52 protein-coding genes and 1 riboswitch (1 of these 53 cut by a window edge) are annotated in these 54,884 nt (G+C 42.5%); of the genes, 5 read left to right on the top strand and 47 right to left on the bottom strand.

Translation table 11 applies throughout. The features are described 5' to 3' along the window. Positions 1 to 245: 245 nt before the first annotated feature. The 12 genes from lysS to pth form a co-directional block, all read right to left on the bottom strand. Positions 246 to 1,742: a lysine--tRNA ligase gene (gene lysS, locus JZO70_RS01835; protein WP_207671826.1), complete on the bottom strand. Its 1,497-nt coding sequence runs from the start codon at positions 1,740 to 1,742 to the stop codon at positions 246 to 248. A gap of 90 nt (positions 1,743 to 1,832) precedes the next feature. Next, a complete protein-coding gene (dusB, locus tag JZO70_RS01830) occupies positions 1,833 to 2,831 on the bottom strand; it encodes a tRNA dihydrouridine synthase DusB (RefSeq protein WP_207671834.1) in 999 nt (332 codons plus the stop codon). Between the two features lie 10 nt (positions 2,832 to 2,841). Further along, positions 2,842 to 3,729, bottom strand: coding sequence for an Hsp33 family molecular chaperone HslO (gene hslO / locus JZO70_RS01825; RefSeq protein ID WP_207671825.1), 888 nt, complete (start codon positions 3,727 to 3,729; stop codon positions 2,842 to 2,844). Positions 3,730 to 3,877: 148 nt separating this feature from the next. Continuing rightward, positions 3,878 to 5,953: an ATP-dependent zinc metalloprotease FtsH gene (ftsH, locus tag JZO70_RS01820; protein ID WP_207671824.1), complete on the bottom strand. Its 2,076-nt coding sequence runs from the start codon at positions 5,951 to 5,953 to the stop codon at positions 3,878 to 3,880. An 86-nt stretch (positions 5,954 to 6,039) separates the two neighbouring features. Further along, on the bottom strand, positions 6,040 to 6,585 hold the full coding sequence (gene hpt, locus JZO70_RS01815) for a hypoxanthine phosphoribosyltransferase (protein WP_207671823.1): 546 nt from the start codon (positions 6,583 to 6,585) through the stop codon (positions 6,040 to 6,042). Between the two features lie 12 nt (positions 6,586 to 6,597). After that, complete coding sequence (tilS, locus tag JZO70_RS01810) at positions 6,598 to 7,938, bottom strand: tRNA lysidine(34) synthetase TilS (protein ID WP_207671822.1); 1,341 nt, start codon at positions 7,936 to 7,938, stop codon at positions 6,598 to 6,600. A 59-nt stretch (positions 7,939 to 7,997) separates the two neighbouring features. Further along, entirely contained in the window at positions 7,998 to 8,441 is a 444-nt protein-coding gene (locus JZO70_RS01805) for a S1 domain-containing RNA-binding protein (protein WP_207671821.1), read from the bottom strand. Positions 8,442 to 8,486: 45 nt separating this feature from the next. Beyond that, the gene (locus JZO70_RS01800) at positions 8,487 to 8,912 is read right to left on the bottom strand and encodes an FtsB family cell division protein (RefSeq protein ID WP_207671820.1); all 426 of its coding nucleotides are present in this window, start codon (positions 8,910 to 8,912) and stop codon (positions 8,487 to 8,489) included. 76 nt (positions 8,913 to 8,988) lie between these two features. Beyond that, entirely contained in the window at positions 8,989 to 9,258 is a 270-nt protein-coding gene (locus tag JZO70_RS01795) for an RNA-binding S4 domain-containing protein (RefSeq protein ID WP_207671819.1), read from the bottom strand. 4 nt (positions 9,259 to 9,262) lie between these two features. Continuing rightward, positions 9,263 to 10,825, bottom strand: coding sequence for a putative polysaccharide biosynthesis protein (locus JZO70_RS01790; RefSeq protein ID WP_430748879.1), 1,563 nt, complete (start codon positions 10,823 to 10,825; stop codon positions 9,263 to 9,265). Between the two features lie 39 nt (positions 10,826 to 10,864). Next, a complete protein-coding gene (gene mfd / locus JZO70_RS01785; protein ID WP_207671818.1) occupies positions 10,865 to 14,377 on the bottom strand; it encodes a transcription-repair coupling factor in 3,513 nt (1,170 codons plus the stop codon). 15 nt (positions 14,378 to 14,392) lie between these two features. Continuing rightward, entirely contained in the window at positions 14,393 to 14,950 is a 558-nt protein-coding gene (gene pth, locus JZO70_RS01780) for an aminoacyl-tRNA hydrolase (RefSeq protein ID WP_207671817.1), read from the bottom strand. Between the two features lie 304 nt (positions 14,951 to 15,254). Between pth and JZO70_RS01775 the strand changes: the two genes are divergently transcribed. Continuing rightward, a complete protein-coding gene (locus JZO70_RS01775; protein WP_207671816.1) occupies positions 15,255 to 16,238 on the top strand; it encodes an L-lactate dehydrogenase in 984 nt (327 codons plus the stop codon). A gap of 145 nt (positions 16,239 to 16,383) precedes the next feature. Then, on the top strand, positions 16,384 to 17,787 hold the full coding sequence (locus JZO70_RS01770; RefSeq protein ID WP_207671815.1) for a L,D-transpeptidase family protein: 1,404 nt from the start codon (positions 16,384 to 16,386) through the stop codon (positions 17,785 to 17,787). Positions 17,788 to 17,870: 83 nt separating this feature from the next. Here JZO70_RS01770 and JZO70_RS01765 read toward each other — a convergent pair whose 3' ends face one another. The 21 genes from JZO70_RS01765 to JZO70_RS01665 form a co-directional block, all read right to left on the bottom strand. Next, positions 17,871 to 18,593: a YebC/PmpR family DNA-binding transcriptional regulator gene (locus tag JZO70_RS01765; RefSeq protein ID WP_207671814.1), complete on the bottom strand. Its 723-nt coding sequence runs from the start codon at positions 18,591 to 18,593 to the stop codon at positions 17,871 to 17,873. An 83-nt stretch (positions 18,594 to 18,676) separates the two neighbouring features. Further along, positions 18,677 to 19,180, bottom strand: coding sequence for a VanZ family protein (locus tag JZO70_RS01760; protein WP_207671813.1), 504 nt, complete (start codon positions 19,178 to 19,180; stop codon positions 18,677 to 18,679). Between the two features lie 68 nt (positions 19,181 to 19,248). Continuing rightward, positions 19,249 to 20,673 carry a PcsB-like coiled-coil domain-containing protein gene (locus JZO70_RS01755; protein WP_207671812.1) on the bottom strand — a complete coding sequence of 475 codons (1,425 nt, stop codon included), beginning with the start codon at positions 20,671 to 20,673 and terminating at the stop codon, positions 19,249 to 19,251. A 223-nt stretch (positions 20,674 to 20,896) separates the two neighbouring features. Then, a complete protein-coding gene (gene mreD, locus JZO70_RS01750) occupies positions 20,897 to 21,415 on the bottom strand; it encodes a rod shape-determining protein MreD (RefSeq protein WP_207671811.1) in 519 nt (172 codons plus the stop codon). After that, the gene (gene mreC / locus JZO70_RS01745) at positions 21,412 to 22,269 is read right to left on the bottom strand and encodes a rod shape-determining protein MreC (protein ID WP_207671810.1); all 858 of its coding nucleotides are present in this window, start codon (positions 22,267 to 22,269) and stop codon (positions 21,412 to 21,414) included. Before mreC ends, mreD begins: the two co-directional genes overlap by 4 nt. A 154-nt stretch (positions 22,270 to 22,423) precedes the next feature. Continuing rightward, on the bottom strand, positions 22,424 to 23,062 hold the full coding sequence (locus JZO70_RS01740) for a thiamine diphosphokinase (RefSeq protein WP_207671809.1): 639 nt from the start codon (positions 23,060 to 23,062) through the stop codon (positions 22,424 to 22,426). Next, positions 23,062 to 23,712 (bottom strand): ribulose-phosphate 3-epimerase, encoded by a 651-nt coding sequence (gene rpe, locus JZO70_RS01735; RefSeq protein ID WP_207671808.1) that lies wholly within the window; start codon positions 23,710 to 23,712, stop codon positions 23,062 to 23,064. The genes JZO70_RS01740 and rpe overlap by 1 nt, the downstream gene beginning before the upstream one ends. A 19-nt stretch (positions 23,713 to 23,731) precedes the next feature. Then, positions 23,732 to 24,649, bottom strand: a complete 918-nt coding sequence (rsgA, locus tag JZO70_RS01730) for a ribosome small subunit-dependent GTPase A (RefSeq protein WP_242703714.1) — start codon at positions 24,647 to 24,649, stop codon at positions 23,732 to 23,734. Positions 24,650 to 24,724: 75 nt separating this feature from the next. Next, positions 24,725 to 26,890, bottom strand: a complete 2,166-nt coding sequence (pknB, locus tag JZO70_RS01725) for a Stk1 family PASTA domain-containing Ser/Thr kinase (RefSeq protein WP_207671806.1) — start codon at positions 26,888 to 26,890, stop codon at positions 24,725 to 24,727. Beyond that, the gene (locus tag JZO70_RS01720) at positions 26,887 to 27,630 is read right to left on the bottom strand and encodes a Stp1/IreP family PP2C-type Ser/Thr phosphatase (protein WP_207671805.1); all 744 of its coding nucleotides are present in this window, start codon (positions 27,628 to 27,630) and stop codon (positions 26,887 to 26,889) included. The genes pknB and JZO70_RS01720 overlap by 4 nt, the downstream gene beginning before the upstream one ends. A 12-nt stretch (positions 27,631 to 27,642) precedes the next feature. Next, on the bottom strand, positions 27,643 to 29,004 hold the full coding sequence (gene rsmB / locus JZO70_RS01715; protein WP_207671804.1) for a 16S rRNA (cytosine(967)-C(5))-methyltransferase RsmB: 1,362 nt from the start codon (positions 29,002 to 29,004) through the stop codon (positions 27,643 to 27,645). Then, entirely contained in the window at positions 29,004 to 29,945 is a 942-nt protein-coding gene (gene fmt / locus JZO70_RS01710) for a methionyl-tRNA formyltransferase (RefSeq protein ID WP_207671803.1), read from the bottom strand. The genes rsmB and fmt overlap by 1 nt, the downstream gene beginning before the upstream one ends. After that, positions 29,938 to 30,429, bottom strand: a complete 492-nt coding sequence (gene def, locus JZO70_RS01705; protein WP_207671802.1) for a peptide deformylase — start codon at positions 30,427 to 30,429, stop codon at positions 29,938 to 29,940. Before def ends, fmt begins: the two co-directional genes overlap by 8 nt. Before the next feature lie 9 nt (positions 30,430 to 30,438). Continuing rightward, positions 30,439 to 32,841 (bottom strand): primosomal protein N', encoded by a 2,403-nt coding sequence (gene priA / locus JZO70_RS01700; protein WP_207671801.1) that lies wholly within the window; start codon positions 32,839 to 32,841, stop codon positions 30,439 to 30,441. A 142-nt stretch (positions 32,842 to 32,983) separates the two neighbouring features. Beyond that, positions 32,984 to 33,289 (bottom strand): DNA-directed RNA polymerase subunit omega, encoded by a 306-nt coding sequence (gene rpoZ, locus JZO70_RS01695; RefSeq protein WP_207671800.1) that lies wholly within the window; start codon positions 33,287 to 33,289, stop codon positions 32,984 to 32,986. Positions 33,290 to 33,293: 4 nt separating this feature from the next. After that, on the bottom strand, positions 33,294 to 33,908 hold the full coding sequence (gene gmk / locus JZO70_RS01690) for a guanylate kinase (RefSeq protein ID WP_207671799.1): 615 nt from the start codon (positions 33,906 to 33,908) through the stop codon (positions 33,294 to 33,296). A 94-nt stretch (positions 33,909 to 34,002) separates the two neighbouring features. Beyond that, positions 34,003 to 34,287 carry a hypothetical protein gene (locus JZO70_RS01685; protein WP_207671798.1) on the bottom strand — a complete coding sequence of 95 codons (285 nt, stop codon included), beginning with the start codon at positions 34,285 to 34,287 and terminating at the stop codon, positions 34,003 to 34,005. Between the two features lie 12 nt (positions 34,288 to 34,299). Continuing rightward, complete coding sequence (locus JZO70_RS01680) at positions 34,300 to 35,184, bottom strand: YicC/YloC family endoribonuclease (protein WP_207671797.1); 885 nt, start codon at positions 35,182 to 35,184, stop codon at positions 34,300 to 34,302. A 9-nt stretch (positions 35,185 to 35,193) separates the two neighbouring features. Further along, entirely contained in the window at positions 35,194 to 35,412 is a 219-nt protein-coding gene (locus JZO70_RS01675; protein WP_207671796.1) for a YdbC family protein, read from the bottom strand. After that, positions 35,382 to 37,022 (bottom strand): patatin-like phospholipase family protein, encoded by a 1,641-nt coding sequence (locus JZO70_RS01670; protein ID WP_207671795.1) that lies wholly within the window; start codon positions 37,020 to 37,022, stop codon positions 35,382 to 35,384. Before JZO70_RS01670 ends, JZO70_RS01675 begins: the two co-directional genes overlap by 31 nt. Before the next feature lie 56 nt (positions 37,023 to 37,078). Next, a complete protein-coding gene (locus tag JZO70_RS01665) occupies positions 37,079 to 37,792 on the bottom strand; it encodes a class A sortase (RefSeq protein WP_207671794.1) in 714 nt (237 codons plus the stop codon). A gap of 277 nt (positions 37,793 to 38,069) precedes the next feature. Between JZO70_RS01665 and JZO70_RS01660 the strand changes: the two genes are divergently transcribed. After that, a complete protein-coding gene (locus JZO70_RS01660; protein WP_207671793.1) occupies positions 38,070 to 38,840 on the top strand; it encodes a hypothetical protein in 771 nt (256 codons plus the stop codon). Positions 38,841 to 38,884: 44 nt separating this feature from the next. On the opposite strand, the gene thiT is transcribed toward JZO70_RS01660, so the two are convergent. The 3 genes from thiT to JZO70_RS01645 form a co-directional block, all read right to left on the bottom strand. Further along, on the bottom strand, positions 38,885 to 39,469 hold the full coding sequence (thiT, locus tag JZO70_RS01655; RefSeq protein WP_207671792.1) for an energy-coupled thiamine transporter ThiT: 585 nt from the start codon (positions 39,467 to 39,469) through the stop codon (positions 38,885 to 38,887). Positions 39,470 to 39,521: 52 nt separating this feature from the next. Beyond that, positions 39,522 to 39,620: riboswitch (TPP riboswitch) on the bottom strand. A gap of 61 nt (positions 39,621 to 39,681) precedes the next feature. After that, positions 39,682 to 40,047: a hypothetical protein gene (locus tag JZO70_RS01650; RefSeq protein WP_207671791.1), complete on the bottom strand. Its 366-nt coding sequence runs from the start codon at positions 40,045 to 40,047 to the stop codon at positions 39,682 to 39,684. A gap of 64 nt (positions 40,048 to 40,111) precedes the next feature. Beyond that, positions 40,112 to 40,570, bottom strand: a complete 459-nt coding sequence (locus JZO70_RS01645) for a low molecular weight protein-tyrosine-phosphatase (RefSeq protein ID WP_207671790.1) — start codon at positions 40,568 to 40,570, stop codon at positions 40,112 to 40,114. 69 nt (positions 40,571 to 40,639) lie between these two features. On the opposite strand from JZO70_RS01645, the gene JZO70_RS01640 reads away from it, so the two are divergent. Then, positions 40,640 to 41,614 carry a 2-hydroxyacid dehydrogenase family protein gene (locus JZO70_RS01640; RefSeq protein ID WP_207671789.1) on the top strand — a complete coding sequence of 325 codons (975 nt, stop codon included), beginning with the start codon at positions 40,640 to 40,642 and terminating at the stop codon, positions 41,612 to 41,614. Here the strand turns inward: JZO70_RS01640 and JZO70_RS01635 are convergent. The 11 genes from JZO70_RS01635 to JZO70_RS01585 all read right to left on the bottom strand — a co-directional run bounded on the left by JZO70_RS01635 (position 41,605) and on the right by JZO70_RS01585 (position 54,263). Next, the gene (locus JZO70_RS01635) at positions 41,605 to 42,174 is read right to left on the bottom strand and encodes a TetR/AcrR family transcriptional regulator (RefSeq protein WP_207671788.1); all 570 of its coding nucleotides are present in this window, start codon (positions 42,172 to 42,174) and stop codon (positions 41,605 to 41,607) included. The two genes, JZO70_RS01640 and JZO70_RS01635, sit on opposite strands and share 10 nt — an antisense overlap. Before the next feature lie 10 nt (positions 42,175 to 42,184). Then, positions 42,185 to 43,195, bottom strand: coding sequence for a Holliday junction branch migration DNA helicase RuvB (ruvB, locus tag JZO70_RS01630; protein ID WP_430748878.1), 1,011 nt, complete (start codon positions 43,193 to 43,195; stop codon positions 42,185 to 42,187). Between the two features lie 30 nt (positions 43,196 to 43,225). Continuing rightward, complete coding sequence (gene ruvA / locus JZO70_RS01625) at positions 43,226 to 43,819, bottom strand: Holliday junction branch migration protein RuvA (RefSeq protein WP_207671832.1); 594 nt, start codon at positions 43,817 to 43,819, stop codon at positions 43,226 to 43,228. Positions 43,820 to 43,910: 91 nt separating this feature from the next. After that, a complete protein-coding gene (gene msrB / locus JZO70_RS01620) occupies positions 43,911 to 44,339 on the bottom strand; it encodes a peptide-methionine (R)-S-oxide reductase MsrB (protein ID WP_207671786.1) in 429 nt (142 codons plus the stop codon). 62 nt (positions 44,340 to 44,401) lie between these two features. Beyond that, a complete protein-coding gene (locus JZO70_RS01615; RefSeq protein ID WP_207671785.1) occupies positions 44,402 to 44,959 on the bottom strand; it encodes a Maf family protein in 558 nt (185 codons plus the stop codon). A gap of 13 nt (positions 44,960 to 44,972) precedes the next feature. Then, positions 44,973 to 46,991: a DNA mismatch repair endonuclease MutL gene (gene mutL / locus JZO70_RS01610; RefSeq protein ID WP_207671784.1), complete on the bottom strand. Its 2,019-nt coding sequence runs from the start codon at positions 46,989 to 46,991 to the stop codon at positions 44,973 to 44,975. Positions 46,992 to 47,009: 18 nt separating this feature from the next. Continuing rightward, positions 47,010 to 49,565, bottom strand: a complete 2,556-nt coding sequence (gene mutS / locus JZO70_RS01605; protein ID WP_207671783.1) for a DNA mismatch repair protein MutS — start codon at positions 49,563 to 49,565, stop codon at positions 47,010 to 47,012. Then, positions 49,565 to 49,927: a YlbF family regulator gene (locus tag JZO70_RS01600; RefSeq protein ID WP_207671831.1), complete on the bottom strand. Its 363-nt coding sequence runs from the start codon at positions 49,925 to 49,927 to the stop codon at positions 49,565 to 49,567. Before JZO70_RS01600 ends, mutS begins: the two co-directional genes overlap by 1 nt. A 12-nt stretch (positions 49,928 to 49,939) precedes the next feature. Further along, positions 49,940 to 50,734: a TIGR00282 family metallophosphoesterase gene (locus JZO70_RS01595; protein ID WP_207671782.1), complete on the bottom strand. Its 795-nt coding sequence runs from the start codon at positions 50,732 to 50,734 to the stop codon at positions 49,940 to 49,942. Positions 50,735 to 50,899: 165 nt separating this feature from the next. Then, the gene (locus JZO70_RS01590; RefSeq protein ID WP_207671781.1) at positions 50,900 to 53,002 is read right to left on the bottom strand and encodes a DUF805 domain-containing protein; all 2,103 of its coding nucleotides are present in this window, start codon (positions 53,000 to 53,002) and stop codon (positions 50,900 to 50,902) included. Between the two features lie 481 nt (positions 53,003 to 53,483). Next, positions 53,484 to 54,263 carry an HAD family hydrolase gene (locus JZO70_RS01585; protein WP_207671780.1) on the bottom strand — a complete coding sequence of 260 codons (780 nt, stop codon included), beginning with the start codon at positions 54,261 to 54,263 and terminating at the stop codon, positions 53,484 to 53,486. 381 nt (positions 54,264 to 54,644) lie between these two features. Here JZO70_RS01585 and rpsD point away from each other — a divergent pair, with 381 nt between their 5' ends. After that, positions 54,645 to 54,884 carry the beginning of a 30S ribosomal protein S4 gene (rpsD, locus tag JZO70_RS01580; RefSeq protein WP_207671779.1) on the top strand. Its footprint extends 372 nt past the window's final position, so the window shows 240 of its 612 coding nt (coding positions 1-240); it begins with the start codon at positions 54,645 to 54,647; its stop codon lies beyond the right edge, outside the window.

Here is a 54,884-nt window from a genome sequence, read left to right as displayed (position 1 = left end):
TTTGATAGAATAACTGATTTCCAGTCGTCTGTCAACGTCTTTTTTTATTTTTTTTCGAACGTCATTCGCTCGTTTTGGAACAATACATAATATACCAACATTATCGGCTCTGGTCAATGAAAAAAGCAACTTTTTTTCAAGTTTTTTTCATAAGCGATTAATGCCGGTGTATCGCTTGATAATCGTTCGTAAATAACAAAAAATACGGTCGATCTACTCACTTAAAAGCAGATTGACCGTATTTTTTAACGCATCGTCGGGAATAGCAGTACGTCACGAATGGACTGAACATCTGTTAACAACATAACTAGACGGTCAATTCCGATTCCTAATCCCCCTGTCGGAGGCATTCCATACTCTAAAGCTTCAAGGAAATCTTCATCTACACCATGTGCTTCATCGTTTCCTTGTTCTTTTTCTTTCTCTTGTGCTTCAAAACGTTCTCTTTGATCGATTGGATCATTTAATTCTGTAAAGGCGTTAGCAAATTCACGACCCACGATAAATAATTCAAAGCGGTCAGTGAAGCGAGGATCTTCATCATTTTTCTTAGCAAGTGGTGAAACCTCTACTGGATGCCCGAAAACAAAGGTTGGCTGTTCTAACGTATCTTCTACAAATGTTTCGAAAAACTCATTTAAGATATGACCAACTTCCATATTTTCATTAATCTCAACATTGTGCTCTTTAGCAGCAGCACGAGCTTCTTCGATTGTCATTTTTTCCCAGAAATCCACACCGGTTTGCTCTTTAACAGCGTCCGCCATATGAATTCGTTTAAATTCACTACCTAAATCAATAACTGTTCCATCATAGCTGATCGTTGTTTCGCCTAATACGTTTTTGGCTACATCACGAATAATTCCTTCGGTTAAATTCATAATGTCTAGGTAATCACTGTAAGCTGTGTATACTTCCATCATAGTAAATTCTGGATTATGAGTCGTGTCGATTCCTTCATTCCGGAATGTGCGGCCAATTTCGTAAACTTTCTCCATGCCGCCCACGATCAATCGTTTCAAATGAAGTTCTAACGCAATACGCAAATACAGATCCATATCCAGCGCATTGTGATGAGTAATAAATGGACGCGCAGTTGCGCCCCCAGCTTCGTTATGCAGCACAGGAGTTTCTACTTCTATATAACCCAAGCCATCTAAATAACGACGAATTTGACTGATAATTTGACTGCGTTTCATAAAGCGATCAAAGCTTTCGCGGTTACTAATCAAATCTAAGTAACGTTGACGATAGCGTTGTTCCACATTTGTCAAACCATGGTATTTTTCAGGCATTGGACGCAATGATTTTGTTAATAGCGTAATCTCTTTAGCTTTAATAGATACTTCACCCGTGTTGGTTTTCATCACTTCACCGGTAACACCGAAGAAATCGCCTAAATCAGCACGTTTGAAGACTTCATAGTTTTCATCGCCAACTTCATCTTTACGTACATAGATTTGAATTTGACCTTCGCGATCCTGCAAATGGGCAAACCCAGCTTTTCCTTTACCACGTTTCGTCATCATACGTCCTGCAATGCTGGCTGATAAAGCCATTTCGTGCAGTTCTTCTTTTGTGTTGCTATCATACTTTTCGTGTAGCTCTTGTGAGTTTGCTGTGCGTTCAAAGCGTTTGCCGAATGGATCGCTGCCTTCTTCGCGGATAGCCTCCATTTTTTCGCGGCGGACACGCATTTGGTCATTCATTTCCGCTAAGCTGTTTTGTTGTTCCTCAGTCACGAATTTTCCTCCTTTGATGTAGGTACTCTTTCTTATAATGCCAATCTATCCACAAAAAATCAAGCCGAATTATCGATTCGGCTTGAAAGATTAACTAATTTTTTGTTTCGCTTCTAATACTTCGACAAATTGATCTAAAATATCCAGGATCACTTGTTTCTCTTCGGTTTGATTGATTGCTACTTTTACTTTAGCTGCTCTAGGAATTCCCTTCAAATAGTAGCTAGCATGTTGCCGGAATTCACGACAGGCAATTTTTTCGCCTTTTAAATTGATCAAACGTTCTAAATGAACTTTGGCTGTCTCAATTTTTTCTCTTGGTGTTGGTTCCGCAATCAACTCGCCTGTTTCCAAATATTGTTGTGTACGATGAATCATCCAAGGGTTGCCTAGCGCTGCTCGTCCGATCATTACACCATCTGCGCCTACTTCTTCAATCATCCGTTTTGCATCCTCAGGTGTTTTCACATCGCCATTCCCCATAAACGGAATGGTTAATTGGTCCGCAACTTTTTTCAATATATCCCAATCAGCTTGACCTTCATACATTTGAACGCGCGTGCGGCCGTGCATTGCCAAAGCTGAAGCACCTGCACTTTGAGCTGCTAATGCATTCTCAACCGCAAGGATATGTTTATCATCCCAACCTGTACGCATTTTTACCGTGACCGGTATGTCCACCGCTGCAGATACCGCATGAACCATTTCATAGACTTTATCCGGGTCTAAAAGCCATTTGGCTCCTGCCTCTGCTTTAATCACTTTGTTTACAGGGCATCCCATATTGATATCAATAATATCGGCTTCGGTATTGTCTTGTACAAATCGGGCAGCCTCCACCAACGACTCTTTGTTGCCGCCAAAAATTTGGACACTTAATGGATGTTCCCGCTCATCAATGTACAGCATTTCCAAAGTTTTTTTGTTGCGAAAATGAATCCCTTGATCACTAATCATTTCGCAAACAACTAGTCCCGCACCAAATTCTTTGACAGTTACTCGAAAAGCAGCATTGGTTATTCCCGCCATCGGAGCTACTACCACCCGGTTGGGAATTTCTACATCGCCGATTTTCCAGGCTTCGTTCAACGGCTTCACGTTATACTTCCCCCATTGCTTCTCGTTTTAATTCTAATAAATCAGCTTCACTATATTCATATTTGTTATTGCAAAATGAACAAACTGCTTCAGCACCGTGATCTTCGTCAATCATTGCTTGAATTTCATCTGGTCCTAAGCTGATAATCGCTGCACCAAACTTATCCTTTGAACAATCACATTTAAATTGAACTGGCATTGTTTCCAGAAAATCTACATCCTCAGTACCTAATAAGCCTTTCAGGATTTCTTCAGGAGTTTGTCCTTGATCCAATAAAGACGAGATACGGGTCGTTTCTTTTAATTGTTCTTCAATTTGATCAATGACTTCATCGCTGGCACCTGGCATAATTTGAATCATGAAACCACCGGCTGTTTTAATCGAATCATCTGTATCTACTAATACGGATACTCCTACAGCAGAAGGAATCTGCTCCGAGACAGCAAGATAATAAGTGAAGTCTTCCCCTATTTCTCCTGAAACAATTGGTGTTTGACCTGAGAAAGGCTCTTTCATTCCTAAATCCTTAATTACCGTCAGCATACCTTCTGTTCCAACAGCACCTCTGACATCAATTTTGCCAATTGAATTCAACGGCAGACTAAGATGAGGATTTTTTATATAGCCTTTCACATCGCCTTTGCCGTTACTGTCGACAACAATTCCGCCAGCAGGACCGTTACCATCTATTTTAATCGTTAATTTATCGTCACCCTTTAACGTAGCGCCCAGCATTAAGCCGCCAATCATAGTACGACCTAATGCAGCTGAAGCCGTGTTCCAAGTATCATGGCGTCGTTGCGCTTCCGCTACCGTTGCAGTGGCATCTACGGCATATGCACGAACAAAACCGTCATAAGCCAACGCCTTCACTAAATAATCAGTCATTTATTTTCTCCTTTTTCTTGCTGCACAGTTACTTGCAAACATTCTTTCTCGTGATTGCATCATACTAGCACTTCAGTTTTTTTTCAACTTCCTTGTACGACTTTTAAAAAAATAAAAAAAGCATGCCGGTTAAGACATGCTTTTAAGATTACTGTTCGTTGTCGCTTGTATCGTCAGGTGATTCCATTGGTTCGTTTTTACCATTTGGATCATTGTGTTTCTTTTCATCCTGTGCTTGTTTTTCAGCATCTTCTTCTTCCAACGCACGCTTAGCTTCTTCAAACGTAAGAGCTTGCGCTTTTTCACTTGGGTAAGCACTGCTTCTGCCTTCTGGCATTTCGCCAGTTTCAAACAAGGATTTGATTGCTTTCGCATCTAATGTTTCAAATTCTAATAGTTTTTCAGCAATCAGTTTATGCTGTTCACGATGTTCTTCAATGATTTCGCGAGCTTTTTCATGAGCTTCCATCAAAATCTTACGAACTTCTTCATCGATCTCAAAAGCTACTTGTTCAGAGTAAGCTTTTGTTTGACCGTAGTCGCGACCAACAAATACTTGGTGATTTCCTTCATACTGAACGGGTCCAAGCTTATCGCTCATTCCGTATTCAGTAACCATGCTGCGGGCTAAGCCAGTTGCTTGTTCAAAGTCATTGGAAGCACCAGTAGATTGTACGTTAAAGACAAGTTCTTCAGCCGTACGTCCGCCTAGCAAACCAACAATTTGTTCAAACATATCATCTTTTGTCATCAGCATTTGATCTTCTTTTGGTAAAGCGATCATGTATCCGCCAGCACGTCCGCGAGGGATAATCGTTACTTTATGGACAACACGAGCACGGTTCAAGACCATCCCGATAATTGTATGACCCGCTTCATGATAAGCAACCATCGCACGTTCCCGTTTGCTGATTACTCGATCTTTCTTAGCTGGACCAGCAATTACACGATCTTCTGCTTCATCCACGTCAGAAGCATCGATTTTCTTCTTGTTACGACGAGCAGCTACTAAGGCCGCCTCGTTCAAGACGTTTTCTAAATCAGCACCGGCAAAACCAGGTGTTTGCTGCGCAACAACTTTCAAATCAACATCATCTGCAAGCGGTTTGTTACGAGCATGAACTCGCAGAATCGCTTCACGACCTTTAACGTCTGGACGACCTACCAAGATTTGGCGGTCAAAACGACCTGGACGTAATAACGCTGGATCTAGTACATCAGAACGGTTAGTTGCGGCAATGACAATGACGCCTTCATTACCATCAAAACCATCCATCTCAACAAGCAATTGGTTTAGGGTTTGTTCACGTTCATCGTGTCCGCCGCCCATACCAGCGCCCCGTTGACGACCAACAGCATCGATTTCATCGATAAAGATAATCGCAGGAGCATTTTTCTTCGCCGTTTCAAACAAATCACGAACACGGCTGGCACCGACACCGACAAACATTTCAACGAAGTCAGAACCTGAAATAGAATAGAATGGTACGCCTGCTTCACCCGCTACAGCTTTAGCCAGCAAAGTTTTACCGGTTCCGGGAGGTCCTTCAAGTAAGACACCTGCAGGAATACGAGCGCCCAATTCAACGAAGCGTCGTGGATCTTTCAGAAATTCAACAACTTCAACTAGTTCTTGTTTTTCTTCTTCTGCTCCGGCTACATCAGAGAAGCGCACACGGTTGGCCTTTTTGTCAGCTTCCTTGGCTTTAGATTTACCAAAGTTCATGACACGGCCATTGCCGCCGCCACCGCCGCCTTGTTGCCCCATGATCATGTAGAAGAAAAAGACCATCAGCAAGATCGGTAAGAAACTCACAAGCAAGGTCACCCACATACCGCTGCTGGATTCTTCTTGGATTTCAGTTGTAATCCCGTTTTCACTAGCAAGTGTGGTCACTTCATTCAATGTGGAATCATTCGGCAGAACAATCGTACTGAAATGTGTGGTTGAACTGTCAGTAGATCCCATAATACTTAAACCACCAGTATTAGCAACCTCTTGTTGTTCATTGTACTCACCGGTGATCCGATAAACGCCACCTGCCGGTTGAATTCTGAATTCTTTGATTTTTCCTTCTTTTAACTGTTCAGTGAAAGTGGAATACTCGATATCTGGCGACTGGGTTCGGTTGTCTCCAAAAAGGAAATAAACAACCATGACCATAGCCAAGATGACGAGGATATAATAGAGAGCATTTTTTGCTCCCTTAGGGTTTTTATTCATACGTTTCCTCCTCGTAATTGTTTCGTTTTTAAAGTTTTATCAATCCTGACCATTATAGTATATCATAATGTGAATTGTTCCTGTCACTAATTTGATTGATAAACTTCAGGTTTCAAGATCCCTACATACGGGAGATTACGATATGTTTCAGCATAATCCAATCCGTAACCTACAACAAATTCGTTTGGTACATTAAAACCAATGTAGTCAGCTTCAATATCAACGATCCGGCCTTCTGGCTTATCTAACAAGGTAACAATCTTCACTGATTTTGCCTTGCGGTATTTGAATAACTCTACTAAATAGTGAAGAGTCCGTCCGCTGTCAATGATATCTTCTACGATCAGAAGATCCCGGCCTTCCACATTCGTATCCAAATCTTTGATGATTTTTACTTCACCTGATGAAACCGTTTGGTTGCCGTAGCTAGATACATCCATGAAATCCAACTCTAAATAGGTATCAATTTCACGAACGATATCTGCCATAAATGGCACGGCTCCTTTTAAAATACCAACCACTAATGGGTTTTTGTCTGCATAATCCTTCGTTAGTTCTTTGCCTAATTCAACACAACGCTGCTGAATTTCAGCTCTGTCAATTAAGACACTTTCAATATCCTTCCCTTGCATGAGAGGCTCCTTTCAATAGCACAAATAATAGTCAAGTATGTAGTGTATTCTATCAGTTTCATTACTAATACTCAAATGGGAATTGACAAAGGGTAAGACGCTTACGACTTCACCTGATGCATCTGCAACGACCCACGCCTGCTCCCTTTCTTTTTGAGAGACTTTTTGATCAATAAAATAACGACTAACTTTTTTCCTTAACGTCTCAGTAAGCTGAATTCGATCCCCGTCTTTGCGACGACGTACTACTAATGGTAAGTTGACCGTTGCTGGTAACATTACTGAATAATCAGCTTCTTCGTCTCCTTTTTCCTTAACACGCAAAGATAAATGCTCATTTTCAGATAAAGCAAGCGAATCACCTAGTGCTAAGGCGTACTCTCCTTGTACACGAGATGACCGCTTTTCCAAAGCATACGTTTGGTAACTCGCTGAAAACTGCCAGCCATGCGCTAAATCAACAGACCATTGAGCAGCACCATGATCCAGCAGGTGTACCAATTGGAGAAGCTGTCGTTGTGAAACGGCGTGCTCCGTCGTTTGTTGAAATTTTTCAAACAGGAAAGTCAAAAAATAATAACGCAGGCTTTTCTCAGCGGGAAGATCCGCCTTTGTAAAGGTCCAGCGATTCGCTTTATAAACGATATTGTTTAAATTTTCTTTTAGAGCGCATCGCAGCCCGGCTTCTGCCCAAGTCAATTGTTGTTGAAATTGCTGCGCGTGCTCCAAAAGTTGTGAATTTTCTTCTTTTAAAACCGGCAGTACTTGATGTCGAATTCGGTTTCTAGTGTATTGCAGCGAAGCATTGCTGGTATCTTCAAAATAAGGGACAGATTCATCTTCAGCGTAAGCAATAATGTCCTGCTTGGCAAAAGGCAGCAATGGTCTCAATAAATCCCCCGAAGCAAAAGGTCGTTTCCGCTGAATTCCGGCATGTCCCAACAATGTTCCGCCGCGAGCAAAACGCATCAGCATCGTTTCTACCTGATCATCCCCATGATGAGCCGTCAATAACAGCGAATAATTTTCCTGCTCCATTACTTCGGCAAAAAAAGCATACCTAAACTTACGAGCCTGTACCTCTATTCCCGTTTTTGCGGGCTTTTCCCACACTTTTTCATAATAAGGAATTTCTTTGTCTTGGCAGTAGGATTGTAAAAATTCGGCTTCTTCAACCGATTCTTCCCGCAATTGATGATTTACATGGACAACCCCAATTTCAATTCCAAATCGTACTTGCGCTTTTTCCATTAAACGCAAAAGAACCATCGAATCTACTCCAGTCGAAACAGCGATCAAAACCCGACCAGCTTTTTGAAGCTCAGGAGTCATTTGTACAAACTTCTGTTCCATTAAAATTCTCCTATTGAAAAAAGCTGAAATTCCTAAATGAATTTCAGCTACTTGTTTATTTAGTTGCGACGACCGCCGCGGCCACCACGTTTACCTTCTGTATTACGTTTTAAGGATAATAACCGATCATCGCTATCCTTTAAAAAGGAACTCATCAATGTATCGAAGTCTTCTTTTTTGTTCTTTGAGAAATTACCCTTTGCTTGTGGACGTACTGGACGACTTTCACGCTTTTCTCTGTTAAATGGTTTCTTTTCAGGTTGAGGCTGATCTTGCGCTTTACGAATAGACAAACCGACTTTGCCATCATTGCCTACAGAGGTAACTTTTACCGTCACTTCATCGCCGACAGTTAACACATCATGAATGTCTTTGACAAATCCATTGGAAATTTCACTAATATGGACTAAGCCTGTCTTCCCTTCCCCTAAATCGATAAATGCACCAAAATTGGTAATACCAGACACTTTTCCTTGAAGCTTAGCTCCTACTTCGATTGACATAAAAAGATTGTTCCTCCTATTTTTTTACCTATTTATTAAAACCGCTTATTCCGCAGTTTCTGACTTGACGATTTCGTCAGATGCAGTTTTTTGAGAGGTTTGTTCTTGGTCAGGCAAGACAAACACCAATTCTCCATCCTTTGAATAATAATAGCGGCTGCGCGCCAATTTAGCAACATATGCGTCATCTTGCAGCAAAGAAACATCGTGTTTCAATGCAGTCACTTGTTGATCAAGCTTCACAGATTCCGCTTCTGTCTTAGTTTGAATTCCTTTGAGTTCCTTCAAATGCTGGTGTTCACCAAATAGCTGAACCCCCATAATAATGAAAACAAACGCAGCAATCAAGAAAAGTGCAGTCAAACGACGGCGTTTGAAAATCAGTTGGCGCTGCTGTTTTTGAAACTTTTTGTACTGTTCTTTTGCATAAGGTGTATCCAATGCAGCTACCTTCAGCTTCTTCTCTGCCATTTCGCAACGCTCCTCTTTCCTTGAGTTTCTCTCCTATTATAGCAAGTTCAAATTCTAATGTCTATTTGAAATAACCTTAATTAAGGTTATTTTCAACTCTTGTTTCTTGAATAATCTCATACATGCCAGCAGCATCCTCTTTTTTCGTTGACTCATGTAAGGCTGCTACTTTGGCTTCCATTATTTTATTGCCAAATTGAACACGAATAACATCTCCAATTTTGACATCAGTCGAAGATTTAGCCAATTTCCCATTCACTTGAATCCGACCTTTGTCTGCTACTTCTTTTGCCACTGAACGGCGTTTAATAATTCTTGAGATTTTTAAAAATTTGTCTAGACGCATAATGTCACTCTCTTTTCCATTTTAATCGTAATATTTTTGATCCCATTGGCAGCATCAGCCATTCTCTTGTTGTCAGCAATTTTACCCGAATTGCTAAAAATAAGAAAATGCCGGCACCGATCATTACACCAATTATCGCAGCAAACAATGCTTGGCTGCGATGCTGCACTGGATTCCCCAGCACTTGTAAAACTGTATAGTAGCCAAATAAACTGATAGCCATTCCACCTAAACAAACAGCCAGTTTTTTACCAAATTTTCTTTCTTTCAAATATCCGGTAAGCTCAGCTTCACTGCCGCGGTGCAAGATAATTAATGCGACAGTCAATCCTAGCAAGGTTGCTGAGCTTGATCCCACTGTTCCAAGCAGCTTAGTAAAAAGACTAGTAATTAATACTTTTGCTAATAATCCCCAGCCAGCTGCTTTTAATGATATACGGTATTGATTTTGACTTTGGGCGATGCTTTGGTAGCTTTGAATCATCGCCATTAAGAAAATGGCAAAGACAAAGAGTACTAAAGTAAGATTGCCCGAATAGTCCTTAAACAAAGCATAATTAACATAAGGCAGCAAAAGCACCAAGCCTAATGAAGCTGCGGCTGCTATCGCACAGGTCAAACGTAAAAAGATCTGACTGGATTTAATAAACAACCGGCGTTCGCGATTTGTCAAATAGCGGGTTAGTATCGGCAAGAAGCTGGAACTCAACGCTAATGCAACCACTAGACCTAATTGAACCAGCGGCTGGCCTCGATCGTAGACCCCTTTTGCGACTTTGGCTCCGTACTCTGTAAAACCAGAATCAACCAATGCCTTTTTTATCGTAAAGGAATCGATCAGCTGGAACAAAATTAAGTATCCGCTGTAAACAGTCATCAAACCGCCTTCTAAAACTAGGCGATTCATTAATTGTTTGGAACGATCGGTCATTTTAAAAAAAGCAACCGGCGTACTAGTCCCCAATACCTTGCGACGATAGTACTGCAAGATTAGTACAGCAGCTATACCTCCGGCTAGTGCACCAGCCATAGCAACTGTCCCTGTATGATAGACATCCCAGTGGAACTGTTGAAAAGACCAGGCTGCCAATAAAATGACCCCTACTCGAATCAGCTGTTCAACAACTTGCGATACTGCTGTGGGCACCATCATCAGCTTCCCTTGAAATTCTCCTCGCGTAATCGACAATAAAGGCATCAGTACGAAAGTAAAGGAGACTACTCGTATAAGAGGTGCTAGTCCGGCATCTCCCATTCCGTTAGCAATTTGTTGGCTGCCGAAAAAAGTAATTGCCCATAACACTAAGCCAAAACCAGTTAATAGCGGAAACAATTCCGCCAGAGCTGCTCGTTGTTCTTTTGGTCCCTTTTTTTCCGCCACATATTTAGAAATGAATTGCGGCAATCCCGAAAGAGCCAAGGTCATGGCAATCCCATAAATGGGATAAACTTGCTGATACACGTAAAAGCCTTCATCCCCAGCTAAATTCTGGTAAGGCACACGATAAATGGCACTTAATATTTTCGCAACAAAGGACGCAGCGGTAAGGATAAAGGCACCCCGCATCATAACTTTCATTTCTTTATTAGCCAGTGCCCTCAGCCCCTATCCTTTATATTTTTGCTCCCGCATCGCCTTAACGAACTTCGTCAGCTCTCTTAGCCAGACTGCTTGATCCATTTTAGGTTGGATCACCAGCTTAATCACCATTTTTTCCTTTTCAACACCTAAAGTAGCTTTCAGCTTAGTCGCACTCAAGGCTTCAAATAACTGTTCAACGGCATAAGCCTTAGTTCCAACTTTACTCAAAGTGACAATTAATTGCGGATCACGTTTAGTAATACTTTCAATTAATGCCCGATCCCCATCCATTTTCAATTGTCCAACATTTAATAGGTTGGCAACCTCGTCAGGGTAATCACCGAAACGGTCCACTAAGTCATTTTCGACTTCGTCTAGCATGTCACGGCTTTCCAATTCGCGAATTCGTTTATAAATTTCGATTTTTTGACGCTCATCTTCAATATACGTTCCAGGAATATAGGCATCAATACCTAGATTGATTTCAACTGAAGTTCGTTCAGTTTGGGTATTCTTTCCTTGTTTGCGATCAACGGCTTCGGTCAACATTTGAGAATACATATCAAAACCAACCGCATCAATAAATCCATGCTGCTGAGCCCCAAGTAAATTCCCAGCTCCTCGAATGGATAGATCCCGCATAGCAATTTTGAATCCCGAACCTAATTCCGTGAAGTCCTTGATTGCCTGCAGCCGTTTTTCACTTACTTCATTTAATATCTTTTGCGGTTCATACATGAAGTAAGCATAAGCGATCCGACTGCTTCGTCCAACTCGCCCTCTTAATTGGTACAAAGTAGATAATCCCATGTAATCGGCATTTTCTACAAACAACGTATTCACGTTGGGAATGTCTACGCCCGTTTCAATGATAGTCGTCGTGACTAAAATATCGTATTGCCCTTCAATAAAGTCCAACAACGTATTCTCCAACTGCACTTCGGTCATTTGTCCGTGTGCGAATCCTACCCGAGCATCAGGTACCAGCATTTGCAGCTCTTCCACCTTGCGTTCAATGGTCTCAACCCGATTATATAGATAGAACACCTGACCACCGCGAGCCATTTCCCGTTCGATGGCTTCACGAATCGCACCTGGATTCGTCTCCATAACATACGTTTGAATCGGGTAGCGATTTTCTGGAGGTGTTTCGATGACTGATAAGTCTCGAACCCCTAACATTGACATATGCAAAGTTCGAGGAATTGGTGTTGCAGTCAGCGTTAACACGTCAACTTGAGAGCGTAATTGTTTCAAACGTTCTTTATGCTTAACACCGAATCGTTGTTCTTCATCAATAACTAACAAGCCTATATCCGCAAACTTCAAATCTTGCGAAAGCAAACGATGGGTTCCTACTACTATATCAACTTGTCCAGTACGTAATTTTTCAATCGTTTCATTTTGCTGTTTCTTTGTCCGAAAGCGGCTCAGCATCGCAACGTTTACTGGGAAGTTTTCAAATCGTTCTACCATAGTATCGTAATGCTGCTGTGCCAAAATTGTCGTAGGTACTAAGAAAGCTACCTGTTTGTTTTCTTTGATTGCTTTAAAAGCAGCCCGTAAAGCGACTTCTGTTTTACCAAACCCAACATCTCCTACCAATAGGCGATCCATTGGGCGTGGTTTTTCCATATCATGTTTGATCTCAGCCGAACTGCGCAGCTGATCATCGGTTTCAGTATAAGGAAAAGCATTCTCAAATTCTTTTTGGTATTCATCATCTGGCCCAAAAGCGTAGCCGCGTTCAGCTTCACGTTTAGCGTATAATTCGATCAAATCATCCGCAATGTCTTCAATTTTTTTCGAGACTTTACTTTTCGTTTTGCTCCATTCGCTGCCACCCAATTTATTGATTTTAGGCGGTTTGGCTTCTGAAGCAACATATTTTTGAATCAGGTTCAGCTGAGTAACTGGAATAAAAAGCTTGTCATCTTTTTGGTAAAGAATGGTCATATAATCTTGATGGACACCATCGATCTCGATCGTTTCCATACCGATGTATTTACCAATCCCGTGATTGGCATGAACAACATAATCACCAGCTTTTAATTCATTATAGCTCTTTAGGCGCTCTGCATTGGATATCGTCTGACGCCGCGCGCGTTTTTTAGTTACCTTTTGAAAAATTTCTCGTTCCGTGACTACGACAATGTGATCTTGCGGCAGCTCGAAGCCTGAAGACAAACTGCCTTCAACCACTTGCGTTTTGCCCACCAATAGCTGATCTGCCGTTGTCTCAAGGGCTTGAATCGATGCATCCTGAAATTCTTGCATTAGTTTTTCTTTGCGCTCTTGATCAGATACAACAAAAATGACGGTTTGCTGTTGTTTTTGCCAACGGTCTACTTCTGTTTTCAATAAAGGGATTTGCCCAAAGAATTGCTGCATTGAACGGTATTGAAAAGCGTGAATTGCTGCAAATTTTAAATTGCCCATTCCTTTTTGGAACAGCGAAAAGAAGGAAGCGGTTAAATCAGACTTTTTCAGCATACTAATTAAATCCATACCGAAATGCTGCTCAGCAAAGACCCGCAGTTCGGATAATTTCTGGGTGTGCCATTCTGCTTCTTCCCGTTCCATTTCACGATTGGTTTCCATAATTCGACCATAGTCGTCGACAAATAACCAAGCGTCCTTTTCCACGTATTGAAGCAAGGAGTTCTGACTGCCGTAGATTAAGTCAGTATAATACCGCGTCTCTTCGGTAGGGATGCCGTCTTTCCAAGAAGAAACCAGCTGTCCATAGTAATCCTTAAGGAAGTTTTGGTCAGCTTTTTCCTTGGTTACAGCTAAACGATTTTCCAATAATTTGCTGATTTTTTCAGCACCGCGGTCCAAATCTGTTTGATCAAAGACTAGTTCTGTTGTCGGGCTGACCCAAACTTCTTCTAAATTTTCAACCGATCGCTGCGTATCAGCTTCAAAGTAACGGATGGAATCAATCTCTACATCAAACAACTCCACTCGAATTGGATGGGTCGTTGTAAGGGGATAAATATCAACGATACTGCCCCGCATGCTGAATTCGCCGGGCTTCCCTACCATTGATTGACGCTCGTAACCCATCAAAACTAACTGTTGCGCTAAATCCTGAAGTTCAACTTCACTACCGATTTTCCAATGCAATTGGCTTTTCTGCCAAGTAGCAGGAGTCGGCAAATACTTTCGTAAAGCTGCGGACGGCACGACATAAAGCCCTTTTTTCCCTTGACTCAAGGCTGACAGAGTTTCTACCCGTTCAGCTCGGGCCTCTGGCGAAGAAAAAGCCATTTCAGCAGACAATACTTCATCTACCGGAAACAGGTATACGTCTTCTGCAATTTGACGAAGTTCCTCTGTTAACTGATTACTATAGTAGAGATTAGGAACAACAATGATGATTTGTCGTTGATATTTCTCATATGCTCCCGCCATTACTAAAGCTTTAGCAGAACCAGACAACCCAACTAATAACTGACGCTTTGCCTGTTGCTCCAACTCCTCATGCCATTGCTTTACTAAAGGCGTTTGATTAATTATTTCTATGAGATTCATAGCTGAACCACCTCCTTAATTAAACCGATTCATGGTTTGAATAAAATCATTACTTTCAACAAAAAAAGCTGCTGCTTCTGCCGCCCGATCAACACAGGCTAAAATCTCCGGTTGTTCTTCTTTTGAAAAAGGACTTAAAACATAGTTGACTACCGTTTTCCCATTAGGTCGGCCTATGCCGATTTTAATTCGATTAAATTCTTGGCTTTTTAAATGCGAGATAATACTCTTCAACCCGTTATGTCCACCCGCGCTGCCTTTTTGCCGCAGGCGTAATTTACCAAAAGCTAAATCTAAGTCATCATGGATGACCACCAATTCTTCCGGATAAACGCCAAAATAAGTCATTAAAGGCCCGACAGCCCTCCCTGACTCATTCATGAATGTTAAAGGTTTCACCAGCAGTACTTTTTCTCCATTAACAAAAAAGTCAGCTACCTCTGCCTCAAATGTATGCTTCTTAAAGGTTGCACCGTGCTCTTTCGCTAATTGATCAACCGCCATAAAGCCAACGTTGTGTTTAGTGTTTTCATATTTTTTCCCTGGATTCCCCAGGCCTACAATCATCTTCATTATTTTTCCTTTCACTTAAAGCATGCCAAAATGCTGGACCGTCATAGGACGGTCCAGTCGTTCTCAGACAGTATAACACAAAATAAACTGTAGTGGTAAAATCACCATTTTAAGACTTGCTTAAAGTTTAGCTTTTCATTAAGAACTCTCATTTCGCCCGTTCCCTTCCCATCAACCTTCAAACCGTTTCCAACTATAACAACAATTAAAACTGTATTAGTTTCGAGCGAAATACGTGACAAATTTTACAAATTAGTGGTATGATATCAACGATAAAACAAATAGAAGAAGGGACTGGTACACAATGACTGCAGCTGCAGGAAATGTTAAAACCCATCAAAAAGTAATTTTAGTCGGAGACGGTGCCGTAGGATCAAGCTACGCATTCGCCCTAGTCAACCAGAATATCGCTCAAGAAATCGGGATTATTGATATTGATACCAACAGAACTGAAGGAGATGCGATTGATTTATCTCATGCATTAGCTTTCACTTCACCTAAAAAAATCTATTCAGCATCTTACGATGACGCACACGATGCAGACCTAGTTGTTATCACAGCTGGCGCACCTCAAAAACCTGGCGAAACTCGTTTGGACTTAGTTAACAAAAACTTGCGTATCAATAAAAGTATTGTTGAACAAATCGTCGCTTCAGGCTTCAACGGTATTTTCTTAGTTGCTGCCAACCCAGTAGACATCTTAACTTATGCTACTTGGAAATTCTCTGGATTCCCTAAAGAACGCGTAATTGGTTCCGGAACTTCATTGGATACAGCTCGTTTCCGTCAAGCAATTTCTGAATTAGTTAATGTTGACCCAAGAAACGTTCATGCTTACATTTTAGGCGAACACGGCGACTCAGAGTTCCCAGTATGGTCACATGCCAACGTTGCTGGATTACAAATTTACGAATGGGTAAAAGATAACCCTGAAGTAGATGAAGAAGCCTTAGTAAACTTATTCTTCGGCGTACGTGACGCTGCTTACGAAATTATCGAGAAAAAAGGTGCAACGTTCTACGGCATCGCGGTTGCCCTAGCACGTATCACTCGCGCTATTTTAAATGATGAAAGTGCCGTCTTCCCATTGTCAGTTTACTTGGAAGGCCAATACGGACAAAAAGATATTTATATCGGCGCACCTGCCGTAGTAAATGCCAAAGGTGTCCAAAACATCATTGAAATTCCTTTAACTGACGCTGAAAAAGATAAAATGAACGCTTCAGCTAGTCAATTAAAAGATGTAATGGAAAAAGCCTTCTCAGAACTAGAAAGTGAAGAAAAATAACTTGTTATCAATACCGTGAGAAAGTTTCTCACGGTATTTTTAAATATTCTTTATAAAGTATCTGAGAAGGCTCGCTTTTTATTGGTTCTGTGGTATATTTGTAGTCGATATACCATCTATTCTGTGAATTTAAGGAGTTATTTCGATGCGAAGATCTGATAGAAAGCGTTCACGTTCCAAAGTAGGTTTAATTGTTGCACTGGCTATTCTTGTAGTGTTAGTGGCAGGCTATGCCTTCCGAAGTACCTACTATAGCAGTCGATTCCTACCTAATACGGTAGTCAACGGTATAGAGATTGAAAATCTTACCGTAGAGGACGCGAACAAAAAAATGGAAAAAGCTTTGTCTGACACACCATTTGTCATTCAAATTGACGGCAAAGACTGGAAAGCAATCAATCGGCAAGACCTTGGCTGGACAACAGATTATGCAGAAGAATTATCTTCTATTAAAGGATCGCAAAATCCGTTTAGTTGGGGCATGCAATTAGTTTCTGCTGCCGAGACAACCGATGTTTCTGGAAACACCCTGGATGAAGACAAACTAAATGCTGTGAAAGAACAAGTGAAGGTAGAACTTGCTCAAGTAAATGAGCCGCGTACACCTACAGAAAATGCAACCATCAAACAGACCGAATCAGGATTTGAAATTGTGGCCGAAAAACAAGGAACCACAATTGACGTAGATTCTGCTGCAGATGCATTCGCTGAGGCTGTATCTACCGGCAAACACAATATCAGCATGAATGAATATTTATCTAAACCAACTACCAAAAAAGATGATCCTCAATTAAAAGAATCATTGGAAGAAATGAATAAAGTTTCCAAAGTTAAAGCAACTTACAGTATCAATGGCAACACCATAGATATTCCATCTGATAATATCCATGATTGGTTAACCGTAGATGCTGAAGGAAAGTTGGCCTTGGATCAAGAAAAAGTAACAGCTTATGTTACTGAACTTGGTCAAACCTATAACACAAGCACTCAACCAACTAAGTTTAACAGTACTCGTCGCGGCGAAGTAGAAGTTCCAGCCGGCGCCTATAGCTGGACAATCCAACCCGAAGAAGAAGCAGCCGCTTTAAGTGAGCAAATTCTTCAAGGTAAAGATTTTACACGTTCACCGATTGTCGATGGAAGTACTACTGCTGATAAAGCATTAATCGGCAACACCTATGTAGAAGTCGATTTGCAAAACCAGCACATGTGGGTATATAAAGATGGTGCCGTTGCATTAGAAACTGATATCGTCAGCGGAAAACCTTCTTCTCCTACTCCACCAGGCGTGAACTATGTATGGAGCAAAGAAAGAAATACTACTTTGCGCGGATTAAACGATGACGGCAGTAAATACGCTAGTCCGGTAAGTTACTGGATGCCAATTGATTGGACAGGTGTAGGAATTCACGATTCTGACTGGCAATCAGCTTATGGTGGTGATTTGTGGTTGACCCGTGGATCACACGGCTGTATCAACACACCACCTGGAGTGATGGGACAAGTATTTGATCTTGTTGATGTCGGAACACCAGTATTAGTCTTTTAAATTGAAACAACCGCTTGGAGAAAAAATCCAAACGGTTGTTTTTTTGCATTCTTTTTTATACATCAGATAAGCAGGAGTTCGTCTTATTCGGCAGAAGTAAAAACTTCTGATACATCATCGTCATCTTCTAACTTCTCTACCAAACGATCCAGCTGCTCCTTCTGTGGTTCTGTTAATTCAACAGTTGTTTGCGGGACCATCGTGAGTTCAGCTTGCGCTAAGATAAAACCATCAGTCTCCAATTGATCTCGGACAGCAGCGAAATCTTCAGGTGCTGTGTAAATTTCAAACACTTCAGCCGACGTTTCCATATCTTCACCGCCAGCTTCGATTACTTTCTCCAACATTTCGTCCTCATCCAACGCTAAACCTTCACGTTCAATTGCAATGTAGCCTTGGCGATCAAACATGTAGCTTACTGAACCAGTTTCGCCCAAATTCCCGCCATTACGGGTAAATGCTACCCGCACGTTAGTGGCTGTTCGGTTACGATTATCAGTTAAAGCGTGAACTAAAATAGCAACACCACCTGGGCCGTAACCTTCATAAGTGATTTCATCGTAGTGCTCACCCTCACCTGAAGCGGTAGCCTTTTTTATTGCTCGCGCTACATTATCATTAGGCATGTTCGCACTTTTGGCTTTATCTATAACTAAACGCAACGCTGGATTTATACTCGTATCAGGTCCACCAGCTTTTGCGGCCATATAAATCTCACGAGAAATTTTTTGAAAAATTTTCCCTCGCTTAGCATCTTGTGCGTTTTTTCGCCCTTGAATATTACTCCACTTACTGTGTCCTGACATAGTATAATCCTCCTAATTATTTTAATAAAGCTTTCCCCTCATTCTTACTCTAAAAAAATCGTTCGTCAAGGAAAAGAACTAACTTATCTTCTCTTCACTACTCGGGTATAGAGAATGACTAATAAGCAAGCCGTCAAAGCTCCGGCAGAATCCAGCATAACATCTTGAAATAAAGGTGTTCTTCCGCCTGTCAGCATTTGGTGAAATTCATCCATTGCGGCATAACCGGTAGCCGAAAACCAAGCAAAGAAGCCTGCCAGAAATGGTAGTTTTTGTTTTAATTTCGGTTGCAGCCCAAGAAAGAAGCTGCCGCCCAAAACAAAATAAGTTCCGAAATGCGCTCCTTTTCGGATGAAGAACTCAACAAATTTCGCATACCCCAACGCATCTATACTGACCTTGCTGCCAGCATAGCTAAACGAGATAGACGATAAAGCTCCTTTAAACGGTTCACCGCTTAATAGTCGATCAATTAACGATACTTGACTCTGTTGTTCGTAAGTCATAGAAGAACTAATAAACAAAACGATCATCATAATAAAAGCAATTCCTAAATACAAATTTCCATTTTTCCGATGCTTATTCATTTTACGCCTCCAAAAAGAAAAACCGGTACGAAGAATAATCTTCGTACCGGTCAATAGTTTTTAATTGATTACATACGAACCGCAAAGCTTGGTGCGTAGTTTGCATATGAAGAAGTTGTTACTGTTTGTCCTGGTGCTGGTGCGTGAACATATTGTCCGCCGCCTAAAGCAATCGCTACGTGATAAGTACCACCACGGCTGCCCCAGAATAGTAAGTCGCCAGGTTGCGCTTGATCGATTGAAATAGTTGTTCCAGCTGATTCTTGAGGAACAGTCCATCCGCCGATTTCACGTCCAGCAGCTGTACGGTAAACATAGCTGGTAAATCCTGAACAGTCAAATGATTCAGGTCCTTTAGCGCCCCATACATACGGTTTGCCGATATGTTTCATTGCTTCAGCTACAACCGCAGAACCATTACCAGATGGTGCTGGCGCTGGTGTTGGTACCGGTGTAGGAACCGGAGCTGGTGTTGGATCAGGAGTCGGCGTTGGCACTGGTGTTTCTGCGCCTCCAGTATTTACATCTTCAACAGGAGTTGGCGTTGGTGCTGGTGTTTCTGAAGTGCTTGTTCCTGTTGTATCTTCTGTACTTGATTGTGTTTGTTCTTCAGTCGAAGGAGTAGTTGTTGATTCAGCTACACTAGATTCCACTGTGCTTGATTCAGAACTTGCAGCTTCGCTTGATGCAGCCGCTTCTTCTGCTGCTTTTTTAGCAGCTTCTTCGTCAGCTTTGCGTTGTGCTTCAGCTTCTGCCTGAGCAGCAGCTTGTGCTTCCGCAGCCTTGCGAGCTTCTTCTTGAATACGAGCTTGTTCAGCTTCGGCTTCCGCTTTTTGTTGTTGTAAAGCAGCTTTTTCACCTTCAGCAGTTGCTTGTTCAGCAGCTAATGAAGCAGTTTGAACATTCAAGTCAGCTTGTTTAGCAATTAATTCGCCTTTTTGACCTTCTAATTGTGCTTGGTTAGCAGCAATTTGTTCAATTTGTTTTTGATTTTCAGCTTCTTTTTGTTCAACTTCTTGTTTATCAGCTTTTTGTTGTTCAACTAAGTCGTTGTTTGCTTTCACGATGGTGCTCATCGCCTGTACTCGACCTACTGCATCGCTGAAAGATTCAGAGTTTAAAACAACATCAATCACGTTTGAAGTGGTTTGTTTTACTTGAACGTCACGTGCTTGTTCTTGAATTGCTTTAGAACGTTTTTCGATACGTTCTTGCAATGCTTTAATTTGCTTTTGCAATTCTTCTGACTTTTGACGCAATGTTGTTTGTTCGTTTAATAGATCTTGAGCTTTTGTATTAATTGAAGCAACTTCGTTTTCTAAAGCACTAATTTGAGATTGTGCAGTTGCTTTTTGGTCTTGTAAATTTGAAATTTTCGCATCTTTATCAGCAATTTTATTGTCGAATTCATCGGCTGAAGCTGCGGCTGGAGCTGCTAGTGCGCTTACTGTTACTGAGCATACCATTAATGCTGATAACAAACTTTTTTTCACTCTTATATCCTCCGACTACTTTTACGTTTTTGGTTTATGAATTTTATTAGATTTTTTTCTAACACATTCATGAGTTTACCACAGCTGTATGTCATGCGTATAATAGCTCTGTTACAAAACTATTTCAATTTCGCTCTATTTTAGCAGAGCTTTTGTCACAACAAAAAAACAGAAGAAAAATCTTCTGCTTCCAGCTATCTGTTTTTATTTTAAAAAAACCTGCTTAAGCATTGCTTTTTTCGATTAATACTTTTCTGACAGGGATAATTAAAATGACAAAAAGGATAATATTCAAAGCAAGCGTTGGCCCTAAAAAACGGGTAACAAAGAATTGACTATCTATATGAGCTAGTTGAAAGATCAATTGCAATAACGTACTGCCTAACTCAAAAAAAGTGACGAAAATAATCATAGAGAAAAATAGCGTTAGCAAACTTTGATGAATGACTTTTCCAAACAAATAGATTAAAGCGGCAATTAACGGTAAAATGACCGCATAAATACCGATTACGCCGATATAATATAAGTCATACAAGATGCCAATGACCAGCATCGTTCCAATCATAAAACGGCGATCCAATACTTCTGAAACCACAAGCATCACTAGAAGCATTAAGTGGGCATTCATCAGATAATTATTGTCAAAGGCATTAGTGAACAGCCGGTTGATATGAGCATCTAACAACATGCAAATAAACAAGAGGGGCGGCGCAATGTATTTCACATAGTTTCTTGGAGTCATTCGCCAACCTCCACCATCCGCTGCACAATCGTTACAACCGAAATGTCATACATTTGGGCATAAGGTTTGATGTACACTTCACGGTCCAAACCAAAGCTGCCTGGTTTCACACTTACAACAGTGCCAATAGGCAAATCTGCTGGTGAATTACCACCTAAGCCTGAGGTTTGAACGACATCTCCTTCTTTGAAATCTTCACCTTCTGTTTCAGAAACGATCAATTGCTGACTCTCAGCATCATAGCCTTTTAATACGCCAAAGGTATCTCCTGATTCGGTAGCGATTCGAACAGGAAAATGGTTTGTATTAGTATTGTCAGAAGTTAACAGCTCTACTTTTGAGGTATGGGCGTTCACTTCAACAACACGACCAATCAAGCCTTTTTGCGACATAACAGCCATGTTGCCCTCTATGCCGTCAGCACTGCCTCTATCCACTATCAGCATATCCTGCCAAGTATCAGGGGAACGAGTAATCACATTAGCAGTCACTTTTTGATAATTCGTTAATGTTTGGTTTAAATCTAATTCTTTCTTTAATTGCTCAATTTCTTTTTTATGATTTGTATTTTCTAACGCTACTTCATCATATTGGTCGATTTTGCTTTTTAACTGTTCGTTTTCTTCATAAGTATTGATAAGGTTTGAAACGGCGGTCGTGCCGCTAGCCAACCAGCGTCCTGGTGCAGTAATCACTTTATCCACTACACCAACGGTATCATTAACCATTGATTGTACAACATTGGTTTCGCCTTCACGAGCACGGTTTGCTGCGGTGATCGAAATTGTCGCAATGACAATAATAACTAAAATCAGTAGAATAATAATATTTTTATTTGGATTAAACTTTCTCACAAAGGCACCTCAGACATAATAAGATATTCTAAATTCTACCACTAACCGATGGCTTAAAGAAGCAACGACGCGCGATTTTAGAGAATTTTAGCAACTGAAAAAGTCAGCAGGAAGCAAATAAGAATTATTTTGCTTCCTGCTGACTTATTTTTTCTTAATCCCGGCTTTGCACTACCGCAATGATCCCGCTGTCAAAACTTATTTCTGCTTCACTAAGCAAAAATTCATTACTAGCTAAACTAGTAGGCTGTAAAACATCCGTATTGTTTAGCGGATACTTCACATTTTTTAATGTTAACCCTTCGATTGGTGTTAAACAGCAATAGCCTAAATATTTCATATCCGTTTCTTGAAGGACTTTATGATTACCAGCTGCAAGATAGCTGACCGTGTTGGTTCGATCCTTCAGTTGAAACTGTTGAAGAAAGGGCTGAAACCTAGGTTCTAGGCCTAACCATATATTGGCTAATAAATGATCCAGACGTCCCCCGGTGGCCCCCACAATGGTTACTTCCGCTTCCGGATAGCGTTCAAACGTCTTAGCCAGAGCTAATTGAGTATCTGTATCGTCTTTTTCAGCCGGCGACTTGGATATTTCGCCAACTGAATCAAAGACCAGCCGACGCTCTTCGCTAGATAGCGAATCAAAATCTCCTACTGCTAAATCAGGATGAATCCCTGCGTTTAGCAAATAAAGATTTCCCCGGTCTATCCCTACAAAGTAATCAAAATTATCCGCTTCAAACTCAGGCCATTGCTTCGGTTCACCACCAGCAACTAGCAAAATTTTCATTAGTCTAAAACTTCCCGCAACGCTTTGATTCGTGCTTCAGGATCTTCCGCGCCATAAATATAAGAGCCGGCTACAAAAACATCCGCTCCCGCTTCGCGACACTTCGCCGCTGTTTCCGGCACAATCCCGCCATCAACTTCGATTTCATAGTGATAGCCGTGTTCTTTCCGAAGTTTGTCCAATTCAGCGATTTTAGCAACCGTTTCTTCGATGAAGGATTGTCCGCCAAAACCTGGGTTTACTGTCATAATCAAAATTTGGTCGACTTGCGACAATACATATTTGATTGATTCCACAGGTGTTCCTGGGTTCAACACAACCCCAGCCTTCACGCCTGCTTGTTTAATCATCTGAACTGCACGATGAATATGCGGAGTGGCTTCAACGTGGGCCATAATAATATCTGATCCTGCTTTAGCAAAATCTTCGATATATTTCTCTGGTGCATCAATCATCAAATGAACATCTAATGGAAGCTTAGTAATCGGACGCAACGAAGCCACCACGCTAGGACCAAAGGTAATGTTTGGTACAAAATTTCCATCCATTACATCAATATGGATATAATCCACACCTGCTGCTTCAACCATTTTTACTTCTTCACCTAAACGAGCAAAATCTGCACTTAAAATCGATGGGGCAATTTTCATTTTATCTACTCCTTATATATTAATTTTTCTTTTTGTACACAGGTCGACGATATTCAATCTCTTGCAAAAATTGCAAATAGTTATCATAACGGGATTGGGAGATTTCCCCACTATCTACTTGTTTTTTCACTTCACAGCCTGGTTCTTTTACATGGCGACACTCGCGAAAACGACAATACGGAGCTGCTGCTCGGAATTCCGGAAAATCTTTTGAAAGTTCTTCTGCGGACAATTCCAGAAAATCAATTGAACTAAACCCAGGTGTATCCGCTACTAAGCCATCAAACAATTCCAATAATTCTACATGACGAGTCGTGTGCTTCCCTCTTCCCAAGGATTCAGAAATTTCTCCGGTTGCTAGTTCTAGCTCCGGTGCCAATTCATTCAATAAAGTCGATTTCCCAGCACCAGATTGACCCATGAAGACAGTCAATTTACCGTTGAATAGTCGTGTCAATCGTTCTTTTTCTGGGAGGCCGGCGATTACTGGATAGCCTAACGGTTCGTAAACAGCCTTAATCTCCGTAACTTGTACGTCATCTTCCACTAAATCAGATTTCGAAAGGTAAATGACTGGATCAATTTCCTTGCTTTCCAAGGTTACTAAAAAACGGTCCAATAAGTTATAAGAAAATTTTGGTTCTACCAAGCTTGCGACTACCACGCCTAAATCGACATTTGCCACCGGCGGACGAACAAGTTCATTTTTACGGGGCAGCAGTTCTAAAATATATCCTTCACTGTTTTCTTCACTGCTGAAGATCACTTCGTCTCCCACCAGCGGTGTTAATCCACGTTTGCGGAAATTCCCTCTTGCTCGTGTCTGATGCATCTCCCCGTCACTGGAGACATAATAAAAACCACTTAACGCTTTGCGAATTTGTCCTTCGATACCTCTCACTCCTTTCGATAAAATCTCTCGCAACCATTGTACCATAATCAGCAAACAAATATTAGTAAAAAAAACCTAAAAAAGATACCTCTTCCGCTTGGGAAGAGGTATCCAGCTAAATTATGGAACATTAATACTTGTTTCTCGGTTTACACTTCTAGTTACAGCTGTGACACCATTTCTTTGAACTTCAATCGTAGCCTCTTCACCATTCTTTATGGTTACAGGTACCGATTGACTGTTGGAAGTAGTTCCTGCATCCAAAGTAAAGGTCGCCTTATTGGTCAAGCTGCCGTTATTCGCATCTTTCACTAAAACCGTAATGGTCTCTGGCTGATCGTTGGTCCCTTTGTACGTTGCATTAACAGTAACATTAAAGTTCTCTTCAGTAACCTCTGCACCTTTGGAAACTCTTAGTGTTACCGTGCTGCCGCTGTCAACAGAGGCACCATTGCCAGGATCGGTTCCAATAACTTTACCAGCTTCCACACTATCAGAGAACTCTTCACTAATCGCGGATGTCAATCCTAAGTTTCTCAATTCAGTCTCAGCTTCTGCTTGTGTTCGACCGCTTAAGTTAGGGACTGTCACTTTAGCAGAGCCACTGCTGACTTTCAGTTCAATTGACTCATCTGCTGTTACTTCAGTCTCGGCAATCGGACTTTGACTAATGACTACGCCCGCAGCTACTGTTTCGCTGTTTTCATCCACTTGTTCAATCTGAGAATCATCGATTCCTAAGGCTATTAAAGCCGCTTCAGCTTCAGCATAAGTCATTCCTGCATAATTACCAAGCTTGAAGGTTTCCGGACCTTTGGAGACTTCAAAAGTAATCGTATCTTTAGAAGGATCTACTTCATCACCAGCATCGGGAGTTTGACTGATAACTTCTCCTTTTTCGGCATCCTCATCGAAGACTTCATTCGTTTTAATTTGTGTTGATGTAAAACCTAAGTCTCGCAGTTCTTGTCGGACATCGCTGATTTTCTCACCGGTATAGTCATCCAGTTCAACTGTCCCGACACCACTGCTGATGTACAGGCGAACCGAACGATTACGTCGAATCATGTTGCCGGCTTCAGGATCAGTCCGAACCACCTTTCCTTCTTCAACGTCATCATCAGGAATAGATTCGGTCCGCTCGGCGACCTGAATATCCGCTTCTTCCAATGTTTGCCGGGCTTGGGCCTCTGTCATATTCTTTACATCTGGGATGGCTACTTCCTGATTACTACTGGCAAACATATATGCCGCAAATCCGCCAACAGCTAGAACCAGCAATGCTAATAGAAGCCACGGCCATTTTTTCCGTTTTTTCTTTTTTTGCGGCTCCATTGGCTTGTTCACCATTTTAGGTATTTCTTGCTTTTGTTTAACCGGTTCTATCTCATCAGTGATGGGCGTCAAAAGTTTCGTCTCGCCATTCATTACTGATGGTTCCCACGGCTGCTCATCTAATCTTCCTGGAGAAAGAGCAGTAGCTAAGTCATCGGACATTTCTTCCGCTGTTTTGTAACGGTCGGCCGGATCTTTAGCTGTTGCATTCATTACGATGTTTTCCAACGATTGAGGTGCTTCTGGGTCGAACACCTTCACAGAAGGTATTTGATCTTGGAAATGTTTCAACGCGATCGTCACAGCAGATTCACCGTCGAAAGGAACATTCCCGGTCATCATTTCATACAAAATAATTCCCAGCGCGTAAATATCGGATTGTTTAGTAGCCATACTGCCCCGCGCTTGCTCGGGAGACAAATAATGAACTGAACCTAAAAGCGAATTAGTCTGAGTTAACGATGTTTCTGATAAAGCGATGGCGATCCCGAAGTCCGTAATTTTCACTACACCTTCTTGATCAATTAAAACATTTTGCGGTTTCAAATCCCGGTGAATGATTCCATGAGCATGGGCCAAGCTAACAGCTGAAAGAATTTGCTGCATAATATCAACGATTTTTGTGTAAGGAATTGGGTACTGGGTTTGGATGTAGCGTTTCAAATCCATGCCCCGAACATATTCCATTACTAAATACTGCATATCCTCTTCTTCACCTACATCGTACACGCTAACAATGTTAGGATGCACCAATTCGGTGGCTGCCAGTGCTTCCCGTTGAAAACGGCGAATAGCCGTTTGATCGTTTTGAAAGTTGAAACGCAAAACTTTGATTGCCACATCGCGGTCTAAAATTAAATCATGGGCTAAGAAGACATTGGCCATCCCGCCGCTGCCGATACTGGCAATGACTTTATATCGGCCATTTATGACTTTACCGATATCTATCATTCCGGAACCTCCTTGCCAAAGTGAATCAACAACACAGTGATATTATCAGCGCCACCGGCTTCATTGGCTTCAGCAATCAATTGGTTCGTCTTGTCAGCTAAAGGCTGCTCACTTTCAATAATCGAGAGGATTCTTTCTTCGCTAACCATGTTCGTTAAACCATCTGAACACAACAGCAAATAATCGTTCTCTTGGTAAGTATGGTGGGAAACGTCCACTTCAACTGTGCCATAGACACCAACTGATCGGGTTAAAACATTTTTTTGCGGATGAACAGCTGCCATCTCTTCAGTAATTTCACCTGATTTCACCAGCTCATTAACCAGTGAATGGTCATCGGTTAACTGACGGATCACGTGATCATGAATGAAATAGGCCCGGCTGTCTCCTACGTGAGCTAGGGTAAAATGACCTTCAAATAGCGCCGCACTCACAACGGTCGTTCCCATCCCTTGCATTTCAGGATGATCGATGCCCTCTTGATATATTTTTTGATTCTCTGTTTGGATTTGCTGGATAAACCATTGCGCAACTTTTTCACTATCCGAAATGTCTGAAGCTTCCCAAGCGGCACCTAGTCCATTGACCGCCATCTTACTGGCAACGTCCCCAGCCAAATGACCGCCCATACCATCTGCCAAAATTGCTAATGATTTTTGCTCTTGATTCACAAAGACGTTAGCGTAATCCTGGTTCATTTGACGTCGTTTACCGATATCCGATTGAAATTGAATTTCCAATTTTGTTCCACCTCATTTGTCGTTTTTGCGCATCGCGCAGATGAAAAAGCCGTCAGTCATCAGCATTTCAGGATACAGTATCAACATTTGATCTTGAATAGCCGGTTCTAAAATTGCGTCTGCCTTGATATCAACCTTCTCAAATTCTGGATGATCCGCTAGAAAAGCTGCTGCGACTTCTTGGTTCTCTTCAGAAGTAATTGTACATGTACTATAGACCAAGATGCCACCTTTTTTTAACGTTGGCCCGCAACTTTCTAAAATTGCCCGCTGAATTTTAGGCAATTGTTGAAAATCTTCGGCTTTTTTCTGGTATTTAATGTCGGGTTTTCGCCGCATTAATCCTAAACCTGAACAAGGGGCATCGATTAGAATGCGGTCAAAGCTTTCTTTGGCAAAATGTTCGGCTGCTGTTCGAGCATCCATCTCTTTTGTCTCGACTACCTCTGACACATGCAAACGTTCAGCATTTTCTCTGACCAACTTCAGCTTGTGTTCATGGATATCAAGTGCGGTAATTTTCCCTTTGCCCTCTAGTAAGGCAGCCATATGAGTTGTTTTACCGCCAGGTGCTGCACAGGCGTCTAAAATTTGTTCGCCTGGTTGGACTCCCATGACTTGCGCCACCAGCATGGAGCTTTCATCTTGAATCGTTAACAATCCTTCTTCGTACAGACTGCTTCCGGCTAGAAATCCTTTGTCGGCAATAATACCGTAAGGAGAGACTTCACTTACTCTGGCTTCAATTCCTTCTTTTAGCAGCTGCTCAATCGCTTCTTCCCGACTAATCTTTCTGATATCCACCCGGGCACTTACATGGCTAGGCTCCAATAATGAGAGACCTAACTTACGCGTTTCTTCCAAACCAATTTCTTCAACGAATTTTTCAGTTAAGAAAGTCGGCAGACTAATTTCAATGGCTAATCGTTCGATTGGATCAGCGATTGTTTCTAATGAAGGAGCGCCTTTTCTTTGCAAGGAACGCAGAACGCCATTCACAAATTTGCCGATTCCGGGATTGCCTTTTGCTTTAGCAATTTCCACCGCTTCATTCAAGATAGCATGGTCAGGTACACGATCTAAGAAAAGCAGCTGATACGCTGAGAGCTCCAACAAACTTTGAACCCAGCTGTCTACCCGTTTGGCTTTTGCAGTAAAAGGCGACAAATAAAACGCCAGCAAAAGTTTGCGGCTGACCGTACCGTACACTAGCTCAGTTAATAGTCCAGTATCTTTGTCTGCCACTTGATTCTTTTTGATTAATTCATTCAGCAGCAAATTGGAGTATGCTCCGCCATGATTAATTCGTTCAATAGCTTCCAGTGCCGTATATCGCACGGAATGTAGTAATTTCTTTGGTATTTTTTTCGCCATTATTTCACCTGTTGACCTTCCGCGACTGATTGGCCGCTGCCGTTTAGAAACGCTTGAACGGTTTGTTTGCCTTTGCCGGCTGGTTGTAATTCATCGATAGCCAAAACGGTTCCTTGACCACAAGCAATATGCAAGTCCTTTTTCGTCCGTAAAACAATCGTTCCTGGTTCTGCCGTTGTTGTTTCCTCTGTTGGTGTCGCATGGAAAATCTTCCAACGGGCATCTTCATAAGTAGTAAATGCGATTGGCCACGGATGCATGCCTCGTACTTGATTGTCTACTTCTTCCGCTGTTTTGTTCCAATCAACTGCTTCTTGCTCTCTAGTAATATTAGGAGAAAAGGTAACTTCTGCGTCGTCTTGCGGCGTTGGTTGAAGCTCCCCGCTAATAATTTGCGGCAATGTTTCTAACAACAGCTCTTTACCAACATTGCTTAATTTTTCAAACATTGTGCCAACATCATCTTGCTTAGTGATGGGGATACTGCGTTGACTAAAAATACCGCCAGCATCCATTTTTTTGATCATTTCCATAATCGTTACGCCGGTTTCCTTTTCACCGTTCATAATGGCGTAGTGCACAGGTGCACCTCCGCGATATTTAGGCAATAAGGATGCGTGAACATTGATCGCTCCTAATTTAGGAACTTGCAGCAGCTGTTCCGGCAAGAATTGGCCGAATGCTGCAGTGACAATTAAATCCGGCGCTAACTCAGCAATTTTCTCCATTTCTGGTGATCCGCTGATTTTTTCTGGCTGTAAGACCAGCAGGCCGTGTTCAACAGCTGCTGCCTTCACAGGTGTGGGTGTAATCGTCTTTTTACGCCCAACTGGACGGTCCGGCTGAGTAACTACCGCCGCGATTTCGTAATTTTCAGCTAACAAGCCTTCTAAGATCGGGACCGAAAAAGCCGGTGTTCCCATGAATACAATTTTAGTCATCTGCATGTTCCTCCATATAGCGTTCTAAATCTTCTGGCGCAATTGAATCAATTACTTGGTCAATAAATAGTTTCCCTTGAAGATGATCTATTTCATGTTGAAAAGCCCGCGCCAAATAACCATAAGCCGTTACTTCCATTTCGTCACCTTCGCGATCGTAATAGCGAACCGTTATCTCGTCAGCCCGTTCAACGGTGCCGTAAGTTTCGGGAATCGATAAGCAGCCTTCCACATCGATGCTGGTACCCTTTTTATCAATGATAACTGGGTTAATTAGATCAAAGCGGTCGTTTTCATCAATCTCGACGACAGCCATCTGCAAATTTTTTCCAATTTGCGGAGCCGCCAGACCAATACCGTCATGAGCAACCATCGTTTCGTACATATCGTCCAATAATTGGACAAGTTCATCAGTCATATATTCAACCGGCTGGGCCGCTTGATTTAAGCGCTGATCAGGGTGAAGCAAAATTGGGTAGCGCATGGTTTCCTCCTAAATAAAATACATGGGTTCGCTGTCAATAGCAATCAATAGTCCACTGCGTTGTTCCTTTTGACTCTCTTGCAAAATGGTTTCTAACGTTGGATAGAGCTTCGTTTCTTTTTTATATTTGATAATCAACTGGTAATAGTAGCGGTTTTTCACCCGTAAAATGGCTCCCGGTGTCGGCCCTAGTAAAATACTCTGTGGACTTAACGCTTGTTTCAGTTGTTCACCTAACTGATACGCTTTTTGGGCCGCACGCATTTCTTCTTGGTGAGAAACCGTCAACTTCACCGTGTAGTAATAAGGCGGGTAATCTGTTTGATGGCGAATCCCCATCTCCAGTCGATAAAAGCCTTCGTAATCGTGCTCTTTGGCTAACTGGATGGCATAATGCTCAGGATTGAAGGTTTGGATAAGTACCTCGCCCTTCTTTTCTCCGCGCCCTGCTCGTCCGCTTACTTGAGTCAGCAGCTGGAAGGTCCGCTCACTGGAACGGAAATCAGGTAAATTTAACGCTGTGTCCGCATTAAGTACGCCCACCAGCGTTACATTAGCGAAGTCTAGCCCCTTAGCAATCATTTGAGTTCCTAAAAGGATATCTGCTTCATGATTGCCAAAAGCATCCAAAATTTTCTCGTGAGCTCCTTTGCGGCGAGTCGTATCTACATCCATCCGCAACACCCGAGCCTCAGGAATTAATTGTGCCAGCTCTTCTTGAATTTTTTCTGTTCCTGTTCCGTAATAGCGAATTTTATCTTTGCCGCAATCTGGACAACGACGAGGGATGTTCTCCTCATGGCCGCAATAATGACAACGCATCGTCTTAGTGTCCATATGCAAGGTCAACGAAATATCACAATTGGGACAAGGCAGTACAAAACCGCAGTCCCGACACATAACAAAGGAAGAATAGCCGCGACGATTTAGCAGTAAGACACTTTGTTCGCCTTTTACTAGACGATCCCGCAGTTTCGCTTCCATTTTTTCCGAAAAGGAAGAGCTTAGACGCCGCTGCATTTCCTCCCGCATGTCGACGATTTCTACAATCGGCAAAGTCGCGCTCTGATTGGCACGCTCAGTCATCGTTAACAACTGATACACGCCCTTTTGCGCTCTTGCTCGAGATTCTAATGAAGGAGTGGCACTGCCTAACACAACTGGGCAGTGGTGGTACTGTCCCCGCCAAATTGCTAAATCTCTGGCATGATACCGAGGAGTTTCTTCCTGCTTATAAGTCGTCTCATGCTCTTCATCAATTATGATGACTCCTAGGTTCTCTAAGGGTGCAAACACCGCTGAGCGAGCTCCTACGACCACACGAGCCTCTTTGCGTTCCAGCTTGCGCCATTCATCATATTTTTCACCTTGGGAAAGGCCGCTGTGCAGCACAGCAACTTCATCGCCAAAACGGGATTTAAAACGAGTCGCCATTTGCGGGGTCAACGAAATTTCCGGCACCAGCATCATCGCTGTTTGGCCTTTTTCCAATACGTCTGAGATAACTTGCAGATAGACTTCCGTTTTCCCGCTGCCGGTTATGCCTTCCAGCAAGAAAACCTCATGCTCATCGGCATCAGCTTTATCATGAATCGCTTGGTAAGCTGTTTGCTGCTGCGGATTTAAAGCTAAGGCCTGTGTTTGTTGGAATTCCCGTTCGGCAAAGGGGTCGCGATATTTTTCCACCTCTTCAAAGGCCAACCAGCCTTTTTCCTGCGCTTGATTTAAATTAGCTAAGGTAAAATCTTCAGCTTTCATTTGCTTCACCGAGATTAACTGGTCGTCAGCTAGGTTAGCTAAATAGTCCACCAGCTGCGTTTGTTTGGGTGCATTTTTTCGAATACCGGCTTTAATTGTTTCAATCTCAGTTCGGTCAAAGATCCGTTTAATGTAACGCTCGGTTTTTACTTTGTTTTTCGTATGTACTTCGTAACGTAATTCCACGAGATTTTGCTCTCGCAACTGCGCCATTTGTTTTAACAAACCTTGTTCTTCGGCTTCATCCCAGGTCATCTCAGTTTTGCCGCCAAATAATTGCTCTTTAACAGCCTCATCTTCAACCAATAAATACAGTTTCTTTTCGTAATTGGCCTTCATGACGCTTGGCAGCATCGTCTGCAAGCAAGTAATTTTGAAAGCAAAGGTGGTGTCCTTCATATGGTCTGCCAGCTGCAGCAGTTCGTGATTTAAAACCGGGGTCAAATCCAACACCCGAATAATGGCTTTTAGATTGTCAGCTGCCGGCTCTGCACTTTCTTGTAAATCAACTACGAAGCCTTGCACATGGCGACTTCCAAAGCTGACCTCTACGCGCATTCCCACCTCGACAGCCATTTGGGGCGGAACTAAATAGGTAAAGGGCTGATCTGTCTGCATTGCTGGTACGTCTACAATTACTTGTGCAAGTTTCATCCATTTCCGCCTCCTTGTTGTCTGTATTGTACTAAAAAATTTCTAATAATGAGTTAAATTCAAACGATTAGCAGGCAAATTTTCAGTTTTTCGAAAAATTACCCACTAATAAAAAAGGAAACAGGTGTAAATACACCTGTTCCTAGTTGTTTTGTTCGTTGCGGATGCGGGCTTCCAAATCGCGTTGTTCCCGTTCCCGTTGCATCTTACGTTCTTCTTCTTCCAACTTCAAACGTTCCCGCTTGATTTCTGGATGCGGATCATTGATCACCGTACCTGAGTCGATTTCTTCCAAAGCCTGACCAACACTTTTTACAGAATCAAAGCTGTTCAAGGTTGGTTTTGCACCAGAATCTAGTTCGTGAGCACGTTTGCTGGCCAAAATTACCAAAGAATATTTGGAGTTGACATGGTCTAGCAACGTGTCAATTGAAGGTTTTAACATCATAAGCTTATATCTCCTTTAACATTTTAATATATTTCCCAATTACTCGGTCTACCCGATAATGCTCGCTAATAATAATATCTTTGATTCGATTCACTGCTAAGTGCACTTCATCGTTTACAACTGCATAATCGTAAAGAGCCATCATTTCAATTTCTTCGCGGGCTACTTTCATTCGTTCATCAATCACTTCAGGACTGTCTGTACCACGACCGACAATACGTGCCTTTAGTTCAACTAAATCTGGCGGCGTCAGAAAAATAAACACACCATCCGGCACCTTGTCTTTCACTTGCTGTGCGCCTTGAACTTCAATCTCTAAGAAAACATCTTTCCCGCGATCTAGCGTCTCATTTACATAGGTTAGCGGTGTTCCATAGTAGTTCCCTACATATTCAGCATATTCCAACATTTCTCCGGATTCAATCATCGCTTCAAATTCTTCGCGGGTTCGGAAATAATAATCGACACCATCTACTTCCCCTTCACGCTTTTGGCGGGTGGTCATAGATATTGAATATTCAAATTCGTTGTCATCCCGTTCAAAAATCGCTTTACGAACGGTTCCCTTACCAACACCCGACGGCCCAGACAACACAATCAACAGTCCTCTTTCAGACATACTAACGCCCTTTCATGGTCTTTTTTCGCTATCGCTTATTGTGCACTTTTTTCGCCAAGATTTCAAGGGGTATTCGCCTGCTGCTAGCTATTTCTTAAAATCCCATGTTGGACAGCGTGTTAATAACGTCACGTAATTCACCATGCTGCTTAATCTCCTGATCAACCGGGTCAACTACTTCTTCTGCGGTAATTGATACGATAAATGCCCGATTTAATACGGCATACGTCCCATCATTAACCAAGATATGCAATTCTTTTTCATCATAGGACACAACAGCATCCTGCCATGCTTCAAAACCTTCTTTTTCTGAGGGAATTGCTCGTTTGACAATGCTGTGCCCGTTGCTTTGGTGAAAAGTGATATCGTAATACTTCATTTATCAACACTCCTATTCCACATTTTGGATTTGTTCACGTATCTTTTCTAGGATCGTCTTTAATTGTACCACGATATCTTTAATTTGAATGGGACTAGACTTTGAACCGATCGTGTTTACTTCGCGATTCATCTCTTGTAAAAGAAAATCCAGCTCGCGTCCGACCGGTCCGGTTATTTGCAGCAGGCTGTCCATTTTTTCTAGATGAATACTTAAACGATCCAGCTCTTCATGAACATCTCCGCGTTCCAGCAAAATGGCCATCTCAGTCAACAGACGGTCTTGATCCACCGCACCTCCCAAATATTCCTGCAGCTTCTCTTCATAGCGCTTTTGATAATCCGCTTCATAAACATCTACAAATTGTTTTAATGCTTCAATTTGAGCAAAAACATCTTGCCGATAACCAGCTAGTACAGCTTGAATACCGGCACCTTCGGCTTCACGGCTTTGAATAAGCTGCTGGAAGGCTTGCGTTGCTGCCGCTTGTACCAAGGACTCCAGTGTCTCGTCAGATTGCTTGCGGTCTTCTAATGTCACATAGTCGTCTTGCTCCAAACTTTTCAGCAAAATTTCGTTTACTGGCAGATCAGTAACCCCGTACCGTTCTTTAGCACCGGTTTTAAGACCTTCAATCAATTGATCCAAAAGTTCCCACTGAATCACAACTTGTTTGTTGCCCGTCTTCAAAGGCGCCAAATTGATATACATATCCACTCGACCACGTTGAACCTGTTCTTTGGCAATTTTCCGCAGCAAGGTTTCGTAAGCATTCAGCTCTTTAGGCATGCGGATTTGCAAATCCAAAAACCGATTGTTGACACTCTTTAACTCGATGCTTAATTCATAGGCCTCATTTACTGCAGTCCCTTGGCCGTAGCCTGTCATACTTTTCATAATTAACCTCTACATTTCCTTCATGATTTTCTGCAGCGCTTCAAATTCTTCGTTGGACAAGGTGACACCTTTACCCATTTTCTCATGCTCAGGTGCCCAGTCCCGCAAATCAAACTTTGGCGGACGTCCGTTCCAGCTGATTAAATTCAATTCCTTACGCCAGCCTTTGGCGTTTTCCGATAATACTGCAATTTCTTCTACGATTTCGTAACTAAACTCTCCTGCCATAGTACTTCCTCCTGAATGAATGTTAAAAATAAAGCCAGCAAGGTGGGCAACGGCCATGCTGAAAAGGCAGCTTCCCAATTATCCACCTGCTGTTGGTATAATTTTATCGTACGGTTATAGGTTGATAACCGGTTCATCTCTTGCCAGCGTTGATTCAAATGCTCTTTAACCGAAACAATCGGGCTGATTTCTTTGTCGTTTTCGACATTTTGACAAAGCAAATCCACTAAGTCGTTGATTCGATAAATCTTTAGAGGGGAAACCTGCAGCCACTCAGCCCATTGCTCTAACAAAGAAAGACTCAACTGTTCTAGCGGCTGATTATAATTTTTCCGCTGGATATCCGAAATCCTGGCTAACGAAAGCGCAAACTTCCTTTGAACGTAGGCGATAAACGCACGTGTTAATTGTGTAAAATTTTCTGTCGGTTCAAAAAAGTAGCGCTGCCCTTGATTTTTTCCTAAGCAGCGCTGCATTTCAAGGTAGCCTAATTGGATATTAGCTTGGGAGCGATCTGATTCAAACAGCAGCATTTCCCCTAAATCCCACGTGCTGGCTAGCTGGATCCTTGCTACATTTGAGGGGACCTTCACAGCCTTATCAATACCTGGACCGTGTACATCTACTACGATAACTTCTGATGCACCTTGTTTTAAGGCAACATCAACGGGTACATTGTTGCGATACCCGCCATCAACGTAAAAATGTTCATCGATTGATTCAATCGACATCAACGGAAAAAAGGCTGATGATGCCAGCAGCCAAGGCAGCATTCTGCTTTGTGTCTGCTCATTCAATTTTACCACGACTTCTTGAAATGTGGGGATACGAGTAGCCACTACATATAACGGCACACTTTTAGTCAGCTTGTCGGCGTCTAAATGGGATTCAAGCAGCTTCCGCAGCGGAGCCGTGGATAAGCCTTTCTGCTGGATGGCTTCGAAAACGAATTGGCGCAATTGGTGAACATGATCAGAAAAATCCGCCCGCTCTAGATCGTCAAAGCTGATTTCCAGTACTTTGTCCGTTGAAATCTCCTGCCATAATGTCTCAGCAGCCTTTAGATCACCTTGTGCAATCAATGCACCGTTTAGCGCGCCAACTGAACAGCCTGCCACCCACTGAAAAGGCAGCTTGTTCTCTAACATAGCTTTCCAAACACCAATTTGGTAAGCGCCACGAGCGCCGCCTCCGCCTAGAACCAATGCGGTATTGTAGGTAAGTTTTTTTCGCCAGCCGCAGTCGCATTCTGTATAGCCTCGATCGATTAACCAATTAGCTAATGGCAATGGCGCAGCCAGTACCAGTACCACCTGCGACCTGAAATTCTGTCGAGCAGCAGTTTCTAAAAGACCGATTCCTTCCTGCCAAGAAAGCTCTCCGACAGTTAAAAAGTTGTGAACCTGCCAAGCGGTTCCTATTTTCTGAATCTCAATAAATAGTTGCGTGTGCTGAACTGTTATGCAATAAACACGCCCTTTTTTTAAGGCCTGAAGCATTCGTTGGGCCGCTTGACTATGTACTGCATCAAAAGGAAAAAGCAAGCGAGCTTGCTGAATCGTATCTTGGTACCTTAACAGCTCAGATGGATACAATTGCTGAACCTTCATCTGCTTCCCCTCCTAAAAGAAAAGCCACAAAGCCCGTGAGCCTTGTGGTTTCTTGATTAATACGTCCGTTGTTCCATGTTGAAAGCATCCTGCATTTGCTGCGTCGCTTTTTCAACTGGTGTAACTGCTTCTAATTCGCCTTGCACGACTATTCGCGTAATCCCGTCGATTTCACCACAGGTTACCAGAGTGACCTGCCGTCGATCAGGCAATACATCCAAATACTTCACTTCAGTAGGCTGTACGCGGACCTTAAGAGCCGTTCTGTAGGTATAAATATTAGCCAAGTCAGTCAGATAGATTTTATCTCCTTCTTGAATGTTATCTAACGGAGTAAACAATAAGCCAGCTTCGGCTGCTCGGTGACTTGCCAAACCGTAGTTTCCCTCGCCCATTACCTGCTCAGGCTCCAGCGTTCCTGCCCCGAAAAGCAGTGCTTCGTTGGACAGCCCTTTAAAAATAGGTAAATTGATCGCAACAGATGGTATAGCTATTCCGCCAATAACCGGCAAGCGTTTATTGCTCAACTGAGCGCGCATTACAGCTTCCGTACTGGCAGGAATAACCGCGTCAAAATCAAAGGGCATATCCTCTTGCATATTTTGATCAATGTCTTCTTTAGACATGTTTGCAACAGCATAACGATCACCATTATACTGAATGAGAAAGTTCTTTATTTGGTTGTTAAAAATTAAAGCCAAACCGACTAATAATAATAAAAGTAAAAATATATTGATCAGCCAATTGCGTTTTTTTCTTTTCCTTTTCATGAACGGTCCTCCATAGTATTCTCGATTTTATCATACCACAAAGAGGTGGTAAATCTTTTACTTTAATGAGTTGTTTTTACCTAGTTTTAAGATATTCTAAAGAAAATAACCAATGTTTTTTAACTGCCTTTTGAAATGGTACTATAATGAAAGCTACTTGTGAAAATTATCGCAAAAGCGTTTTCAGTTGTAATGTAATTTTAAAATAAAAGAAACGAGCTTTTTTTTAATTCATGAGTTAAAATGATGGTGACGATGATTGGAGAGGGTGAACAACTTGTTAGACATGCTTTTTGTATACATAGATACCACCAGCAATGCCGTTTTTTCTAAGGGACTTTCCCCAGCGGACTTTGTTGAGGGCATTGTTCATCAGCCGGACCATCTGCTTTTGTTAGACCCAGCAGCCGAGATTGGTGAATTCGATACCCACAGCGGCTTGAAGGTCATCAGCGGCACTCATGCTGTCACTCAATTTTTTAACAACAAACAGTTCACACAATCAACAACCAATAAATGGATTGACTTTACAAACCCAGCTTTATTAAAGGAATTAACACCTTTAGAAATCTCTGAATTATTGTATTTTGGCCATATGCGGACTCATTTGCATTCGCCATTCTTTTATAAACTACAAAATAATTTTGTCTATTTTAATCTAGGCAGCGAAACCTTACGTGTATATTACCGCTATTTAGATGAGTTTTACCGGATTTTAGCTAGCAAAATTACCCGAATTGCCTTAGAAAAGGTTAATGACAAACGTTCTTTCTTCCGTAAAGGATCTTCTGTCAACCATTTGGAAGGGGAAGTTTTAAAGGATTTATATCCCATTTTTCAAGAAGGTGCCGTCTTCTGTTTTTCACAAGCCCAGCTTGAAAATAAAATGTATCGCATCCCCATCTATTTATCCGATGAAAAAGGCTGGCGCAAACATCAGCCCAGCTATAAACAGGATCAAAAAATGGGCACCTTAACTTATGATTTAGGGCACCAAAAATGGAGCCTATCTTTAGAAAAAGACGATTTGGCTTTTGCCTTTCGTTAAAACGACCACTTTTGCCTTTAATTGACAGAAGTGGTCGTTTATTTTTATCTCGTTTTCATACCTAATGTTTCAGCATCCCGCGGCAAAAACAGCTGCGGCACTTTTTTCAAAGCGCCTACGGCAATTACTGAGGTGACAATCCCCGTCGCCAGACCGCCAGCACCGTTCATTACAAAAGAAAAAATCCAAGGATTCATTCCCCATAAGGCGTAGCTGCCCCAGAAAACCACTCCAGCAATGAAATGCCAGAAGAAACGAGCACCTGTCCCTGCTAAGCTGCCTAGAATAACGTTTTTAGCTGCTTCTTTTTGGTTGTGATCCAGCAGCGCCTGTTGAACTTTAGGGGCATACAATCCGGCAAAGCCAGCAAAGGTAAAGGCAATCGGATACTCGATTAGAACTTGCAAGACACTAAGAAACTGTAGATTTCCTGTGAAATGCAATATTCCCCAAATAAAGGATGAAAGCAAAGCGGGCCGAACGCCTCTTCGTAAAGCAAAAATGGTCATAGGTACCATTCCCAGCGAAATTGTAAGACTGCTTCCGATGTTTGAGGGAATGAATGACAGCATATACGCCAATGCGGCTACTATCGTTCCCTCCACCATAATTCTCGTTTTGTTGTGCATAAAAAAACTCCTCCTTTTTTTGAACATACAGTTCACAAAGGAGAAGTAAATATATTTACTTCATCACAATTCCTACGCTCGCATGACCGAAACAGGTACTAGGGTTTAGAGTGTCCTCATTCTCAGCCCGAAGGCTCCCCTTTGTGACAGCATTATTCTTTTAGTATTTTTTACTCTTTTAGTATAGCACACACTCAGGTTAATTCAAGTAATTAACGCGAAACCCGTTCTTGATCGCCGTTTGGTGCCAGGGTCGTTACTTTTTTAATACGATCCACCGTTAGCATTTGCAACTGATTGTCCTGTGTTCGAACCACCAAAGAATCATTGCCCACCGTTTTTGGCAGCCAGCCAGAAACCGTTTGAAATTTTTCGGGATCATTCTCGTGCTGTACCTGCAAAACGACTAAACTATTATGTAACGCTGCTGATCTCAGCTGGCTCATAATCGTTTCATTGGCTTGCTCTTGGGCACGTTTATCAGCAGAATCATTTAGAAAATCGGACAAAAAACGGAAAGACGAACTAGAAAAGGCTTTTATTAAATTCTTTTTAGCTTTTTCAGGTTTCTTCTTCATGTCATTTTCCTCCTTGTATGTACTCTGATTTTACTCAAAATCGGGCTAAAAAACAATAAATAGGCTATTCTTCAAAAAAAGTTAACCAATAAGGCAGACCTTTCTGAATCAAGCTATAAGTTTCCTGAAAATTTCCTGTATACCAGGGATCGGGAATGCCTTGGCCTTCTTTTCCGGGAACAAGATCCAAATAAAGCCGAACTTTATTTTCGGTCCCAGCTGGTGCCAGCGCCAATAAATCCTCTACATTTTCGCGATCCATCCCGATGATATAATCAGCCGTGTAAAAATCATCTGCTGTTACTTGGCGAGAGTACATTCCTTTCGTACTAATTCCGTGTTCCTTCAAAATTTTTCGGGTCCCGTGATGAGGCGGGTTGCCTACTTCCCAACGACTAGTTGCGGCTGAATCTACGTTGAACACAGCTGATTTTCCCTGCTTTTCAAACTGATTACGGAAAACAGCTTCAGCCATTGGCGAACGACAAATGTTCCCCATACAAACAAAAAGAATTTTTTTCAATTGATTCCCTCCTCGAGCCAAATAAAGTATTTCATGCTATAGTCAAATCATAGAAATGAGGTTGATAGTATGAGTCGTATTTTTCTTTCTGCTAAAATTCCAGCGATTGGCACCCAGCTATTAGATGAAGCTAATCTAGACTACTATGTTTTTGCTGGTGAAGGGGTGATTTCCCAAGAGGAGCTTTTAGCAAATGTGGCAGATTGCCAAGTATTAATTTGTCCTTTGTCCACGACGGTTGATCAAACAGTCATTGACCAGGCACCAAATTTACGTTTGATCGCCAATTTTGGGGCCGGCTTTAACAATATTGATGCGGAGTACGCCAAGGAAAAAGGAATTTATGTAACGAATACTCCGATTGTTTCCACCAATGCAACAGCTGAATTGACTGCTGGTTTGATTATTGCCTTGTCCCGCAGAATTGCAGAAGGCGATCGGCTAATGCACGGTGCCGGCTTTGACGGCTGGGCTCCTTTGTTCTTTCTAGGTCATGAACTGAAGGACAAAACATTGGGTATTATCGGTATGGGACAGATCGGACAATCTTTAGCAGAAAAAATGGCTGCTTTTGGTATGAAAATTATTTATAGCCAACGACACCAATTGAAACCCGAACAAGAAAAAGCCCTGAATGCTGAGTTTCACTCTCAAGAAGAGGTTATTCAGCAGGCGGATATTCTTTCATTGCACGCGCCATTAACTGACGAGACTCGTCATTTGTTGAACTACGAAGCCTTTCAACAAATGAAAAATTCGGCTTTTGTCATCAATGCCGCTCGCGGACCGCTGATTGACGAAGAGGAATTAGTGCAAGCGTTAAAGGATCAGCAAATCGCTGGAGCTGCATTAGATGTCTACGAATTTGAACCCGAGGTAACTGAAGCGTTGAAAGACTTCGACAATGTCATTTTAACACCTCATATTGGTAATGCCAGCGTAGAAGCTCGCGAAAAAATGGCCGAGATCGTCGTGAAAAATGCCATTGCTTGCCTAGAAGGCAACGCCTTAAGCTATATTGTTAACGGACTGTCTCAAGACTGATCTTGTTCATACAAGCGATAGGCAAAAAATTCGATATCTTTAGCAAAACGGAACAGCTGCGCTGCGATAGCGATCGGCTGTTCTTTTGCGTCAGCCAGCAGCCAGTCAGTTAAAATACCGCCGCAACCGTAGGCCAGAAACCGAGCATAAAAATCCTTATCCGTGTTAGACAATACCTCTTCTTGATCCACATCTTCAAACAATCGAATAAATAGGCTTTTTGCCAAGCCGATAAATTCTTTAGAAAGCACCTCTGGATCAGCTTGCACCGTATTCAAATAAAACTGATGGTAATGCTGCATCTCCTTAAGCATCTTCAAGACGGCTTCTTCCCAGTTTTCAATCGTCATCCCTGGCGACTGCAAATAATTCAGCCCGCATTGATAATAGGCGTACCGCAGCAAAGACCGCTTGTCTTTAAAATGGTAGTAGAAGTTCTGGCGGTTGACGCTGGCTGCCTGACTGATTTCTTGTACCGTTAGCTTTTCAAAAGGTCGTGTCTGGCACAATTGAAGCAGTGCTTGGACTAATTGTTCCTTGGCTCCTTTGTTTGCCGCCATCTTTTCACCTCTACTCTATTGGATCGATTGGATAGTTAAAGTGCTCGTAAGCCATCGGGGTCACCATACGACCGCGAGGGGTTCGCTTCATGAAACCTTTTTGAATCAAGTAAGGCTCATACATATCTTCCACCGTCTCACGTTCCTCACCGATATTTACCGCTAATGTGCTGAGTCCGACTGGTCCGCCACTGTATAATTCGATCATTGTTTTTAATAATTTTTGGTCTACATAGTCCAGTCCCGCTTGATCCACCTGCAATAAACGCAAGGCTTGATCCGCAATCGAACGGTCAATGACCCCATTGGATTGAACTTGGGCAAAGTCGCGGATCCGTTTCAACAAACGGTTGGCAATCCGCGGGGTTCCCCGTGAACGGCGGGCAATCTCAATTGCGCCTTCTTCCACAATCTCGGTATTAAAAATATCAGCTGACCGCAAAACAATTTCCCGCAAATCATCTTCCTTGTAATATTCCATGTGGGAAATGATCCCAAAACGATCCCGCAATGGTGCTGACAGCATGCCAGCACGAGTAGTTGCTCCCACTAAAGTAAAGGGCGGCAACGGAAAATGGACTGGGTGAGCGGTTGCGCCTTGCCCTACCATAATGTCCACGAAATAGTCCTCCATAGCAGAATACAACGTTTCTTCTGCTACCCGAGGCAAGCGATGAATTTCATCGATGAACAAAATATCGCCAGGTTCCAATTCATTCAGAATCGCTACTAAATCTCCCGGACGTTCTACCGCCGGACCGCTGGTTGTGCGAATCTTGACGCCCATTTCGTTAGCAATGACCATCGCCATTGTTGTTTTCCCTAAACCGGGAGGACCATAAAGCAATACATGGTCCAAGGCTTCTTCACGGTTTTTCGCTGCCTCAATATAAATCTGCAGCTCCGTTTTCACTTTGTCCTGACCGATATACTGGGAAAGAAACTGAGGGCGCAGGGATTTTTCTAAACTTATTTCGATTTCATCTGCCTCTGGCGATAAAATACGTTCTTCTTCCAACAGGCTGTCCTCCTTGTTTTTGTATTATTTGTTCTATTTTTTCATCATCAGCTTCAGTGCTGCTCGCAAGTATTCATCGGTACTTTGATAGTTTTCTTTCTCTAACACTTTTTCTACCCGCTTAGTTTCTTTCGGACTGTAGCCCAGTGACTGCAATGCTTCGATGGCTTCTGCCAAGGCGTTGTCGTCATTGCCTTGATGGAACAAGGACATTGGGTTTTCCACCAATTCAGCTAATTTGCCTTTAAGGTCTAACACCATTTGCTGCGCGGTCTTTTTACCGACGCCTGGGAATTTAATTAAATAGTTCACATCACCGGCTTCGATGGCTTGGATCAAGCCTTGATGATCTTCATTTGCCATAATGGCCAAGCCGCTTTTCGGCCCAATGCCTGAGACAGACAATAAACGTAGAAATAATTGCTTTTCAGCCAACGTTTCAAAGCCGTATAATGAATGAGCGTCCTCGCGAATAATCTGCTGGACGTAGATAGTGATTGTCTGCTCCAATTTGCTGCTGTAACGATAGGGATTGCCCAATGCGATCTGATAGCCAACGCCCTGCACATCTAAGACCACATAGGCGGGACTGATGTATGTAAGTTTACCTGTAATATATTCGTACATGTCTTTTCCTTTCTGCACATATGTTCTCATTATTTTAGCACAAATGCGCGAGACAAAAAAGACCGGGGCAATTTGTCCCGATCATTCTGTATTATTCTACGTCGTTTTTATATTCGCCATACCCTTGGGCATCCATTTCATCATAAGGAATGAAGCGCAAGGATGCGGAGTTGATGCAATAACGCAAGCCACCCTTATCTGCTGGACCGTCGGTGAAAACATGGCCCAAATGGGAATCAGCTTCTTTACTGCGAACTTCCACCCGATGCATGCCGTGGGAAAAATCAGCTTTTTCCTTTACGCCGCGTTTTTCCAATGGTTTAGAAAAAGCCGGCCAGCCGCAGCCAGCATCATATTTATCACTAGAAGAAAACAGCGGTTCACCGCTGACAATGTCGACATAAATCCCTTTTTTGTAAAAGTCGTCGTATTTACCAGTGAAAGGTCGTTCAGTGGCATTTTCTTGCGTCACTGCATATTCTACTGGTGAAAGTTTCTTTTTCAAATCTTCTTGTTCCATCTTTCATCACGCTCCTTTACATTCATAGTAAGAGGAAGTGTCAGAAAACACGAATTCTTTGCCTAAAAAGCGAAGCTTTTTAACATTTGATTTACTTTTCCAACCGGGAAACCCACGATACTGTAGTAATCGCCTTCGATTTTTTCTACAAATACTCCAGCCTGGTGTTGGATACCGTAAGCACCGGCTTTATCTTTATAGTCGCCCGTATCTAAATAGCCTTCAATTTCTTCTTTCGATAGGGCATAAAAAGTAACGGTGGCTGAAGTTAAAGCTTCCTCTACTTGATCGCCTTTACGCAGTACAACCGCTGTATAGACGACGTGACTGCCGCCGCTCATAGCAGCCAGCATCTCGTAAGCCTCTTGACGGTCTTTAGGCTTGCCTAGGATCTTGTCCTCTAACACTACAACCGTATCCGAAGCAATCACTAAATCCTGCGGGTGCTGTTCTGCAATCACCGCCGCTTTTTGGCGAGCCATCTCTTGAACATAGCCTTTCGGTGTATGCTCCGGCTTGATTTCTTCGTCTACATCAGCAGGTTGAACTTCAAATTCGGGAATCAGCCAAGCCAGCAATTCTTTACGTCTTGGAGATTGTGAGGCTAAAATGACAGACATTCTTTTCGCTCCTTTAATGGGGATCTTGAATTCGTTTGAACAGGTGCTCCATGTCGCTGTTGCTGAAATGAATCAGAACCGGACGGCCATGGGGACAATTAAAGGGATTTTCACATTTAGCTAAATCAGTTAATAAAACCCGAGCCTGCGCTTCATTCAAATGATGATTCGCCTTGATGGATCGTTTACAGCTCATCATGATGGCTGTTGCTTCCCGGAATTTCTTGACGCTGACTGATCCGGTGACCAGCAGCATATCAATCATTTCTCGGATAATACTTTCTTCTTGCCCGGCTGGGTACCAGGTAGGATGTGCTCGAACCACGAAACTATTAGGTCCAAACTCTTCCAAATAAATCCCGACCTCTTCCAGCAGTTCGGTTTTTTCCTTCAGCTTGATCGCATCATTGTTAGGATAATCCAGAACGAAAGGAACTAGCAGGTCCTGCAAGTCACTGCTGACATCGCCAATCTTTTCCCGGAAATACTCATATTTGATTCGCTCTTGGGCAGCATGCTGATCCACGATGTATAGCCCCTCTTTACTTTGGGCAAACAAATAGGTGCCATGCATTTGACCGAAGTATTCCAGCATTGGGAAACGTTCCTTCGGCTGTTCATGGGTTAATTTATTAATAGCCTTTTCGACTTCCCGCTCCCCAGACAAGGTGCTTAGATCAAATTCCGGATGCTCGGCGGCTTCCCGTAATTCTTCTGCTTCCTCTTCTGCCGTTTGCTCAACAGCCTCTGGAATTTCTTGTCTTTCACTTACTTCAGCAGCTGGTTCCGCAAATGCCACACTGGTTTCCTCAATAATCGAAGTCGGTGGTGTGGTAGGCTTGAAGGCTGCATCTTGTTTGGGTAAGGGAGCTGGTTCTGTACTTTCGGTTGGTTCTTCCATATAAAAGCGGCCAGTCTCCGGATTGTAGCTCAATCCGCTTTTCTTGCCGGTGGGCTGTTCCAGCGCCAGATCCAGCTGTTCGGTTTTCACCGGTTCTACTTTACGCTTAAAGCTAGGTGATTCACCTGCGTCGGGAATCAAGTTCACTTGGCGCAAACCGTCCGCAATCGTTTGACTGATTAAAGCCATTAATTCTTTTTCTTTCGACAAACGTACCTCTTGCTTCGTCGGATGCACGTTCACATCCACTAACAGCGGGTCCATTTCGATCTCGATTACCGCAATTGGAAAACGTCCCACCATCAGCTTCGACTGATAGCCGTTGACAATTGCCTTGTTTAAGGCGTAATTCTTAATATAGCGGCCGTTAATAATGATCGACAAGTAATTACGGCTGGCTCTAGTAACTTCCGGCAATGAAATATAACCCTTCAAAGCGAAGTCTAAATCCTGCGCCTTAATTTCCAGCATTTTTTTAGCAATACTGACGCCGTAAATACCGGCAACTGCTTGTTTCAAATCACCATTTCCGCTGGTCGTCAGCATTTTATGCCCGTCATGGACTAGACGAAAGGCAATATTCGGATGGCTCAATGCCATGCGATTGACAATGTCACCGACATTAGCCAATTCAGTCTGCAGACTTTTCACGTATTTCAAGCGAGCAGGTGTATTGAAAAACAAGTTTTCGACGGTAATCTTGGTGCCGGTACGTAAAGAGGTGGGGCGATGCTCTTCGATTTTTCCACCCTTCAAGTACAGGTGGGAACCTTGACTTTCTTCGGCAGTAGCTGTTTCCAGCGTCAATTCCGAAACAGAAGCAATCGATGGCAGGGCCTCGCCGCGAAAACCTAAGGTCCGAATGCGGAATAAGTCGTCACGGTTGTGAATCTTGCTGGTGGCATGGCGCTTAAAGGCATTCTCTACGTCGTCTTGGCTGATCCCTTCACCATTATCTACCACTTGAATTTTTTTCAAGCCAGCTTCTTCAATTAAAATATCTATTTGAGTGGCATGGGCATCGATGGCATTTTCCACTAGCTCTTTTACCACTGACGCCGGCCGCTCTACTACTTCACCAGCAGCGATCTGATTGGCCAGACGTTCGGATAATTCTTGGATTTTTCCCATCATATCCCTCCTCAAGGATTAAATCTGTTTTTGTAAATCGTACAGGAAGTTTAACGCATCTATCGGCGTCATTTCCAGTAAATTGGCTTTCTTCAAACGATCGATGGTGCCTAGCTCCGCAGTGGAAACTTCATTGAATAAGGAAAGCTGTTCGTTTTCTTCTTCCACTACCTGCGGTTGCACAGCTGGACTGTCGGCCTCTAAAGCCGCCAAAATCGTTGCCGCCCGCGAAAGTAATTCGGTAGGCATGCCAGCGATTTTCGCTACATGAATCCCGTAACTTTTATCAGCTGGTCCATCCATCAATTTATGCAAGAAGACGACTTCACCATTTTGCTCAACGGCACCGACGTGGACATTTTTCATTTGAGGAAGTTGTTCCTCCAATACGGTTAATTCATGATAATGCGTTGAAAACAGGGTTTTAGCTTTGACCGTTTTATGGATGTATTCGATAATCGCCTGGGCTAAAGCCATTCCGTCATAGGTAGCTGTTCCCCGTCCTAATTCATCAAAAAGAATCAGACTGTTTGGTGTCGCATGGCGCAAGGCCTGATTGGCTTCCATCATTTCCACCATAAAGGTTGATTGGCCGGCAATTAGATCATCACTGGCCCCAATTCGGGTAAAGATTTGATCGAAAATCGGCATCTCGGCACTTTCAGCCGGTACAAAGCAGCCCATTTGTGCCATGATGACCGTCAACGCTAATTGACGCATGTAGGTGCTTTTCCCAGACATATTCGGTCCAGTGATTAAGAGAATCATTTCATCGGGATTCATATGAACACTGTTAGGAATGTATTCCTGGTGTCCTAATACTTTTTCCACAACTGGGTGACGGCCTTCTTTAATTTGCAAATCGTGACTGTTGGCTTTGATTTCAGGCTGAATGTATTGATACCGTTCACTGACTGTGGCAAAGCTTTGCAGCACATCGGTGGAACTCAGGCTTTTTGCCAGCTTTTGCAGGCGGGTGATTGCCTTTTTCACTTCATCGCGAACCGTTAAAAACAGCTTGTATTCTAAGGCCACTGATTTTTCTTCTGCTTCTAAAATCAGGGTTTCTAACTTTTTCAATTCCGGCGTGATGAACCGTTCCGCATTGGTTAAGGTCTGCTTGCGCTCATACTTGCCTTCTTCTAAGTTAGCCAGATTGGCCTTGGTAATTTCGATATAGTAGCCGAACACGCGATTATAGCCGACTTTTAAAGTTTTGATACCGGTCGCCTGGCGTTCACGAGCTTCTAATTCTGCCAGCCAGGTTTTACCATTTTTCATCGCTGCCCGGTATTCATCCAACTGCTCATTGTAGCCATCTTTGATGATATTGCCTTCTGTGATTTGTAAAGGCGCATCTTCATTGATGGCATGCTCAATCAGTTCAACTAATTCATCCATCGGTTCCATATCCACCAATAGATCGTTCCATTCGCCTTTGTTGATGCCTTGCAGCAGTTCGCGAATCCGGGGAACTTGCGCTAGTGACGTTTTAAGCTGAATCAAATCGCGGCCGTTCACATTGCCAAAGGCGACACGTCCAGCCAATCGTTCCAAATCATAAACCTTTGTTAGCGTCTGATTTAAATCTACTCGCTCAAAATAGGCGTTCAGCAAAGAAGCCACCATCGCTTGGCGGGCTTGAATTTGACGTTTCTGAATCAGTGGTCGATCGATCCATTGTTTTAGCAGGCGGCCACCCATTGCGGTTTTGGTTTCATCTAATAGCCACAGCAGGGTGCCTTGTTTTTTACCTGTCCGGATTGAGCGGGTTAATTCTAAGTTGGTTTTAGAAAAATAATCCAGCTTCAAAAAGTGTTCCGGCTGATATTCTTCGGCTTTTTGAATATGTCCTAAGCTGCGTTTTTGCGTGACTGATAAATAGGTTAACAGCTTGCCGGTGGCTTCTCTTTCTAAGGGATGCTCAATGTCAGCTGTTAAAAAGTTAAATTCAGCATTGTCCTCAATCGTTTTTTGGCTAGAAAAAACGAGACCTAGGCGTTCGCCTAAGTTCTTTTGCAATTCGTCAGGGATTTCGCTGCCTAAAATCAGTTCTTTTGTCTGCAATGCAGTCGCTTCGTTCATGACTGCTTCTTCATCCTGCAGCAAGGCCGTTTTTAATTCACCGGTGGAAAGATCGGCATAGGCAAAGCCAAATTGCTGGCCGGATTGCACAACGGCAGTTAAGAAGTTGTTAGCCTTGGCATCGATTCCTTTGCCTTCCATTAAAGTTCCTGGGGTGATTAGTTGTACGACTTCCCGTTTTACCATCCCCTTGGCTTCTTTTGGGTCTTCCATTTGTTCACAGATAGCGACTTTATAACCTTGCTCCACCAAGGTGTCAATATAGCCTTGGGCGGAATGATGAGGAACGCCGCACATGGGAATAGGGTCGTCCGCATTGCGGTTGCGGCTGGTTAAGGTCAATTCCAGCAGCTGCGCCACTTGAACCGCATCTTCGTAAAATAGTTCATAGAAATCGCCTAAGCGATAAAATAAAAAGGCGTCCTTATATTGATTCTTGATGGCTAAATACTGCTCCATCATAGGGGTGTTTTTGGTTTTCTGAGGCATTATTCCTCCTCCTCTAAGGCTTGATTAATTTCCGTTTGGATCATTGAGGTTAAGTGGTGCAGTAAATCATTGGCTTCGCCCAAATGTTCCCGATAAGCCGTCACTAATGGGTGCTGTTCCATTTTTTGAGTCAAGGCGTCGGCCTTTTTCAGTGCTTCTTTTTCAGCAGCCGGCTTGTCATAATGGGCAAAATGAACGGCATCCTTTTGGGCTTGTTTAATTTCTTCTTGCAGCGTATGTAAAGACGTGTTCGCGTCCACCCGACCTTTGACAGTCTGGTAGCCGCGAATCACGTCATTTTCAGCCAAAAGGCTTGTTAAATTATCTAAAGCAGTCTGAACTTCAGCTTCGTTGGTTAAAATGGTTGTTCACTCCTATTCACGAAACGGACGATCATCACTAATCTGTACAGCTTCAATTTTTTGGGCCAATCCGTTTTTGTCCAGATCGATCACACAAGCAGACAGCACAGAACGTCCACTTTCAATTACTTCAAAACGTTGCGGCATCGCCGTTAAAAACTTCTCTAAAATTGGTTCTTTCTTCATCCCTAAAATACCATCATACGGACCGGTCATGCCGACATCCGTTAGATAAGCCGTTCCTTTGGGTAAAATGCGTGAGTCATTGGTTTGCACATGGGTATGTGTTCCTACTACTGCTGACGCACGACCATCCAAATACCAGCCCATCGCTTGCTTTTCGCTGGTGGTTTCCCCATGGAAATCAACGAAAATAAACGGTGTTCGAGCCCTTGCTTCTTCAATCAGCTGATCAGCTTTGCGGAACGGATCATCCAAATCTACCATAAATGAGCGAGCTTGCAAATTGATAATGGCGATTTCTTCAGTGTTTATCTTTACAAACACCATACCTTGCCCCGCAGTTCCTTCTGGAAAATTCGCCGGACGGACCAAGGTCTTTGCATCGTGAATAAACTCAAAAATTGCCTTGTTGTCCCATGTATGATTCCCCATGGTGACAATATCTACACCATCCTGCAAGAAGCCTTTATAAATCTTTTCGGTAATCCCCCGACCAGCTGCTGCGTTTTCCCCATTGACAATCGTCAACTGCGGATGATACTTCTTCTTCAAACGCGGCAAGTAATCACTGATCATCTTTCTTCCCAACGAGCCAACAACATCCCCTACAAATAATAACCGCACACTTTCTCCCCTTCTCTAGTTAACATCTTGTACTATTATAGTAGTTTTTTCGCGGAATTGCGAATCTATCTTGACACAAATAACCGATATTTTACTTTTAACCAAAGCTTGTTCTTTTCGAAAAAGAAAACTAGAACTCTGTGATAGAATTCTAGTTCACTCCCTTTATTCCGGATTTGTTTCTGACAGGATAATTCCTTCATCAAGTTTTCGATTGGTCGTATGCTTTTTATTTGATTGAACGGTAAAGGATACCACTACGTGTAATACCAGCAGCAGAATCGGCCACAGGATAAAGGTGCATAGTGTCGGAAACAAGTCGCTGGCAAGCTCGGTAAAGAATGGTGTCGTGTAGAGTTCGTTCATACATTTCGCACCAAAGCTGTAAATAACCGAATGGAACTCCCCCACCGCATACATTGCCCCATAAAAGGTAATCCAAATTAATTTAAAGAAGGACAAGGTATATTCAAAGTTTTTTGTAATGTTGCTTTTCAGCAGCATTTGATAGGTCTTTTTGTCTAAAAACAAAACTACCAGCGTGATAATCAATGAGAATGCTGCGTTGCCAGTATACATGGACACGATCCCTAAACAAGCACATACTAAGACAATCTGTTCAGTAGAAATTTGGAAAGAGCGGAAGCTGCCCACAAGATTTACCACCATTTGCAGTAAAAACAGCAAGAGCGCACCGACATAGGTCACAAATGCCAGGAAAAAGCAGACATCGGAAGTGACCTCATCGACACCGCCAAAACCAATCCCTAAGAAAGCCGTGATTAAGCAAAAGAAAATGGCGTAAAATGCTGTATTTAAATAGCGTCCCATATTCAACCCCCGTGACAGTTCTACCAACAAACCTTCTGATCTTTTTTTGTTTTGCTTCTCAGAAGAGCTTGCAGGTTTTTTATGTTTTATTTTCGGTTCTTCACTTTTCTGTTCTTTCGCTTGCGGCTGTTTAACCAGCTCACTTTGGACAACTGCTGTTGCTTGCTTCGGCATTTTAGCTTTGGCCGGTTGTTCAACCGGGGCTGCGCTGCTTTCCGGCGCCTTTGTTTGGAAGAGAAATTGTGCTAACTTCTTTTTACCAGCAGAAGAATTTGTACTTCTTTTGTGTTCTATTTTCGGCTCTTCAATTTTTTGTACTCTAGCTTGCGGCTGTTTTCCCGGCTCGCTTTGGACAACTGGTTCTATCGGCTGCGGCATTTTAGCTTTGGCCGGTTGTTCAACCGGGGCTGCGCTGCTTTCCGGTGCCTTTGTTTGGAAGAAAAACTGCGTCCACTTCTTTTTACCAGCTGAAGAATTTGTACTTCTTTTGTGTTCTATTTTCGGCTCTTCAATTTTCTGTACTCTAGCTTGCGACTGTTTGGCCGGCTCGCTTTGGACAACTGATTCTGCCGGCTTCGGCACTTTAGCTTTGACCGGCTGAACAACCGGGGCTGCGCTGCTTTCCGGCGCCTTTGTTTGGAAAAGAAATTGTGCTAACTTCTTTTTACCAGCAGAAGAATTTGTACTTCTTTTGTGTTCTATTTTCGGCTCTTCAATTTTCTGTACTCTAGCTTGTGGCTGTTTAACCGGCTCACTTTGAGCAACTGCCGCTGTTTGCTTCGGCATTTTAATTTTGACAGGCTTCTCAACCACGTGAATGTTCCTTTCTCGTGGCTTTCTGCGGAAGAAAAACTGGGCCAGCGGCTTTTTACTAGTTGTCGTTAACCAATTCGAAGGCAAAAAAGTAAAGATAAGCAGTTCCACAGCTAAACAACTCGTTAGAAATATACAAGCACCCATAATCAGCTCACCAAACGAAGAAAGTCCCACCAGCTTTTTTTGCAGATGGATGGCATATTGCAAAGCAAGTAAGATCCCGATGGCTGCACAATGGACCGCAAAGCCTCGACCTTTTAGTCCTGCATCTCGCATACGGCGACAAAACAGCGCGATCGAAGGAATAAGTATTCCCAGACAGATTAGACCATAGAAAACGAGCAGCGGCAGTACATGCAAAAGCGAAGTAAGCGTCTCTTTATTGATGCCGTTTTGATCAAGGTACCCATAGCGAAAAAGCAGTACCGCATCCCACATGATTGATAGATCCGCCTGAAACAACACCAAGAAAAAAAGCAGATGGAAAATGGCGATCACCAGGTTTACCCACCAAAAACCGGCTCTTGTGGTACGCCCCTTGAAATCGGCATAGCCGTGAACATAGTCCATCAGCGCTCGGATAAACCCTACTTTACCCGATAGTTGATTTTTTTTGTGCATATTTATCACCCTTTCACGTTGAATTTTGCAAGTTGCAAGCCTAAGGAGCAAGTTTTCAAATAGTTCAAGGCAAAAACCAACGATAACGGCAGTTTCTGCTTTGACCTCGCTTAAATACTCCCCATAAAAAGGAATTTTTTATTTTTATCCCCTTGTTAAACTTACTCAAGACGCTTTCATACTGGTTGTTCTCCCCAAAACAATTGTCATCTTTTTCTCAATATTCCAGTCATAAATGAGCGATCTTGATTGCTGCACAACTGCAAAACTTCAATTTAAACTCCTGTCTAACAATAACGTCAATATAAATTAAATTCAGTTAAAAAGAATAAATATTTTGACCATTACAGAAGAAATAACGCACATATAACATGCTAACAGCTAATAATTCCTTTTACAAGCTTTTGAATATTAAATAACGAGTTTTTGGGAAATGGCAAAAAAAAGACCGGCATCTGCCGGTCTTAAATGGACTATTCTATTAATGGACCAATTCTAATTGTCGCAAGGCTTTGTAGATACCGTCTTGATCGTTGGTATCTGTGACAATGTTGGCAGCTTCCTGTACATGAGAAGCGGCGTTCCCCATTGCAACTCCTGTACCTGCTAAGCGGAGCATTTCCACATCGTTGTTGCCATCGCCAAAGGTAATGACATGTTCTGGGTCAATCCCTACTTTTTGTGCCAGTGCTAAAATGGTTTCAGCCTTGGAACCGTGCCGGGGGATGATATCCACGCTGTTTTTATGCCAACGGACGAAACGGAACTCTGGAAAGGCCTTAGTAAATTCTTCATCCATTGAGGAATCGAAAAAGACACAGCCTTGATACACTTCGTGATGATTCAAAAATTCTGACTCATAATGAGGCATGATACCTCCAAAGGAATCCATTGCGTCAGCGACTAAAGGAACATCGAAATCTGTTACGCGGGCAATTGAATCTAGACCAAACAAGGAAACATCCTTTTGACGCTCTTTGGCAAAAGCGATTAAGCGAACCAGCGCTTCCCGATCTAACAAATGCTTATAAACCTGTTCGTGATCCATAAATGCTGCTGAGCCATTGCACACGATATAATTGGTGCAGCCTAGCTTATGAATGACTTCGCCAGCTAATAAACGTGAACGACCAGTTGCAATAATGACTAAGTGCCCTGCTTGGCGAAGTGCCTGCAATGCTTTCATTGTGCTTTCCAACGGTTCTCTTTGACTGTTTAACAACGTACCATCAATGTCTAGTGCAATTAGTTTTCTTTCCATTCCACGTCTCCATATTATGTATTTGCCTACTATAGTAACTGTGCATGTAGTGCTATTTTAGTGAAAGTTTGTGAAATTTGCAAAACAATTTGATGAAAACACACCGAAAACCCACAATTGTTACGAATTCCTAAAGAGATTCTTAAGAACCAGACGTCAATTACAGCTTGACGAATCCTGTTAGAATCGGTTATACTGAACTTTGTGTAAAATAATGCAGCAGAAAAATAATAGCCCGTCACCAGTTCGTTGCCTTGAGAATTTCAGGTTCAATTGCGTAACCGCGGCTGCAAAGGTGAAGATTGAAGAACGAACTACACGGATGTGAATTTTTCAACGGATTATTTTACTCCAAATACAATTTATTGGAGGAATTTTTAAATGTCTCGTTATACAGGACCATCATGGAAACAGTCTCGTCGTCTTGGTATTTCTTTATCAGGAACAGGCAAAGAATTAGCACGTCGCCCTTATGCACCAGGTCAACATGGACCAAACAGCCGTGGCAAAAAATCAGAATACGGCTTGCAAATGGCTGAAAAACAAAAACTACGTTTCACTTACGGCTTAAATGAACGTCAATTCCGTAACATGTTCGTACGCGCTAGCAAAATCAAAGAA

This window comes from Candidatus Enterococcus moelleringii (genome assembly GCF_017377575.1).
In the GTDB taxonomy this organism is placed as follows: domain Bacteria; phylum Bacillota; class Bacilli; order Lactobacillales; family Enterococcaceae; genus Enterococcus_A; species Enterococcus_A moelleringii.
This window is presented reverse-complemented; position numbering and strand designations above follow the sequence as displayed.

Coding starts and splice junctions, on each gene's coding strand:
- hslO (WP_207671825.1), bottom strand. CDS start 3,729: ATGACTGATTATTTAGTGAAGGCGTTGGCTTATGACGGTTTTGTTCGT.
- ftsH (WP_207671824.1), bottom strand. CDS start 5,953: ATGAATAAAAACCCTAAGGGAGCAAAAAATGCTCTCTATTATATCCTC.
- hpt (WP_207671823.1), bottom strand. CDS start 6,585: ATGCAAGGGAAGGATATTGAAAGTGTCTTAATTGACAGAGCTGAAATT.
- tilS (WP_207671822.1), bottom strand. CDS start 7,938: ATGGAACAGAAGTTTGTACAAATGACTCCTGAGCTTCAAAAAGCTGGT.
- JZO70_RS01805 (WP_207671821.1), bottom strand. CDS start 8,441: ATGTCAATCGAAGTAGGAGCTAAGCTTCAAGGAAAAGTGTCTGGTATT.
- JZO70_RS01800 (WP_207671820.1), bottom strand. CDS start 8,912: ATGGCAGAGAAGAAGCTGAAGGTAGCTGCATTGGATACACCTTATGCA.
- JZO70_RS01795 (WP_207671819.1), bottom strand. CDS start 9,258: ATGCGTCTAGACAAATTTTTAAAAATCTCAAGAATTATTAAACGCCGT.
- JZO70_RS01790 (WP_430748879.1), bottom strand. CDS start 10,825: ATGCGGGGTGCCTTTATCCTTACCGCTGCGTCCTTTGTTGCGAAAATA.
- mfd (WP_207671818.1), bottom strand. CDS start 14,377: ATGAATCTCATAGAAATAATTAATCAAACGCCTTTAGTAAAGCAATGG.
- pth (WP_207671817.1), bottom strand. CDS start 14,950: ATGAAGATGATTGTAGGCCTGGGGAATCCAGGGAAAAAATATGAAAAC.
- JZO70_RS01775 (WP_207671816.1), top strand. CDS start 15,255: ATGACTGCAGCTGCAGGAAATGTTAAAACCCATCAAAAAGTAATTTTA.
- JZO70_RS01770 (WP_207671815.1), top strand. CDS start 16,384: ATGCGAAGATCTGATAGAAAGCGTTCACGTTCCAAAGTAGGTTTAATT.
- JZO70_RS01765 (WP_207671814.1), bottom strand. CDS start 18,593: ATGTCAGGACACAGTAAGTGGAGTAATATTCAAGGGCGAAAAAACGCA.
- JZO70_RS01760 (WP_207671813.1), bottom strand. CDS start 19,180: ATGAATAAGCATCGGAAAAATGGAAATTTGTATTTAGGAATTGCTTTT.
- mreD (WP_207671811.1), bottom strand. CDS start 21,415: ATGACTCCAAGAAACTATGTGAAATACATTGCGCCGCCCCTCTTGTTT.
- JZO70_RS01740 (WP_207671809.1), bottom strand. CDS start 23,062: ATGAAAATTTTGCTAGTTGCTGGTGGTGAACCGAAGCAATGGCCTGAG.
- rpe (WP_207671808.1), bottom strand. CDS start 23,712: ATGAAAATTGCCCCATCGATTTTAAGTGCAGATTTTGCTCGTTTAGGT.
- rsgA (WP_242703714.1), bottom strand. CDS start 24,649: ATGGTACAATGGTTGCGAGAGATTTTATCGAAAGGAGTGAGAGGTATC.
- pknB (WP_207671806.1), bottom strand. CDS start 26,890: ATGATAGATATCGGTAAAGTCATAAATGGCCGATATAAAGTCATTGCC.
- rsmB (WP_207671804.1), bottom strand. CDS start 29,004: ATGGCGAAAAAAATACCAAAGAAATTACTACATTCCGTGCGATATACG.
- fmt (WP_207671803.1), bottom strand. CDS start 29,945: ATGACTAAAATTGTATTCATGGGAACACCGGCTTTTTCGGTCCCGATC.
- def (WP_207671802.1), bottom strand. CDS start 30,429: ATGCGCTACCCAATTTTGCTTCACCCTGATCAGCGCTTAAATCAAGCG.
- priA (WP_207671801.1), bottom strand. CDS start 32,841: ATGAAACTTGCACAAGTAATTGTAGACGTACCAGCAATGCAGACAGAT.
- rpoZ (WP_207671800.1), bottom strand. CDS start 33,289: ATGATGTTAAAACCTTCAATTGACACGTTGCTAGACCATGTCAACTCC.
- gmk (WP_207671799.1), bottom strand. CDS start 33,908: ATGTCTGAAAGAGGACTGTTGATTGTGTTGTCTGGGCCGTCGGGTGTT.
- JZO70_RS01685 (WP_207671798.1), bottom strand. CDS start 34,287: ATGAAGTATTACGATATCACTTTTCACCAAAGCAACGGGCACAGCATT.
- JZO70_RS01680 (WP_207671797.1), bottom strand. CDS start 35,184: ATGAAAAGTATGACAGGCTACGGCCAAGGGACTGCAGTAAATGAGGCC.
- JZO70_RS01675 (WP_207671796.1), bottom strand. CDS start 35,412: ATGGCAGGAGAGTTTAGTTACGAAATCGTAGAAGAAATTGCAGTATTA.
- JZO70_RS01670 (WP_207671795.1), bottom strand. CDS start 37,022: ATGAAGGTTCAGCAATTGTATCCATCTGAGCTGTTAAGGTACCAAGAT.
- JZO70_RS01665 (WP_207671794.1), bottom strand. CDS start 37,792: ATGAAAAGGAAAAGAAAAAAACGCAATTGGCTGATCAATATATTTTTA.
- thiT (WP_207671792.1), bottom strand. CDS start 39,469: ATGCACAACAAAACGAGAATTATGGTGGAGGGAACGATAGTAGCCGCA.
- JZO70_RS01650 (WP_207671791.1), bottom strand. CDS start 40,047: ATGAAGAAGAAACCTGAAAAAGCTAAAAAGAATTTAATAAAAGCCTTT.
- JZO70_RS01640 (WP_207671789.1), top strand. CDS start 40,640: ATGAGTCGTATTTTTCTTTCTGCTAAAATTCCAGCGATTGGCACCCAG.
- JZO70_RS01635 (WP_207671788.1), bottom strand. CDS start 42,174: ATGGCGGCAAACAAAGGAGCCAAGGAACAATTAGTCCAAGCACTGCTT.
- ruvA (WP_207671832.1), bottom strand. CDS start 43,819: ATGTACGAATATATTACAGGTAAACTTACATACATCAGTCCCGCCTAT.
- msrB (WP_207671786.1), bottom strand. CDS start 44,339: ATGGAACAAGAAGATTTGAAAAAGAAACTTTCACCAGTAGAATATGCA.
- JZO70_RS01615 (WP_207671785.1), bottom strand. CDS start 44,959: ATGTCTGTCATTTTAGCCTCACAATCTCCAAGACGTAAAGAATTGCTG.
- mutL (WP_207671784.1), bottom strand. CDS start 46,991: ATGGGAAAAATCCAAGAATTATCCGAACGTCTGGCCAATCAGATCGCT.
- mutS (WP_207671783.1), bottom strand. CDS start 49,565: ATGCCTCAGAAAACCAAAAACACCCCTATGATGGAGCAGTATTTAGCC.
- JZO70_RS01590 (WP_207671781.1), bottom strand. CDS start 53,002: ATGCACAAAAAAAATCAACTATCGGGTAAAGTAGGGTTTATCCGAGCG.
- JZO70_RS01585 (WP_207671780.1), bottom strand. CDS start 54,263: ATGGAAAGAAAACTAATTGCACTAGACATTGATGGTACGTTGTTAAAC.